Raw genomic sequence first — 57,105 nt, 5'->3', positions numbered from 1 at the left:
ATGACCGGCGACAAAATTGATCATGGCGCCTGCGTCAATACGCTGACAACACAGCGCCCTTCACCGCTGGCAAAAGGCAACCCACAGCACACTAATCTGGTCGAGATCGAGAAGGTTTAAGGACTAACCCATGACAACTCAGTATGGATTTTTTATTGATTCCAGTCGTTGCACCGGATGCAAAACCTGCGAACTGGCCTGCAAAGACTACAAGGATCTCACCCCCGACGTCAGTTTCCGCCGGATTTACGAATACGCCGGAGGTGACTGGCAGGAAGACAACGGCGTCTGGCGACAGAACGTTTTCGCCTACTACCTCTCCATTGCCTGTAACCACTGTGAAGATCCGGCCTGTACCAAGGTTTGCCCCAGCGGGGCTATGCATAAACGTGATGATGGTTTTGTGGTCGTTGATGAAGATGTGTGTATTGGCTGTCGTTACTGCCACATGGCCTGTCCGTACGGCGCACCGCAGTACAATGCCGCCAAAGGGCATATGACCAAGTGCGATGGCTGTCATGACCGCGTGGCAGACGGCAAAAAGCCTGTCTGCGTCGAGTCCTGTCCGCTGCGTGCGCTGGACTTCGGTCCCATTGATGAGCTGCGCAAAAAACATGGTGATCTGGCAGCCGTCGCCCCGCTGCCGGGTGCGCACTTCACCAGACCGAGTATTGTGATCAAACCAAACGCCAATTGCCGCCCGACCGGGGATACCACGGGTTTTCTGGCTAATCCAAAGGAGGTGTAAAATGGGAAATGGATGGCATGAATGGCCGCTGGTACTGTTCACGGTGCTGGGCCAGTGCGTAGCCGGGGCGCTGATCGTAAGTGGCTACGGCTGGCTAACCACTAAAGACGATGCGGTAAAGCAGCGTATTGTGCGCAGCATGTTTTTTCTGTGGCTGGTGATGGGCATCGCCTTTCTCGCCTCAGTCATGCATTTAGGTTCGCCGCTGCGCGCGTTTAACTCGCTGAACCGAATTGGCGCATCGGCGCTGAGTAACGAAATTGCCAGCGGTTCGCTGTTTTTCGCCGTCGGTGGGCTGTGGTGGCTGGCGGCGTTTCTCGGTAAAATGCCCGCAACGTTAGGTAAAATCTGGCTGCTGTTGAGCATGTTGCTGGGCCTGGTATTTGTCTATGCGATGACCAACGTCTACCAGATAGACACCGTCCCAACCTGGTATAACGACTATACTACACTGGCGTTTTTCATGACGATGCTGCTGAGCGGGCCGCTGTTTGCCGCCCTGCTGCTGCGGGCTGCGGGTGTTTCCTGCAGCCCTGCCAGATTCGCCGGCATCAGCGCGCTGGCCCTACTGGTGACCGTGGCTGTTGTTGTGCTGCAGGGACTGTCGCTCAGCGAAATCCACAGTTCGGTACAAAACGCCGGCGCGCTGGTGCCCGACTACGCAAGCCTGCAGGTCTGGCGCATCCTCCTGCTGGTTGCGGGGCTGGGCTGCTGGATATGCCCGCTTGTCCGTCGCAAAGAACCGTCCGTCGGCGGACTGGCGCTGGGCTTAGTGTGCGTCCTCGCCGGTGAAATCATTGGCCGCGGCTTGTTTTACGGTTTACATATGACAGTCGGAATGGCTGTCGCAGGTTAATTTTCGGGTGCGGGGCAACCCGCACTGTTCAGGATTGTTTGCATGACCCATTTTTCACAACGTGACAACTTTTCCACCGCAGCGCGTGTGCTCGGCGCGCTGTTTTACTATGCCCCAGACAGTGCCGAAGCTTCGGCACTGGTCAGTGCGTTAAGCAACGATGGTTGGCAGGCGCAGTGGCCGCTTGAAAAGACAACGCTTTCGCCGTTAGTTGCACAGTTTCAGGCTGAGGCCGATGAGTCTCTCCCGCAGGCCTGGCAACGTCTGTTTGTTGGCCCTTATGCGCTCCCTTCTCCGCCCTGGGGATCCGTCTGGCTGGATCGTGAAAACGTGTTGTTTGGCGACTCCACGCTGGCTCTGCGTCAGTGGATGCGTGACAACGGTATCCAGTTTGCTATGCAGCAAAATGAGCCAGAAGATCACTTTGGTTCACTACTGTTGCTGACGGCCTGGCTTGCTGAGAACGAACGCCACACCGAGTGCGAACAGCTGCTGGCCTGGCATCTGTTCCCATGGTCATCGCGCTTCCTTAATGTATTTATCGAAAAAGCCGATCACCCGTTCTACCAGGCGCTGGGTGAGCTGGCGCGTCTGACGCTGGCACAGTGGCAATCACAGTTACTGATCCCGGTAGCCGATAAGCCTTTGTTTCGTTAATTTCGTCACAGGCAGGATGCATACTGCCTGTGGTGCATCCTGTTGCGCACGCTGAGCTTTTGCTTCTGTTGTCAAATAGCCGCAAAATAAAACGTCTGAAACTTCCTCTCTGGCCACACATGCATCATTTACATGCTTATCCTGACCTGCGCGCCATGTTCCGCCGTCTGCTGATCGCCGCGTTGATTGGCGTCCTTGCTGCGCTGGCCGTCGCAGGATTTCGTCATGCCATGCTGCTTCTCGAATGGTTGTTTCTGAGCAATAACACGGGGAGTCTGGTCAACGCTGCGACAAACCTTTCGCCTTTAAGGCGTATGCTGACACCTGCACTCGGCGGTCTGGCGGCTGGATTACTACTGTGGGGCTGGCAAAAATTTAACCGTTTACGCCCACAGGCTCCCACTGATTATATGGAAGCTCTACAAACCGACGGACAATTTGACGTCAGTGCAAGCCTGGTGAAATCGCTGGCCTCGTTACTGGTTGTCGCCAGCGGGAGCGCTATCGGACGCGAAGGTGCCATGATTTTACTGGCGGCGCTGGCGGCTTCCTGCTTTGCTCAACGCTTTACCCCACGTACAGAATGGAAGTTATGGATTGCCTGCGGCGCCGCAGCGGGTATGGCCGGAGCCTATCATGCCCCGCTGGCGGGCAGTTTATTTATTGCCGAAGTGTTGTTTGGCACGCTGATCCTCGCATCACTGGGACCGGTAGTGGTGTCCGCCGTAGTCGCATTACTCACCACCAATCTGCTTAGCGACAACAATGCGCTGCTGTATACCGTTCACCTGTCTCGGGAATTGCATACTCTGGAATACGTTATGATTGTCAGCACCGGTCTGGCTGCTGGCTTCTGCGGACCGCTCTTCATGTGGCTGATGACCACCAGCCATAATGGTTTTTTGCGCTTAAAACTCTCGCCGCCGTGGCAACTGGCGCTTGGTGGGTTGATCGTTGGCCTGCTTTCATTGCTCACGCCTGCAGTCTGGGGTAATGGCTACAGCGTGGTGCAGTCATATTTACTTTCGCCACCGCTGCTGGCCGTAGTTAGCGGGATTTTTATCTGCAAATTACTGGCGGTGCTTGCCAGCAGTGGATCCGGTGCGCCAGGTGGCGTGTTTACGCCAACGCTGTTTGTCGGCTTGTCGGTGGGCATGCTGCTGGGTCAGGTATGGGGATTATGGCTTCCGGGCTCGGATGAAATTGCTATTTTGCTGGGCTTAACGGGGATGGCCACGCTACTGGCTGCTACCACGCATGCACCAATAATGTCGACCTTGATGGTTTGTGAAATGACCGGGGAGTATCGCCTGCTCCCCGGATTACTGATTGCCTGTGTCCTGGCGTCGGTGCTGTCGCGTACGTTACGCCACGACTCTATCTACCGACAGCACGCTGCCGAGCATTGACAGACGGATGTACTGCGACAGCTCACGCTGCTCTGCACGAGGCAGATAAGGCAGTTCACCGATAAGCGGGGCAGGTAATTTTTTACCCAGCACATCAATGATTTCCGCATAATGCGCCAGCCCCGGGTTGATTCGGTTCGCGACCCAGCCAATCAGCGGCAGTCCGTCGCTGGCAATCGCCTGTGCGGTGAGGATAGCATGATTAATACAGCCTTCCTGGATACCCACAACCATCAGCACCGGCAGTTGTTCCTGCACCACCCATTCCGATAACGGACGCAGATCGTTCATCAAGCTACGCCAGCCTCCGGTGCCTTCCACGACAACGTGATCGACTTTTTCGCTGAGGCTTGCGAGACCGTTGGATAACAGGGTGTAATTGACCGGACCACTATGCGCTACGCTACTTTCGTCTTCGCTGAGCGCAATCGGGTTGACCGCTTCGTAAGGCAGTTCGATAGTGGACACGCTTTGCAGCACCAGCGCATCTTTGTTGCGCAGACCTTCGGGCGTCTCTTTGCTACCTTTGGCTACAGGTTTGTAACCCGCAACGCTTTTACCCCCTGACGCTAACGCTTGTAGTAATGCGCGGGAAACCACGGTCTTCCCAACAGAAGTGTCTGTACCTGTAATAAAGAAACGCTTCAGCATCACTAACTCCACCGTTATGCTTTGAAAATATAAGTCAGGAAAATAAAACAGTGGAGAAAGTCTAAGGTATGACGACCAGGATCAGCTTGAGATAGCGCAATTTTTCGTACGACAGTTAAAAAATGTTAACCCTGTAATAGACGAATCAACAAAGAACCGTTATACATCGCGTCCTTAACGAGCGCCGCCCCCGCCATCGTCCCCTGATTGGTAAACTGCGTACTTTCAACGACTATATGCTGACTGTAAGCCGGAAGTGCCTGCTGACGAATGCTGTCAGCGATGGTGGGGAACAAGATATCTGCCGCTTTACTGAGCGGAGACCCAATCAATATCTTTTGCGGGTTGAACAAATTCACCATGATGGCAAGAATTCTGCCGACGTGGGTCCCGACGCCGCTAATGATATCTTTCGCCAATAAATCACCCTGCATTGCCGCCAGACACAGTGCGTCTACCGTCAGCGGTTGCCCGTGTAAAGAAGAACTCATTGACTGCTTCAAGCGCACCTGCGCCAGTTCGAGCACGCTGTCGACGCTGGCGATCGTTTCCAGACAACCATGGTTACCGCAGTAGCAGCGTTTACCGTACGGATCCACCTGCGTATGGCCAATTTCCACCAGGCTACTGCTGCCTGCATGCAGTAAATGACCGTCAGTGATCACCCCGGCACCCACGTTATGATCGATCACCACCTGAATGACGTCACGCGCACCACGCGATGCGCCGAAAAGCGCCTCAGCCATGGTCCAGGCGCTAATATCATGCTGAATATAGACCGGTACGCCAGTATGGTTCTCAAGCGCCTGGCCCAGCGGCATCTCTTTGACATCTTCGTAAAATGGCATGCGATGCACGATACCGTTTTCAGTATCAATAATGCCGGGTAAGGTGATGGCGATGGAGGTTAAGCGTTCCAGCTTTTGTTGATGGCGGATGAAAAACTGGTCGACCTGGGTAATAACACGTTCCAGAAGCGGTGTTTCACTGACCAGCTCCATTTCAAGACAATCTTCTACCACCAGTTTGCTGCTCAGATCGCGCAGTGCCAGAAAGATCTCGCCGCGACTGATACGGATGGATAAATAGTGCCAGGCTTCCGTTTCAACAACCAGCCCAACTGCCGGACGCCCGCGGCTGCCCGCTTCCTTGATTTCCAGCTCTTGCACAAGGTGCGCTTCGAGCATTTCGCGGACAATTTTAGTAATACTGGCAGGCGCCAATTGCGCCAGGCGAGAGAGATCAATACGCGATACCGGACCCAGCTGATCAATCAGGCGATAAACCGCGCCAGCATTGGTCTGCTTAATTTGATCGATATGCCCAGGCTGACTATCAGCAACCACCACTTACTCCCTTTATTTTCGCGCTCCGAAATAATCTGCGGGCTATGGTGAAGCACTTCAATGGCTCCCGTCAACTTTTTACTTAGCCTTGTGATTTACTGCACATTTTCACTCATTTTTAAACTAAATTAATCGCCTGAACGGCCGCCAGCAGCTGCTCACGAAAGCGTTGCGCGGCGTGACTTTGCTCATGATGCTTTGGCCACACTAACCACATTTCCGAGACAGCATCTTCTTCCGCTATCGGGATCCAACACATTTCATATAGCTGCACCCGTTTAAAAGAAGCAGGAAGTATAGAAACCCCTAATCCTGCAGCCACCAGCCCGATGATAGTCATCGCTTCGCCAACCTCCTGCGCAATCGTCGGTTTTAGTCCATAGCGACGCATCAGGCCAAGAATATCGTCATACAACCCTGTCCCCACATGGGGGTCAAAAAAGACAAATGGCTCATTCGCCAGCTCGGCCAACGTGACCACAGGTTTTTGCGCCAACGGATGCGCGCGTGGGATCATCGCCATCAGTGGTTCATGCAGAATGATTTCACGCTCCAGCGTTTCCGGAAGCTGCGTATTGCGCAGAAGTCCCAAATCCAGCGTCCCTTCATTGAGCGGGGCAATTTGCTCACGTGTGTTCATTTCGCGGGTTTGCATATGCACTGCCGGGTAGCTTTGACGAAACAGAGATAACGTATCTGAAACGGCTTTGATAAACGGCGCCGACGACGTAAAGCCGATACGCAATTCCCCTGCTTCTCCCAAATGCAAACGCTCAGCCCTGGCGGCGGCTTCATTAACCAGCCCGAGGATCTGCCGACTGTCTGCCAGAAACTGCTTTCCGGCAGAGGTCAGCGCCACGCTACGGTTAGTTCGGGCAAGTAACCGGGCGCCAACCTGCTGTTCAAGGATCTGGATCTGCTGGCTTAGCGGCGGTTGCGAAATGTTTAATCGCGCTGCCGCCCGACCAAAATGCAACTCTTCGGCAACGGCCACAAAGTAACGTAAATGACGCAGTTCGATATTCATATTTTTAAAGTATTATTTGAGATTATTAATATATTAGACAGAATATTGTGATTTTCATACTCTTAAGGCTGGTCCTGTAGACGTAATTGGATGAGCAAGGATTTCAAGTGAGCCGTACAACAACTGTCGATACCGCGCCAACAAGCGATATTGATGAACAGATAGTTACCCCGCCGGATGGTTTTATCAAACGCGGAACATCCCCATTTATGCGCGTCACGCTGGCGCTGTTTTCCGCCGGACTGGCGACTTTTGCCCTCCTCTATTGTGTACAACCCATACTCCCTGTGCTTTCGCACGAGTTTGGTGTCTCTCCTGCCAGCAGTAGTATTTCACTCTCCATTTCAACGGCGATGCTGGCGATAGGGTTACTGTTTACCGGCCCACTTTCAGATGCTATTGGCCGCAAGCCGGTGATGGTTACCGCGCTGCTGCTCGCCTCTTGTTGTACGCTCCTTTCAACAATGATGACCAGCTGGCACGGTATTTTAATCATGCGGGCGCTGATAGGTCTTTCACTGAGCGGAGTCGCGGCGGTAGGGATGACCTATCTGAGTGAAGAGATTCATCCCAGTTTCGTCGCCTTTTCAATGGGCTTGTATATCAGCGGTAACTCGATTGGCGGTATGAGTGGTCGCTTGATCAGCGGCGTGTTTACCGACTTTTTTAACTGGCGTATCGCGCTGGCGGCGATCGGCTGTTTTGCCCTTGCCTCTGCGCTGATGTTCTGGAAAATCCTGCCGGAATCTCGTCATTTCAGACCAACGTCGCTGCGCCCGAAAACGTTGTTTATCAACTTCCGCTTGCACTGGCGCGACAGAGGCTTGCCGCTGCTGTTTGCGGAAGGATTTTTACTGATGGGATCATTTGTCACGCTGTTTAATTACATCGGCTACCGCCTGATGCTCTCTCCGTGGGAACTCAGCCAGGCGGTTGTCGGTCTGTTATCTGTGGCGTATCTGACCGGGACCTGGAGTTCGCCAAAAGCAGGTTCTATGACCACTCGTTATGGCCGTGGCCCGGTAATGCTCTTTTCAACTGGCGTAATGCTGGTTGGACTGTTGATGACCCTGTTCACATCGCTATGGCTGATCTTCGCCGGGATGCTGCTCTTTTCAGCTGGTTTTTTTGCCGCGCACTCCGTAGCAAGCAGCTGGATTGGACCACGGGCAAAACGCGCTAAAGGCCAGGCTTCTTCCCTGTATCTGTTCAGCTATTATCTGGGATCCAGTATTGCCGGTACGCTCGGCGGCGTATTCTGGCACAGCTACGGCTGGAACGGCGTGGGCGGATTTATCGCCCTGATGCTGGTGCTGGCGTTGCTGGTCGGCGCACGTTTGCACCATCGTCTGCACGTATAATCCCCGATGCCCGGATTCCGGGCATCGCCTTTATGAATCAGGCAGTAACGTCTGGGCTCCCATTTGCAGAGCAATAACCGTCCCGTTCATCACTATATGCAGCATGATCGGCATCAACAGGCCGTTGCTTTTCAGTCTGGCGATGATCAAAACCTGCGACACAAGAAACAACATCAGCAACGTACGTAGATCCACATACTGCGTATGCATGATGGCAAAAATGACCGATACCACCACTGACGACAGCCAGGTTTTATTATTGAACCAGTACTGGAACGCGTTGAATAAACAGCCTCTGAAAACAATTTCTTCATAAACTGGCGCAATAAATATCAGAGTCAACGTAGATAACCACAATGCGTAACTACTTAAGGATATTTGGCTGGTCACCCACGCTTCGGTTTGTCTGAGATCCAAAATCAATGGCAGGATAAGCTGAATAAACAGCAGCGCCGCGAACAAAATGGTAAACCACCTGGCGTTGAAAATGCCTTTGCCCAGCCCCTCTCTTTTTCTGAAGAAGAAGTAATACAGCGGAACCAGCACAACAAATTCCAATGCAAACAACAGCGGGAAAAGTAGCCCTTTGGCAAGCAGGCCCTGACTCGCGGGGAAAAACAACGGGGTAAACGTGAGGCCAAACATCAGTAAAAACATTGAAAAGCAGCCAGCTACTGCTTTGGTCCTGGCGATATACAGGTTGTCGGCATCCTGTGACATACAATCTCCTTGCGCTCATCGAAGATAAGTTGATGAATTACTGATACATGATAAAAATTCTCATTATCACTGACAACCTACCAACTTTTACGCAATGCCCATTGGGGCAATGCCAAAACCCTCTTTACTCCGGAACTTCACCGTCAACTACTCAGGGGAGAATCCGCCAGCGGCAACGAAAAACGGAAGCAGGCCCCTGCCGTTGAGCTAACCAGGCTGATATCCCCTCCATGCAGCTCGAGCATTCTACGCACGATCAGTAAGCCCAAGCCGCCGCGCTCAGCCCTCTGCTCACGGGGAACTAACGCGGTCGGGCGCTGAAACAATACTTCTCGCACAGCTTCTTCTACCCCTGGCCCGCTGTCCTGAACTTCAGCTAATAAACGGTCTGCATCACGCCAGACTTTTAGCCGCACTTCGCCTCCGTCAGGCGTATGACGGATAGCGTTATCCAGCAGATTCGTCACAACTCTTTCTATCATTGATAAATCGGCATTCACCAGCGGTAACGGCCCCATTACGTCAAGGTGCAACTGCAAATGACGCGTGGCAACAGGGAGATCAAATTTCTGTGCCACATCCTGGATCAATTCACCAATAGCAAAACGTTCACGCTGCGGTTTTATACCGCCATGCTCCAGTCTTGCCAGCTCAAACAGCTGTTGTGACAGATGACGAACTTTATGTCCCTGGCGCAGCGCGATACTAAGATAATGCCGGTTTTCCTCCGGCGTCATCGTATCGGCTTTCAGCGACAGCATTTCCAGATACCCCAGCAATGAAGTCAGCGGCGTGCGTAAATCGTGCGAAATATTGGCTATAAACTCTCTGCGCTGACGATCGCTGTCCGCTAATAGATCCCACTGCTGCGCAATTTTCTGCGCTAACTCGATAAACGCATTGTTCAGCAACGCAATTTCATTTGCCGGGGCCGGATCGGGATTTTTTTGCGCCAGCTGTTTGATGACGCTAATGCTGTCCTGTTCCAGTTTGACCACCTGCCCAGTCAACCTTTTCACTGGATTCGTCACCCATCGCCACACCAGAAAACCTGCAATTCCGCCGGCTAATAAAACCAGTATTAACGTCCAGGCCACGGTATTCCAGAGCGTTTTTTGCCAGGCGGTATTCGCCAACATATTCAGATCTTCGCCCTGCAGAATAATGTACAAATAGCCATGCAGCTCACCGTTATATAAAACCGGCGCGGCGCTGAATACCTTTTGCTGGCTGCTGCGCGGATCGTTGCCATATACGGGCAACGCATCTGAGTTAAGGAAATCCTGAATCGGCTGCACGCTAATTTTCTGCCGCTGGACATGCCCCGGCGGTGCGGCATCAGCGAGTATTTCACCTGATGGTGAAACCAGATACAGCTCCACGCTGGGGTTGAGCGTCATCAGGTGATTAAACAATCCTTTTAAGGTCTGGCGATTAACCTGCCCGCTGGCATCAATAAGCGACTCACTTTTGACAATCTTGCTCGCCAGCTCCAGCGAGAGCCTTTGCACCATCGCGTCGCCATATTGTTTGCTACTGCGAACCTGGACAGCACTGACGGCAACCGCACAAATCAGCATAATGGCGGTAAAGACCAGAGTCAGACGCTGGCTCAGCGACAGGCGATAAATCATGGCTGATGCTCCGCATTAACCGCAGCAAGCTTATAGCCTCGTCCCCAAACCGTGAGAATAATTTCCGGCTCCGCAGCATCCTTTTCAATTTTGGTCCGCAGACGATTAATATGACTGTTCACCGTATGCTCATACCCTTCATGCTGGTAGCCCCACACCTGATCTAACAGCGCCTGGCGCGAAAAGACCTCGCCTGGATGACGGGCGAAAAAATAGAGCAGATCGAATTCTCGCGGTGTCAAATCGAGGGATTTACCATGCAGCCGAACTTCCCGGGCTAAAGGGTCAATCTCTACGCCATGAACGGTGATAATCCCCGCCTCCATACGCAGGTTCTGACTCATCGCTTCCTGACGGCGAAACAACGCCTTCACCCGAGCCATCAACTCCAGCACCGAGAAAGGCTTGGCCAGATAATCATCGGCCCCCATTTCCAACCCCAATACACGGTGCGTTTCGCTGGTCCGGGCGCTGATAATAATAACGGGCAAATAAAAACTCATTTGGCGAATGCGCCGACAAATCTCCAGCCCGTCGACACCTGGCAGCATCAAATCGAGGATAACGGCATCCCAAACGTGTTTCTCCAGTTGTTCAAGCGCTCGCGTGCCGTCCGCTTCATGAACTATCTCGTAACCCTCATCCTTCAGGCTAAGCTGCAAAAGTGAGGCAATATCGCTGTCATCTTCCACCAAAAATATCTTTTTCGCGCCTGCCATCAGTGTCATCCCCCTCTCGTCGTGCTGAAAGCTTACCTCAGGCAAGGGGCGGAAGTTATCACAAAATTTTTAACTTTTCGTGAGGATCCAGGGATACGCATACGCGCAGTATGTCGTTATAGACACACCAGGCATCAACAGGGAAACGTCGCTTTGTTTTCCTTAACATGAAAATAAAAAGGAAAAGTTATGCAGAAAAAACGTCCACTTCGGGAAGCTGATGTTACAGCCGAATCAGTTTTTTTTATGCAACGACGACAAATCCTCAAAGCACTTGGGATAGGCGCGGCGGCGGCCACGCTGTCTTCCCCTACACAGGCTAATTTGTTGGATTGGTTTAAAGGCAACGATCGTCCACCAGCACCCGCAGGCAAAGCGCTCGAATTTACAAAGCCCGGGCGCTGGCAAAACAGCCTGCCTCTGACGCCAGAAGAGAAGGTGACGGGCTACAACAATTTCTATGAATTTGGTCTGGATAAAGCAGATCCCGCCGCCAATGCCGGTAGTCTGAAAACCGATCCCTGGACATTGACGATCAACGGTGAGGTCAACAAACCTTTAACCTTGGATCATGATGCTCTGACCACTCGCTTTCCGTTAGAAGAGCGTATTTACCGGATGCGTTGCGTTGAAGCATGGTCGATGGTTGTGCCGTGGGTCGGATTTCCTTTGCATAAATTATTGGCGCTGGTTGAGCCAACAAGTCACGCCAAATACGTCGCCTTTGAAACTCGCTACGCCCCTGATGAAATGCCCGGCCAGAAAGATCGCTTCATTGGCGGTGGGTTAAAATATCCCTATGTTGAAGGTCTGCGTTTGGATGAAGCCATGCATCCGCTAACACTGCTGACCGTAGGCGTATATGGCAAAGCATTGCCGCCGCAAAATGGGGCGCCGATACGCCTGACCGTACCCTGGAAGTACGGCTTCAAGGGCATTAAATCGATAGTCAGTATTACGCTGACGCGTGAGCAGCCACCGACGACCTGGAATATGTCAGCACCGAATGAATACGGTTTTTACGCCAACGTAAATCCGCAGGTCGATCACCCTCGTTGGTCTCAGGCTACTGAACGGTTTATCGGTTCGGGTGGCATTCTTGATGTGCAGCGACAGCCCACGTTACCTTTTAATGGTTATGCCGATGAGGTGGCATCGTTATATCGGGGTATGGATCTTCGGGAGTATTTTTAGTGAGATTGACCGCAAAACAGATAACCGGCCTGAAAGTGCTGCTGCATCTCGCCGGTTTTTTACCCCTGCTATGGCTCTTTTGGGCCGCGCAGCATGGCGGGTTGGGTGCCGACCCGGGAAAAGATATCCAGCACTTTACGGGTATTACCGCGCTAAAGTTTTTGCTTGCTACTTTGCTGGTATCCCCGCTTGCACGCTACGCAAAGCAGCCTTTGTTGTTTCGTACCCGGCGGTTGTTAGGTTTATGGTGTTTTGCATGGGCCACACTGCATATGGCCAGCTATGCTCTGCTGGAACTGGGTATACAAAATCTGGGATTGTTGGGTCGTGAACTGGTTTCACGCCCATGGCTATCCCTGGGCATGACCGGTTGGATTATCTTATTCCTGTTGACGTTGACCTCCACGCAAGCCGCGCAGCGTAAAATGGGCAAACGCTGGCAAACATTGCACAACTACGTCTACCTGGCCGCCATTTTGCTACCGCTGCATTACATATGGTCGGTAAAAGTGTTGTCACCGCTCCCTATTATCTACGCCATCTGTTTTGTGGTTCTGTTGGCTTTTCGCTATAAAAAACTTTTACGAAAAACCAAGTATAAAGGTGTGTTTATGAAAAGTGAGTGAATCACGGTAAACTTCTTAACCACACCTAAACAGAACGAGAACAAAAAATGAGTAACAATGATAATTACCATCAGCTCACCCGCACGTTCCAGCGGCTCTCTCGCTTCTCCCACCTCTCGGCAATCGCCAGTTGGGACATGTTTACCATGATGCCGTCGGGAGGAAGCAAAGCCCGCGGCGAAGCGCTGGCCGAGCTGAGCGTGCTTGAACACCAACTGTTAACCGATCCGAAAGTGGCAATGTGGATCTCCGCAGCACAACAGGAAGACCTCAACGATGTAGAACAGGCGAACCTGCGCGAAATGTCGCGACTGCATCACCAGGCATCCCTGTTGCCGGAATCGTTGGTAGAAGCAAAATCACTTGCGGGAAGCCGCTGCGAGCATGCCTGGCGTAGCCAGCGACCGGCAAATGACTGGGAAGGATTTTCCGAAAACCTGAAAGAGGTTGTGAAGTATAGCCGCGAAGAAGCCCGACTGCGCGCAGAAGCTAAAGGGTGTTCGCCGTATGACGCGTTACTGGACATTTTTGAACCGGGAATGACCAGCGCGCAGTTGGACAACCTTTTCGCGGACGTTAAAAGCTGGCTACCCGACCTGCTAAACAAGGTAGTGGCAAAGCAATCTCAACAGTCGCTCATCGCCCCGGTAGGCCCCTTCCCAACAGCTGTACAGCGAGAGTTGGGTCTTGAAACAATGGCACAGCTAGGTTTCGACTTTACCGCTGGTCGGCTGGATATCAGTGCACATCCCTTCTGTGGCGGCGTACCAGAAGATGTTCGCATTACCACCCGCTATGATGAAAACGAATTACTCAGTGCGCTGTTTGGCGTGATCCATGAAACCGGTCACGCCCGCTATGAGCAAAATCTTCCGCGTAACTGGTCAGGGCAACCTATCGCTCTGGCACGCTCAACCGCCATTCATGAGTCCCAGAGTCTGTTCTTTGAGATGCAACTGGGACGCAGTAAAGCCTTTCTGACACGGTTAATTCCTGCTGTAACGCGCTACTTTGGCGATCAGGCTGCATTTGAAGAAAGCAATTTCATCGCCTGGAACCAGCAGGTCAAACCCGGGTTTATCCGTGTTGATGCCGACGAGGTGAGTTATCCCGCTCACGTGATCCTGCGTTATGAAATCGAACGTGCGCTCATTAATGGCGATATTGAAGTGGATGATATCCCGGCATTGTGGAATGAGAAAATGCAGGCCTGGCTGGGGCTGTCAACGATCGGAAACTATCGTAACGGTTGTATGCAGGATATTCACTGGACCGACGGCGGCTTTGGCTACTTCCCTTCCTATACCTTGGGCGCTATGTATGCGGCGCAGTTGTTCAGTGCCGCTAACCACGCATTACCTGATTTGAATCAGTCTATTGCGCAAGGTGAGTTTGGTCCCCTGTTTGACTGGTTACGTCAGAACATCTGGCAGCATGGCAGCCGTTTCACCACTGAACAGCTTATTACCCAGGCCACCGGAGAGCCGCTTAGCAGCCGTTATTTCCGCACCCACCTGGAAGCCCGCTATTTGTAATCTCATACCGTGAGTCATTGTACATATCGTTACACACCGATACCAATGACTCACGGAAGCCCTGTGATTACAGCGATATAGTTATTTCAACGGCCCCGCAGTGGGGTTGAATGAAAAACCAAATCGAGGGTATGAGAATGAAAAAAGTATTAGCTCTGGTTGTTGCCGCTGCTATGGGTCTGTCTTCTGCTGCATTTGCTGCTGAAACAACTGCTACAACCGCTCCGGCTGCTGCAGCAACCACTAAAGCTGCGCCGGCAAAAACCACGCATCATAAAAAACAGCACAAAGCAGCGCCGCAGAAAGCACAGGCTGCCAAGAAACACGCTAAAAAATCCACCACAAAACCGGCTGTAGAACAGAAAGCACCAGAGCAGAAAGCTCAGGCTGCTAAAAAACACACCAAAAAAGCTGCAACCAAACCAGCTGCAGAACAAAAAGCGCCAGAGCAGAAAGCTCAGGCCGCTAAAAAACACACCAAAAAAGCAGTAAAACACGACACTGCTAAACCAGCAGCTCAACCTGCAGCATAATGCATTTGTAGTCACTATGGCGTCCCCCACGCCATAGCATACGGCGCTAGATCGACCTGATGTAGCGCCGCCTTTCGGAGGGTAAAATGGTGTCACATTACCGCTTTGAGTTAATTCTTATTACGTTGATAATTTGCGCCATCATCGCCATGCGTTTTTATCTTGCCTGAATGTAGTTATCTGATTTTACTCCCACTTTCACGTCGTCCCGTCTATAGTATTAACTGAGGGTTTGCTGTTAATAATCATAATTCCCCACCAGAGCGTGATATGCATAAAACCATTGCTGTATTACTGGGTTCACTTTGTTTACTTCCTGTCGTTGCGCATGCGGACCAGCCTGCAACGGACAGCGCCGAAGCAGAAAATATAAAAACGCTGTTTTTTGGTCATGACGATCGCATAAAGGTGACTGACCCTACACAATCGCCGTGGGACGCTATCGGGCAACTGGAAACTGCCAGCGGTAACCTGTGTACCGCCACGCTCATTTCGCCACATCTGGCCCTGACGGCCGGACACTGTTTACTCACCCCCCCGAAAGGTAAGCCGGACAAAGCCGTCGCATTGCGCTTCGTGTCTAAAAAGGGTCTCTGGCGCTATGAAATCCACGACATTGAAGGCCGGGTTGCGCCCTCACTTGCCAAACGTTTAAAAGCCGATGGTGATGGCTGGATAGTGCCGCCTGCCGCAGCCCCGTGGGATTTTGGTCTGGTGGTGCTGCGTAATCCGCCGTCTGGCATCACACCGCTGCCACTGTTTGATGGCGACAAGGACGCGTTAACCGCGGCGCTAAAAACTGCAGATCGTAAAGTCACGCAGTCGGGCTATCCTGAAGATCATCTGGACGACCTGTACACACATCAGGATTGTGTGGTGACCGGCTGGGCGCAGAATACCGTCTTGTCACACCAGTGCGACACGCTCCCGGGCGACAGCGGTTCGCCATTGATGTTGCAGACAGAGTCTGGCTGGCAGTTGATTGGTGTGCAAAGCTCCGCTCCAGCAGCCAAAGATCGCTGGCGGGCAGATAATCGCGCCATATCCGTGACCGGTTTTCGCGAGAAGCTGGAAGCGTTAGCGCAGGAATAACACATGCTGCCCGCATTAACGGGCAGCATGGATATCAGGCAAGTTTTATCATTATCATTCCGGCCAGCAGCAGTATCACGCCGATCCAGCCCTTGTTATTCAGGCGCTGACCAAACAGCACCCAACCTGCCGCTAACGTCGCGGCAATACCGAATCCGCCCCACAGGGCATAAGCCACCGAAAGATCGATACCTTTTACCGCTTGCGACAGCGCGCTAAAGGCTGCTAACACGGCAGCTAACGACAGCACGCCATAAATCTTGCGGCGAAAACCATCGGAAAATTTCAAAAAGACGTTAGCGACGATTTCCAGCACGATGGCCATACCCAGCCAGGCACCGTGAACCCATTCAAACTGTTGCATGGGTCACCTCTTTGCCTGGTTTAACAGGCTTTCGGGTGCCGGATTTAATCAGCACAATGCCGACCACCAGTGAAGCCAGCCCTGCCAGCTTCAATGTGGACAAGGTTTCGTCAAATAACAGCACGCTAAACAGCGTAATAAATAAAATACCGATCCCTTCCCACAGGGCATAGGCCACACCAAGGGCAATTTTTTTAACGGCAAAACTGAGAAAAATATACGATAAGGCGATCATTACCAGCATTAAAATAAAGCCCGAATTACCATGGCCGACGCTTGCCCATTTCATTGAAAGCGTACCAGTAATTTCAGCCGCGATGGCCAGACCTAATAATATCCAGTAAAACATGATGCTTCTCCTGCTTGAGAATATAGTCCTTTGGGCCTACTGCATGCAGTAAACCAAAAAATAAAATTAGTTAGCTCAGCGCACAGCGCCAGCTCAGGCAGAAGAAGGGACTAAAGCGCGTTGCGCCAGTGTTGCTCACCCGCAAGCAAGAAAGTGGAAGAGGTACGAAGAAGTGAAGGTAAACGCAAAAACATCCTGAACATATTGTCCATAATATTACAATTATCCGCAGTGTTGCTTCTCATCATCGCGGATGATAATTGTCCTCGGTAGTTAAACACAGATGATTTGTATCATAGCTTCAATACGAACTCAAAGTCTTTTCACTTCTTTACCTGCCCCGTTTGATTTTTGTTATAACGGCTCGACGCAAATCACACTATTATTCAGATTCAAAAATCAAAAACGCAGGAATACACATGGCGAAACCGATCATCACGCTTAACGGTCTAAAAATAGTCATTATGCTGGGCATGCTGGTTATCATCCTGAGCGGCATTCGCTTTGCCGCAGATATCATCGTCCCCTTTATTCTGGCGTTATTTATAGCCGTTGTGCTGAACCCCGTGGTGCAGCGGATGGTCAAGCTTCGCATACCGCGCGTATTTGCGGTGTCATTGCTCATCGTTATTATTGTAATGCTAATGGTACTGCTGTTAGCGTATTTAGGCACATCCTTAAATGAGCTTGCGCGTACGCTACCGCAATATCGCTCTTCACTGGTTATTCCACTAAAAAATCTTGAACCATGGTTACAACGCGCAGGGATCGGCGTTTCCGTGGATGAGCTCGTCAAATATATCGATCCAAACGCGGCAATGACGCTGGTGACCAATTTGCTGGCGCAGCTTTCGAATGCTATGTCATCGATCTTTTTACTGCTACTGACGGTAGTTTTTATGCTGCTGGAAGTACCGCAACTGCCCAACAAACTAAAACAAATGATGAGTCGCCCCATTGAAGGTATGGCGGCGATTCAACGCGCCATCGACAGCGTATCTCACTATCTGGTGCTTAAAACGGCAATCAGCATTGTGACCGGGTTGGTCGCCTGGGGCATGCTTGCTGCATTGGATGTGCGCTTTGCCTTTGTCTGGGGATTACTGGCCTTCGCCCTGAACTACATCCCTAATATCGGTTCGGTATTGGCGGCCATTCCCCCTATTGCTCAGGTGCTGGTATTTAGCGGCCTTTACGATGCGCTGGTGGTTCTGGCAGGCTATCTGGTCATCAACCTGGTATTCGGGAATATCCTCGAGCCGCGGATCATGGGGCGTGGACTTGGACTGTCTACGCTGGTGGTTTTTTTGTCGTTAATCTTCTGGGGCTGGCTGCTCGGCCCTGTTGGGATGCTGCTTTCTGTTCCGCTAACCATTATTGTGAAAATCGCGCTAGAGCAGACCAATGGCGGTCAAAGCATTGCGGTGTTACTGAGCGATCTCAACAAAGAGTAAAATGCAAAACGGCCTCCGCAGAGGCCGTCTTAGTTTTCACTGACGATTACAACGCTTTCAGAATCGCATCCACGCTGGCTTTGGCATCGCCAAACAGCATATGAGTGTTTTCTTTAAAGAACAGCGGGTTCTGCACACCAGCATAGCCCGTGTTCATCGAACGTTTGAACACGATGACGTTCTGCGCTTTCCATACTTCAAGCACCGGCATACCGGCGATCGGGCTGTTCGGGTCATCCTGCGCCGCCGGGTTTACCGTATCGTTGGCACCAATCACCAGCACGGTATCGGTATCGGCGAAATCATCGTTGATCTCGTCCATTTCCAGCACGATGTCATAAGGGACTTTGGCTTCCGCCAGCAGTACGTTCATATGACCGGGCAAACGCCCTGCTACCGGGTGAATACCGAAGCGCACTTTGATGCCGCGTGCGCGCAGTTTCTCGGTGATTTCCGCGACCGGATACTGTGCCTGAGCCACTGCCATGCCGTAGCCCGGGGTGATGATCACGGAGTGCGAGTTCTTCAGCATTTCTGCTGTGTCTTCCGCAGTAATCTCACGGTGCTCACCAACTTCTTCATCTGATCCAGTAGAAGAACCGTCAGAACCAAAGCCACCTGCAATAACGCTGAAAAATGAACGGTTCATCGCCTTACACATAATGTAAGACAGGATCGCACCAGAAGAACCGACCAGCGCACCGGTAACGATCAGCAGATCGTTGCTCAGCATAAAGCCCGCCGCCGCCGCAGCCCATCCTGAATAGGAGTTGAGCATTGAAACGACCACCGGCATATCCGCACCACCGATGGAGGCCACCAGATGCCAGCCAAAAGCCAGTGCAATTATGGTCATCACCAGCAGCGCCAGAACCTGCAGGCCCACGCTTTCGGTACGGACAAATACCACCAGCAGCAGGAAAGAAACAACCAGCGCCGCCAGATTCATTTTGTGACGATTCGGCAGCATCAGCGGTTTAGAGGAGATCTTGCCGCGCAGTTTGCCAAAGGCCACCACAGAACCGGTAAAGGTTACCGCACCGATGAAGATACCCAGGAACACTTCCGTCAGGTGAATGTTCACCAGAATCGGCTCCAGGCCCGTGTCGTGATACAGGTAGCTGTTGAAGCCCACCAGTACCGCTGCCAGACCAACGAAGCTGTGCAGAATTGCCACCAGCTCCGGCATCTCGGTCATCTCAACTTTTTTCGCCAGACGAATACCAATCGCGCCGCCGATGATCATCGCCACCAGGATCCACGCAACATTGCCGGTATCCGGGCCAAAAATCGTGGCAATCAGCGCAATCGCCATCCCGGCGATACCGTAGTTGTTACCCTGCTGAGAGGTTTCGTGTTTCGAAAGCCCCGCCAGACTAAAAATAAACAGGATAGCGGCAACAATGTATGCAGCTGTAACTAATCCTCCAGACATATGTTACCCCTTAGTTTTTCCGGAACATTTTCAGCATGCGCTGAGTCACGGTGAAGCCACCGAAAATATTAATGCTGGCAATAAGCACCGCGATAAAGCTCAGGAAACTCACCCAGCCACCCTGGCCAATTTGCAATAACGCCCCAACCACGATAATCCCTGAGATAGCGTTAGTCACAGACATCAGCGGAGTATGCAACGCATGTGACACATTCCAGACCACGTAGTAACCCACCACGCAGGAAAGCGCGAACACCGTAAAGTGACCAAGGAACTCTTTCGGCGCAACGTCGGCGAGCCAGCCAAACAAAATCACCACCAGCGCCATCAGTGCATATTTGCGCCACGGAGAGACAGGTTTTTTCTCTTCTTTCGGTGCAGGTGCGGCTTTTTGCGCAGCCTGCGGCTGAGCAGAAACCTGGATAGGTGGCGCAGGCCAGGTGATTTCACCCTCGCGAACCACCGTGACACCGCGAACAACCACGTCGTCAAAATCGACGGTGATATTGCCGTCTTTCTCTTTGCACAACAGTTTGAGCAGGTTGACGAGGTTGGTGCCGTAAAGCTGGGAAGATTGCGTTGGCAAACGGCCAGGCAGGTCGGTATAGCCGATAACCTTCACCCCGTTCTCGGTGGTTGTCACCTGATTAGGCACGGTATATTCGCAGTTACCGCCGTTTTGCGCGGCAAGATCGACAATTACGCTGCCCGCTTTCATCGAATCGACCATTTCACGGGTGATCAGTTTCGGGGCCGGTTTGCCCGGGATCAGCGCAGTGGTAACAATAATGTCGACGTCTTTCGCCTGTGCAGCGAAGAGTTCCATTTCGGCTTTGATGAACGCCTCGGACATCACTTTGGCATAGCCATCACCGCTGCCCGCTTCTTCTTTAAAGTCCAGTTCAAGGAACTCGGCGCCCATACTCTGCACTTGTTCCTTCACTTCCGGACGGGTATCAAAAGCACGCACGATAGCGCCCAGGCTGTTTGCCGCACCGATCGCCGCAAGACCTGCCACACCCGCACCAATCACCATGACCTTGGCAGGTGGAACCTTGCCTGCGGCGGTGATCTGGCCGGTGAAGAAGCGACCGAATTCATGTGCAGCTTCAACAATAGCGCGATACCCGGCGATGTTCGCCATTGAGCTCAAAGCATCCAGCGACTGTGCGCGCGAAATACGCGGCACGGAGTCCATCGCCATAACTGTCACGTTTCGCTCTGCAAGCTTTTGCAACAGTTCAGGGTTTTGCGCGGGCCAAAGAAAACTCACCAGCGTCGTGCCCGGATTGAGTAACGGAATTTCCGCCTCCTCCGGCGCATTGACCTTCAGGATGATCTCTGACTGCCAGACTGCATTTCCATCAACAATTTCTGCGCCTGCTTGTACAAACGCCTTATCGTCAAAACTCGCCAGTTGACCTGCACCGCTTTCAACCGCGACGCTGAAACCTAACTTAAGCAGCTGCTCAACCGTCTTCGGCGTGGCTGCAACGCGGGTTTCATTGGTTAACCGTTCTCTTGGTATGCCAATTCGCATAATGTTCCCTTCCATCTGTAATTATGATGATGGTTTATCAATGTTCGCACGAGGCATGCGCGCACTCTCGAGAGAGGTCAGTGTTACCTCAATAAAATAAAACAGTAACAAACTCTGTATAACCTACTGAAAATGACGCCTGTGATCTAGCGCCAAAAAACAGTATTTATTATGAAATTCGCAAAATAGAGATGAATCGAACCTCAGACAGATAAAATGCCCTAAAAATAGCCCACAAAGGCTGATAATTCGCTTAAGCGAAGCGGCAAAACATGATTACGTACCTGCCAAAAACAATTAATTAACATTAAATTAACTTATGAAATTCAACTGCTTTATCAGTTTTGGTCACCAAACGCCGAATTTTTCGGCATATCACAAAATGTTATCGATGTTGTTAAGCCAGGTGGCACGATGAGTGAAAAATGACGCAGACACTGACGCAATTTAAATGCAATAATCAGCGACGTTTCTAGTCAATAACAATACCAGTACCTGGTTTGCGCAAGGCGAAGGATTATTTTTATGAAGCTTAAGAACACTCTCCTGGCGTCCGCACTTATTTCTGCGACTGCTTTTTCTGTCAATGCAGCGACAGAATTGACGCCGGAGCAAGCGGCTGCCCTGAAACCCTATGACCGCATTGTGGTCACCGGTCGTTTTAATGCTATCGGTGATGCAGTTGCTGCCGTATCACGCCGTGCAGATAAAGACGGTGCAGCCTCCTTTTATGTTGTTGATACTTCAGATTTTGGCAGCGGCGGTAACTGGCGCGTTGTTGCCGACGTCTATAAAGCTGACGCTGAAAAAGCGGAAGCGTCAAAAAACCGTATCATTAACGGCGTTATGGAATTGCCTAAAGATCAGGCCGTTCTGATTGAACCTTACGATACCGTTACGGTACAGGGTTTCTACCGTAGCCAGCCTGAAGTAAACGATGCAATCACCAAAGCTGCGAGAGAGAAAGGTGCATATTCCTTCTATATCGTGCGCCAGGTCGATGCCAACCAGGGCGGCAACCAGCGTATTACCGCATTCATCTACAAAGCTGATGCGAAAAAACGCGTCGTGCAAAGCCCTGATGCAATCCCAGCAGATTCTGATGCCGGACGCGCCGCATTAGCAGCAGGTGGCGAAGCCGCGAAGAAAGTTGAGATCCCAGGCGTTGCGACTACCGCTTCTCCGAGTGCTGAAGTCGGTCGCTTCTTCGAAACGCAATCCACCAAAGGCGGACGTTACACTGTCACGCTACCGGATGGAACCAAAGTTGAAGAACTGAACAAAGCGACCGCCGCCATGATGGTACCGTTCGACAGCATCAAGTTCACCGGTAACTACGGCAACATGACGGAAGTTTCTTATCAGGTAGCAAAACGCGCTGCGAAAAAAGGCGCGAAGTATTATCACATCACCCGCCAGTGGTCAGAACGTGGTAACAACGTGACGATCAGCGCCGATCTGTATAAGTAATACCCAATGTATTATCAGGTCTACAGTCCTTGTAGACCTGATAATTTCGCGCAGTTCTGCTCCCAGACAAAACAAAAACAGCAGTATTAAGACGACTTTTCACACTATTAGTCACAAATCTCTCTATCCCCATTGCATGCGTTCTCTTCTCTCCGTAAAATCCCGCGCCTTAGTGGCTTTCACCATTTTTATGCGGTTTGCCAAAATAATTATTCTCTCACTCTCGTTTTTGTAACTGGATACAAATGGAAAAGAAATTGGGTCTGAGCGCACTGACCGCGCTGGTTTTAAGCTCAATGCTCGGCGCTGGCGTTTTCAGCCTGCCACAAAACATGGCGGCAGTAGCCAGCCCAGCGGCATTACTGATTGGTTGGGCGATTACCGGTGCGGGTATTCTTTTGCTCGCCTTTGCCATGCTGATCCTGACGCGTATCCGTCCTGAACTGGATGGCGGTATTTTTACCTATGCGCGTGAAGGTTTTGGCGAGCTGATTGGCTTCTGCTCCGCGTGGGGATACTGGCTGTGTGCCGTTATCGCTAACGTTTCGTATCTGGTCATTGTCTTCTCTGCACTCAGCTTCTTTACCGACACGCCTGAGTTACGTCTGTTTGGCGACGGTAATACCTGGCAGTCGATTGTGGGCGCATCGATGCTGCTGTGGATCGTACACTTCCTTGTGCTGCGCGGTGTGCAAACGGCAGCCAGTATTAACCTGGTCGCGACGCTGGCGAAATTACTACCGCTGGGTCTGTTTATCGTGCTGGCGTTCATGCTGTTTAAGCTCGACACCTTTACTCTCGATTTTACCGGCGTAGCATTGGGCGTTCCCGTCTGGGAGCAGGTCAAAAACACCATGCTCATCACCTTGTGGGTATTCATCGGTGTGGAAGGCGCGGTGGTGGTTTCTGCCCGTGCCAGAAACAAACGCGATGTCGGACGCGCCACGCTGCTGGCGGTACTTGCCGCACTGGGCGTTTACCTGCTGGTCACCCTGCTGTCTCTGGGCGTTGTCGCACGTCCCGAACTGGCGGAGATCCGTAACCCATCAATGGCCGGTCTGATGGTTAAAATGATGGGACCATGGGGCGAAATTATTATTGCCGCAGGTCTGATTGTTTCCGTGTGTGGTGCCTATCTAAGCTGGACGATTATGGCGGCGGAAGTGCCGTTCCTCGCCTCCACGCACAAAGCGTTTCCGCGCATTTTTGCGCGACAGAACGCGCAAGGCGCGCCATCGGCGTCGCTATGGCTGACCAACATCTGCGTACAGGTCTGCCTGGTGCTGATCTGGCTTACTGGTTCCGACTACAATACGTTATTGACTATCGCCTCAGAGATGATTCTGGTGCCCTATTTGCTGGTCGGCGCATTTCTGTTAAAAATTGCTACCCGTCCGATTCATAAGGCTGTCGGTATCGGGGCGAGTATTTATGGCATATGGTTATTGTATGCGTCAGGTCCGATGCACCTGCTGCTGTCCGTAGTGCTGTATGCGCCAGGACTGCTGGTTTTCCTTTATGCCCGTAAAACGCACGCGCATGAAAACGTATTAAAACGCCAGGAGATGGCGCTGATCGGCCTGCTGCTTGTTGCTGCTGTGCCGGCTACCTGGATGCTGATGGGGTAACGTTATACCCATCGTTCGCGACATATGGAGATTACGATGGGTAAAAAAAACCCTTTGCCAATTCTTATCACCGGAGGTGGTCGTCGTATCGGCCTCGCCGTCGCATGGCACTTTCTGAACCAAAAACAGCCAGTTATCGTCAGCTACCGTACGCACTATCCTGCCATTGACGGCCTGCGAGAAGCGGGCGCGATTTGTATCCCTGCTGACTTTTCCACGGATGAAGGCGTGCTGGCCTTTGCTGATGAGGTCAAAGCTCAGACGGATGGCTTGCGTGCTATTGTGCATAATGCCAGTGCCTGGCTTGCAGAAAAGCCTGGTACACCGCTGACCGATGTGCTGTCAGCCATGATGCAGATTCATGTCAATACGCCCTACCTGCTCAACCACGCACTGGAAAGATTACTACGCGGTCATGGACACGCGGCCAGCGATATAATCCATTTTACTGATTATGTTGTGGAGCGCGGCAGCGACAAGCATATTGCTTATGCTGCCAGCAAAGCGGCGCTGGATAATATGACCCGCTCGTTCGCGCGCAAACTGGCACCGGAAGTGAAAGTGAACGCGATTGCCCCTTCACTTATCCTGTTTAACGAGGGTGATGATGCAGAGTATCGCCAGCAGGCACTGAACAAATCACTGATGAAAACCGCGCCAGGTGAAAAAGAGGTCATTGATTTAATTGACTATCTGTTAACCAGCTGTTTTGTCACCGGACGTAGTTTTGCCCTTGATGGTGGGCGTCATCTGCGTTAGTGCAGTTTGATCCAACAAAAGATCAGCAACCACGCGCTCAGGCCCCAGCACACCACTGATCCGCCGAGCGCAACGGGTAAGCGCATAAATCCGGTGAAATACCACAGTGAAACGAGGTAGACAAAATAGGGAATAATCGACCACATGCTGAATATGATGGTTGTACGTAACGCCTCGACCCCGCGTTCACTGGCCACGATATAGTGGGCAATCAACGCAAACGTCGGGAACAACGGAATTAATCCGGCAATATAGTAATTCTTTGTTTTCGCCAGCAAGCCAATCAACACCACCACCAGCGCACCGAGCGCCGCTTTTATAACGAGTCCCATCACTCTGCCTTAACACATCAATAACATCAGCCCCTAGCATAACGGAAGCGTTCTTGTTTAGAAAAGATTAATGGAAGGAAAAACCAGGGCGGTGTATGTTGGCGTTTTATATTCAAAAATTAATGATATGAACACCATCGTATTTGTTGAAGATGATCCCGAAGTTGGCTCACTGATTGCAGCCTATTTGGCCCGGCATGATATTGAGGTTATCCTTGAACCTCGTGGTGATTTGGCCGAGGAGAAAATCCTGCACGTTCAACCCGATCTGGTGTTATTAGATATCATGCTGCCGGGCAAAGACGGGATGACTATCTGCCGAGATTTACGCGGACGCTGGCAAGGCCCGATTGTCCTGCTCACCTCGCTGGACAGCGACATGAACCATATCCTGGCACTGGAAATGGGCGCCTGTGACTATATTCTGAAAACCACGCCGCCAGCGGTGCTGCTGGCTCGCCTGCGTCTGCACCTGCGTCAGAATGAGCACTCTACCCAGTCTAAAGGCATTCAATCGGCGACCATCACACCGCACACAACGCTGCGCTTCGGCACACTCACTATCGACCCAACCAACCGCTCCGTGCTGCTCGGCGGCGAGCAAGTTTCTCTTTCCACCGCTGATTTTGAATTACTGTGGGAGTTGGCAACCCATGCCGGGCAGATTATGGACCGCGATGCGTTGCTTAAGAACCTGCGCGGCGTAAGCTATGACGGCATGGATCGCAGCGTAGATGTCGCGATTTCCCGGTTACGCAAAAAACTGCTCGATAATGCGACTGAACCTTATCGAATCAAAACAGTGCGCAACAAAGGTTATCTCTTTGCACCTCACGCCTGGGACGACGAGCCACAGAAGTAATGCCATCGGGCCGATCTCATTGATCGGCTGGATTATTCACAATACGTTACACTGTCACTTAAAATCGTCTACAGAACAGGCATACAAACACCATCCGACGCCGTTCCACACTTTTTGTGTGGCTGTTACCCTCCCCCCTCCCTATAATCCGTCGCGGTCCTGAACCCGTATGGTTCATCATTTTTTTTCGCACTAACAAAACTCTTTCCGGCATTTCAGGTGCTGAATGAGGCAAGAGGCTACAATATGTTCGTTTCGCTCGCGTATATCGCGTTCTTTTTGGTTTGTTCATGGGCAATTTTCAGAATCAACCAAAAAAGTCACTCTCTTTCAAAAAGCGTCTTCATCGCTATTTTTACGGGTGCCGTTATCGGTTTATCCCTGCATCTCATTGCTGCTGACGAAAGAAAAACAGTTATCGACTGGTACAATGTTATCGGCAACGGCTATGTGAATTTACTGAAGCTGGTTGCGGTACCGCTGATTTTCATCTCTATTCTCTCAGCCATTAATAAGCTCGAAAACAGCGCTGGCATTGGGAAAATGTCGTTAACCATCGTCGGATGCATGCTCTGTCTGGTAATGGTTGCCGGTTTTATTGGGCTGTTGACTGCGCATGTATTAGGCCTGGACGCCAGTGCGTTTGTTCATATGCAGTCCACGCTGACGGCAGACGATGTAAATAAAACAGCCGCCATTTCACTGCCTAAACTGGTTACATCTCTGATCCCCACGAATATCTTCCTCGATCTAACAGGGGCAAGAAGCGTTTCCGTCATTGGCATTGTTATCTTCACCCTACTTGCCGGCGTGGCATTATTAAAGGTCAAACAGGACGCCCCGCAAGAAGGTGAAAAATTAAGTGCTGGCATTAACGCTATCCAGATTTGGGTGATGAAAATGGTGCGTATCGTTATTGCTCTCACCCCTTATGGTGTGATGGCATTAATGGCTGGCGTATTTTCCGCGTATCGATTTGAACAATTTGCCAGTCTGTTAGGCTTTATTGCTGCCTGTTACCTTGCGATTCTGATGATGTTTATCGTCCACGCACTGATACTGGTTCTGAGCGGTAATAATCCCGTTCACTATTTTAAAACTGTCTGGCCAGTTTTAACCTTTGCATTTGTTTCACGCAGCAGTGCAGCATCTATTCCACTAGCTATTTCCGCACAAGAAAAATTTGGCGTGCAAAACACCATTGCCAATATTGCGGCTTCATTCGGCTCCAGCATGGGTCAAAATGGCTGTGCCGGGATCTATCCGGCTATTATGGTGGCGATGATTGCTCCAACAATTGGGATTGATCCGCTATCAGTACATTTTTTGCTCGCCATGCTACCTGCGATTGCGCTGGGTTCTATTGGGGTGGCGGGTGTAGGCGGTGGCGGAACATTTGCTGCGCTGATCGTCCTTTCAACACTGAACTTCCCGGTCGCGCTGGTGGGGATTTTCATTGCTATCGAGCCTGTCGTCGATATGGCCAGAACGGCATTAAACGTGAACGGTTCGATGATGTCTGGCGTGCTGGCTAACAGGCTCCTGAAAAAGAGTGCTGAAAAACCACAACCCGTGAACGCGAATTAGTCAGTCCTAAAAAGATCAAAGCCTTCCTGTTGCTGGAAGGCTTTCTTTTGTGTCAACTAAACGTCAGCCCGTCGTATTTTTTCCAACGGTAATTTACGGCAGAGATAATCCAGCAGCCGATAAAGATGCCAATAATCGCAAAACCGACATTCCCCATATGGTCACTTAAATTGCTGACGGTATCCCACAAACCACCCTGAAGCGAAAACGCGTCAGAGAGAAGCCCCAGCGCCTCCAGTCCGCCAATAAATAGCGCTACAATCACAGAAGTCCCGGTAATGGTCATATTGTAATAGAGCTTGCGTTGCGGCTTATTGAACGCCCATCCGTAGGCCTCAACCATCAGAATACTGTCGAGACAATCAATTAACGCCATACCGCAGGTAAACAGCGCCGGGAACACGAGAATTGACCAAACCGACATGCCACTGGACGCGCTTGAAGCAGAAATTCCCAGCAAAGAAATTTCAGTGGCGGTATCAAAACCCAGACCAAAAAGAAAACCGACAAAATACATATGCCAGTCTTTGCCTACCAACCGAAACGCTGAGCGGAAAAGCCAGTTCAGAGGACCTGAAACTGTAATATCTTCCGTGGTGCCATCGTAAGTACCGGTGCGTTTAAGATGGCGGAATGCCTTCCAGACCTGGCAGAAAATAATGAGATTAATGGTAGCCAGAATCAGCAAAAACACGGCAGAAACCGTAGTTCCTATCAGACCGCCGACATTCTGAAACCATGCCATATGTTGCTTAAACACGCTGGTGGTCAGTGCAATGCCAATGCTTGCCAGTACCACAATGGTGGAGTGCCCCAAAGAAAACCAGGCTCCCGTCGTCAGGGCGCGTTTTTTCTGCTGCATGAGTTTACGTGTAGCGCTGTCTATCGCGGCGATATGATCGGCATCGACAGCATGGCGCAAACCGTAGCACCACGCAATCAGACTCAGTGCAAGCAATGACGTGTTGTTACTAAACGCGGTGAAAGCCCACAGCCACGCCACGATGTTTGCCCCGATGAGTAAGACCATCAACAAAAGAATATTCGGGCGTTTTTTAAATAATGAAAACAATGCGTTCATTGTTTCCCGCCAATTAAATTTGAGCTAAACAACACACCACCACTCACTGATTAATTAATATAACGTTGATCAGGCTAATGATAACTCTTAAGAATTACTAACCCAGTGTCGTAGATCAAAGTTGATTATCACCTGAAGCAAGTTCCGCCATCGCTAGCTCCGCGATACGCAGAGGTACCGTTGCGCTGTCCCCCTCTTGCAGAAACCAGACGGACGACAACCCACACCAGGCAACAATCCACATCAGCAAACGTTGCCGTTCAATTCTTGCGATTTCAGACACAATGTTGACTCGTTGTGTGAATGTTTCCGGCTCAATGGCAACAGGTCTGGTGGGTTCGGCAAGATCAGGGTTAGTAAAAATATTGGCGTAATCAAAGCCACGCTCGCCCAGCAGCCCTTTGGGATCGATAGCCAGCCATCCTCTCGTTCCGAAATCAAGAATATTGCCGTGGTGTAGGTCACCGTGTAATACGACTTCATCATGGGGTGAAGATAGCAGTACATTTGCCACCACTGCACAACGCGTCAGGATACCGCCATGCTTTTTCGCGGCAGGAGCCAGATCGCTAAACCAATGGTGCAGAGGTGTTAACGCTGGCGTAGACGCATTCCGGGAGAAATGGAGTCTACTGGCAGCATGGCAAATAATGCGACAAGCCTGCGCATCGTTACCAGTCCAGGACATGTCCGCTAAAGACCCTGTCCCTGTCGCACGTTCCAGCAGAATCGCCCCTGCTGCATGAGCAAGTACTTTCGCTGCGCCATTTCCGTTCCACCAGACCATGAGTTCACAGCCGATCCGTTCACTGTCATCGTCGGTGATTTTAAGTATGGCTTTCTGACCGTCCCTGATGACCACTACAGGCAAAAGCTGTGATGTGTGTGTTTCAACCGGTTCACCATCTGGAGTGAGTCCCCAACGGTTGAGCCAGGTGTTGAACAGGCGATTTTCCAAACAATATCCTCATTTTTCTCTGGAAGATGGTAACCAAAAGGATCCGTGTCGGCATTATTCCTGTTTTCTTTTGGTTGAGCTACAACCTCCCACAGCCGTCATCACTGACTTAACGGGTTGAGCACTAACAGGCACATCCTTGTGTATCTGTGTGCCATGCTGACTGTGTTCGGTAAATAAGGAGGACACGATGATCACGTTATGCAAAACCTGTGGAACATCCTATGAGGTAACTGGTGCCCATCCGGAACAGTGCGATATCTGCCAGGATGAACGCCAGTATGTCCCTGCGAGCGGACAGGAATGGGTCGATTTTACCGCCCTGTGTGCATCGCATACAAATAAGTGGAAGCAACACGACAGTACTCTCCTCAGCATCCGCACCGTTCCTGATTTTGCAATTGATCAGCGCGCGTTTATTCTGCGTACCTCTGAAGGCAATATTTTATGGGACTGCATTGCCTCGCTCGACGATGCCACAAAAACGCTAATAACGTCCCTTGGCGGGCTTAAGGCTATCGCGATATCGCATCCTCATTACTACACCACCATGCAGGACTGGGCTGCAGAATTTAACGCACCGATTTACCTTCATGCCAGCGACAGAAGGTGGGTAATGCGCGACAGCCCGTGGATTAGATTCTGGGATGGCGACACCATTGAGTTAACCCGTGACGTCACGGTGATACGTCTCGGCGGACACTTTGCTGGCGGCTGCGTCCTGCACTGGGCGCGTGACGAAGGCGTGGTGCTTTCCGGCGACATCGTCCAGGTTACGCCAGGTGCGCATGCCGTCTCCTTTATGTGGAGCTACCCTAATATGCTACCGTTGCCAGCTGCAACGGTCAGCAACATTACCCAGAGACTGAGTACAGTGAAATTTAAGCAACTTTACGGCGCATTTGCAGGAAAAGATATTACGCAAAATGCCGATGAAATTGTGCGGCGTTCAGGTGAAAAGTATATTTCCTGCCTCAGATAAACCGGCAGTTTATTCACCAACCAGACTCAGGAAGGTAAAAATGGATAGAACTGATAAACCACGCCCATCACAGAAATACTCACTATCACACTGATAATGAAGTAGGTTTTGAAAGGCTGCTTTTGTGTTTTATGGCGAAAGATTTGTTGACCCGCTATCGCGCCACCCCATCCGCCCACAACGCCAAACACCAGCAATGTGGATTCCGGCACTCTACGCCAGTCCTTGCGTGCCGCCATTTTGTCCACGCCGTATAACAGCAACGTCAGTATGTTGGCGAGTAGAAACCATATGACAAGAGGGTGAGCGGTGAAAATGCAGCCGATCGCTGCAAAAATGAGTAGCGAATAACAACAGCGATTGAGATTCATATTTTCAGTCACAGCACTTTTCAGGAAGTTTCGTCACCCATTATACGCAAGGTCAGTCATCCCTGCCATGGGTGAGAATACCCCTTTTATTTTTATGCCTATATCCCCAGAAATAGCGGAAATTCTCTGGTCTGCGGCGTACCTAACAATTCAAACAAGAGAATCATTTTCATTATTCAGAACAAATGGTAATTTATTAAATCCAAATGGAGAAATTGTTCTGGAGTCGCAGGGATGAGAAAATACTCATATCCATATTTGTTTTTTGTCACCGTATTATCTCTCGGCGCAATTTTTCTTTTTTACTGGTGGAAGGTAACGATATACAGAGCGACTTTTCTCTACCCACTCACATCAAAATACCTCATACTTATTTCTCTGGCAGTGTCATTTTTAATCACCCTATTTCTGGTAGGTAATGGGATAATGAAAAAAAGTCCCTTCCAAACTTATCTGAAATTATTTGGTAGCATCAGCATTGCCATGGTGCTGTTTTCAGTGATCACAATTATGGCGATAACCTGGTTCATTCCAGGTGTCCCCTCGTCCTATACTGCTCCATACACCTACTCTACAGGAAGTTCTAAAAGCTGTTCGGGGGCTGATGTTGACGATCCGGATCTCGGGACTAACATCAGAATTTGCTATCCCGAAGGTAACTACGAATATAACAACACAATCTATGTTGAGAAACGAAGTAACCTTTTAGGTGCGGTCGTAACATACGCCAGAACAACACCATCCCGATTTTGATTAACTTACCGCGTACAAAGCAATGCGTTATCAAGCGAAAGGTCATTTCGCCCCCGTAGGGGCCATAAGAATGCAGAAAAGAGTTATACAGTGTACTCTGCCTGGATAAACACGCCAGATGGTGATCAGATAACCTTTCTGCTCCCACGCATCGGCGGATATTGCTGTGCCCCTTTTCCCCTGAGGGACATGAGAACTCGCTAACTTATTGAGCGTTCGGTGATTTTTATGAAGAAACTGTTTGTGCAGTTTTACCTCCTGCTGTTTGTCTGCTTTTTGGTGATGACCCTGTTGGTCGGCCTGGTATACAAATTCACCGCAGAACGCGCAGGCAGACAGTCGCTCGACGATTTGATGAAAAGCTCGTTGTACCTGATGCGCAGTGAACTACGCGAAATCCCGCCACGCGATTGGGGTAAGACGCTGAAGGAAATGGACTTAAACCTCTCATTTGACCTGCGTGTTGAACCGCTGAATAAGTACACACTGGATGCCCCAACCATGCAGCGTTTGCGCGAAGGCGATATTGTGGCTCTTGACGATCAATACACCTTTATTCAACGCATTCCTCGCAGCCATTATGTGCTGGCAGTCGGCCCGGTTCCTTACCTCTATTTTCTTCATCAAATGCGCCTGCTGGACATCGCGCTGATGGCGTTTATTGCTATCTCACTGGCCTTCCCGGTACTGATCTGGATGCGTCCACACTGGCAAGAAATGCTAAGACTCGAATCCGCCGCACAACGTTTTGGTGAAGGACATCTGAGTGAACGCCTTCATTTTGACAACGGTTCCAGCTTTGAGCGCCTGGGCGTAGCGTTTAACCAAATGGCCGACAATATCAATGCGCTGATCGCCAGTAAAAAACAGCTCATCGATGGTATTGCCCATGAGCTTCGTACTCCGCTGGTACGTTTACGTTACCGGCTGGAAATGAGTGATAACCTCACCGGGCAGGAATCTCAGGCGCTTAATCGTGATATCGGCCAACTGGAAGCGTTGATCGAAGAGTTACTGACCTACGCCCGCCTGGATCGCCCGCAAAATGAACTGAAGCTCAGTGTACCTGACCTGCCTGTTTGGTTGACAACCCATCTGGAGGATGTGCAAAGCGTGAATCCTGGCCGTACGGTGCACTTACGTCATCTCGAAACTGGCGACTACGGCGCGTTGGATATGCGCCTGATGGAGCGGGTCCTGGATAATTTGCTGAACAATGCCCTGCGCTATTGCCAGTCTACAGTGCAAGCCAGTCTGCTGCTGAACGGCAATCAAGCCACGCTGGTAGTGGAAGACGACGGTCCCGGTATTGCACCAGACGCTCGCGAACAGGTTTTTGAACCGTTTGTACGCCTTGACCCCAGCCGTGACCGGGCAACCGGGGGTTGTGGGCTTGGGTTAGCCATCGTCCACTCAATTGCTTTGGCTATGGGGGGGACGGTCGTCTGTGATGAAAGTGAACTTGGCGGCGCCCGGTTTACTTTCCGTTGGCCCGTCTGGCATAACATTCCCGAAATCTCAGCTGCCTGACCTTTTCTGCTCGGTGGTCAGGCGGCGGAGGTTGTGCTATAAAAAAGTATGTTGTAACTAAAATGGTAAACCTATGGCCCGTTACGATCTTGTTGACCGCCTGAACGGCACCTTTCGCCAGATGGAACAAGAACTGGCACTTTTGAACGAAAACCTGTTGCAGCAGACGCTGCTGATTGCGCGCGTATTCTCGTTACCGGAAGTGGTTAAAGAGGCAGAGCATGCCCCTCTGCAGAGCATTAATGTTAAGCAGCATTTAGGCAAAGAGGCTGAAGCGCTGGCACTGCTCCATTACCGTCACCTGTTTATTCAGCAGCAGTCCGAAAACCGCAGCAGCAAAGCAGCCGTCCGCCTACCGGGTGTATTGTGCTATCAGGTTGATAACGCGGCGCAATGTACTCTGGAAGAACAAATCCAGCGTATAAACCAGTTGAAAACCACCTTCGAGCGCATTGTTACAGTGGAATCAGGGCTGGCGCCGGCAGCACGTTTCGAATGGGTGCATCGTCATCTGCCAGGGCTGATTACTCTGAATGCCTATCGCACGCTAACCGTAGTCCGCGATCCGGCCACCCTACGATTTGGCTGGGCTAATAAGCACATCATTAAAAACCTGAAACGCGATGAAGTACTGCAGCAACTGGAAAAAAGCCTGACGTCACCGCGCAGCGTACATCCCTGGACACGTGAAGAATGGCAGGCGAAGCTTGAACGCGAATATCAGGATATCGCTGCCTTACCACAGCAGGCCCGCCTGAAGATTAAAAGGCCGGTAAAAGTGCAGCCTATCGCCCGCGTCTGGTACAAAGGAGAGCAAAAACAGGTGCAATATGCCTGCCCGACGCCGCTGATTGCTTTGCTTAATAACGACAACGGTATGACCGTACCGGATATCGGCGAGTTACTTAATTACGATGCCGAAAACGTTCAGCATCGTTTTAAACCTCAGGCGCAGCCGTTGAGATTGATTATTCCCCGGCTGCACCTGTACGTTGCGGATTAACTGCCGGGCCGCATGCTGCCAACCATCAGCTCCGGGCGTACCCAACTGTCGAACTCCGCTTCGGTTAGATATCCCAGCGCCAGAGCGGAGGCTTTTAAGGTCAGCCCTTCTTTATGGGCTTTTTTGGCAATTTCAGCCGCTTTATCGTAACCGATATGGGTATTGAGCGCGGTCACCAGCATTAGCGACTCGTTGAGCAGTTGATCGATTCGTTCACGATTAGGCTCAATCCCCGTCGCGCAATGTTCATTGAAGCTTTCCATACCGTCCGCCAGCAGGCGTACCGATTGCAGGAAGTTGTGGATGACCATTGGTCGATAAACGTTGAGCTCAAAGTTACCTGACGCCCCGCCCATGTTGATGGCGACATCGTTGCCCATCACCTGGCAGCAAAGCATAGTCAGCGCTTCACACTGGGTTGGATTGACCTTGCCCGGCATGATCGAGCTGCCCGGTTCGTTTTCCGGAATTGAAATTTCGCCAATACCACACCGGGGACCGGATGCCAGCCAGCGTACATCGTTGGCGATTTTCATCAGCGACGCTGCCAGTCCTTTTAGCGCGCCGTGAGCATGAACCAGGGCATCGCAGGTGGCGAGCGCTTCAAATTTATTCGGTGCGGTAACGAACGGCGCACAGGTGATGACCCGCAGTTCATCCGCAACCCGGCGGGCGTATTCGGGATGAGTGTTCAGTCCGGTACCTACCGCGGTTCCCCCCAACGCCAGCTCCGCCACGTGTGGTAAGCTGTTTTCAATGTGTCTGAGGTTATGTTCTAGCATTGCTACCCAGCCGGAAATCTCCTGGCCAAGCGTAAGTGGAGTTGCATCTTGCAGATGTGTACGACCAATTTTAACGATATCGGCGAAAGCGTGGGACTTATCACTGAGCGTTTTGGTCAACACATTTAATTGAGGGATCAGTGATTTACGCAGCGCCAGCAGTGCGGCAACGTGCATTGCGGTCGGGAAGACATCGTTCGAGCTTTGGCTTTTATTGACATCATCGTTGGGGTGTACTTTTCGCTCCATCCCCCGCACGCCGCCCAGCAACTCGCTGGCCCGGTTTGCCAACACCTCGTTCATGTTCATATTGCTTTGCGTGCCGGACCCAGTTTGCCAGATGGCCAGCGGGAACTCATCGCGGTGTTTATCTGCCAACACCTCATCTGCAGCCTGCATAATAGCCCTGGCTTTATCCTCCGCCAGCAGCCCAAGATCCTGGTTAACCTTTGCCGCGGCGCGTTTAGTCAGCGCCAGCGCATGGATCAACGAGACCGGCATTTTCTCCGTAGAGATACGAAAATGCTCCAGTGAACGTTGGGTTTGCGCGCCCCAAAGCTTATCGGCAGGAACATCTATCGTCCCCATTGAATCATTCTCGCGGCGTACCGTTACCATTACCTGCTCCTTACATTAACAATTGATTAGGTTATGTTTCGACATTGCCCACTTGCGTTGGTCTTATGAGTATTAACGAGGATAAAACTGTCGTTTGGTGGTTCGTGCGGTAAAAAAAACCGCCCCGAAGGGCGGTTGACGTTACTTAACGCAGCGTGCGCACTGCGACGTCTGAATTTGCTGGAAGAAATCATTGCCTTTGTCATCCACCAGGATAAACGCCGGGAAATCTTCCACTTCAATTTTCCAGATGGCTTCCATCCCGAGTTCCGGGTATTCCACGCACTCCAGACTCTTGATACTGCCCTGGGCCAGCACCGCGGCAGGGCCGCCAATACTTCCTAAATAGAAGCCGCCATGTTTATGGCAAGCATCGGTCACCTGCTGGCTACGGTTGCCTTTCGCCAGCATAATCATGCTCCCGCCTGCAGACTGAAGCTGGTCAACATACGAGTCCATACGTCCGGCCGTGGTTGGGCCAAGCGAACCCGAAGCGTAACCTTCCGGTGTTTTTGCCGGACCGGCGTAATAGATCGGGTGATCTTTAACATACTGCGGCAAACTTTCACCGTTATCCAGACGTTCTTTCAGTTTCGCATGCGCAATATCTCGGCCAACGATGATTGTACCGTTGAGTGACAGACGCGTAGAGACCGGATACTGCGACAGCTGAGCCAGGATCTCTTTCATCGGACGATTGAGGTCAACGCGTACCGCTTCGCCCTCTCCCGCCTGGCGCAGCTCTTCCGGTATATATTTGCCAGGATTATGTTCCAGTTTTTCGATCCAGATACCTTCACGGTTGATCTTGGCTTTGATATTTCGATCGGCTGAGCAAGAGACGCCCATACCAACCGGGCACGACGCGCCGTGACGCGGCAGGCGGATCACGCGGATATCATGCGCGAAGTACTTCCCGCCAAACTGCGCACCCAGCCCCAAATTCTGCGCTTCAATCAGCAGCTCTTTTTCCAGCTCCACATCACGGAATGCCTGCCCATGTTCGTTACCTTCGGTCGGCAGCTCATCGTAGTATTTAGCCGAAGCCAGTTTCACCGTTTTCAGCGTAGCTTCCGCTGACGTTCCGCCGATCACAAACGCAATGTGATACGGCGGACAAGCCGCAGTACCCAGCGTACGCATCTTTTCAACCAGGTAATTTTTTAATTTGCCCGGCGTGAGCAGCGCTTTGGTTTCCTGGTACAGATAGGTTTTGTTCGCCGAACCGCCACCTTTGGCAATACACAGGAATTTGTATTCATCGCCGTCGACGGTATACAAATCAATCTGTGCTGGCAGGTTGGTGCCGGTGTTCACCTCTTTATACATATCCAGCGCTGCGTTTTGTGAATAGCGCAGGTTGTCTTCGATGTAGGTGTTATAGACGCCTCGAGCCAGCGCCTCCTCATCGCCACCACCGGTCCAGACACGCTGACCTTTTTTACCCACGATAATCGCGGTTCCGGTGTCCTGACAGGTCGGCAAAATGCCTTTTGCCGCGATGTCAGAGTTACGCAGAAATTGCAGGGCCACATACTTGTCGTTTTCGCTGGCCTCCGGGTCGCGCAGAATATCGGCTACCTGCTGTTGATGTGCGGGACGCAGCATAAACGACGCATCATGAAAGGCCTGACGAGCCAGCAGGGTTAAAGCTTGTGGCGCGACTTTAACAATCTCCTGCCCTTCAAATTCGGCAACAGAGACATAGTCGCTGGTCAGCAGATAGTATTCGGTATCATCCTTTTTGAGGGGGAAAGGATGCTGATAATGAAAGGGTTTGTTTGACATTGTGCTCTCACTTACTGCTCGGTCTGGTTATTCTCTGGGCAGATGTTCCGTTGCCCTGCTTCCCTGCCGCAGATCCGGTTGTAGAAGGAAGGGCTGTCTGCAACCGGAATCTCTCAGGGTATTAAAAGCGAGTCTCCATATCCTACACATTTTTTTAACAAAAACTGAGACAAGTACGACTTTTTACATGTGCAGGTTACTTCCCTCAGGGTTTCTTGGTTTAATAGCCGTAGAAAATTCCACATTGAAACAGGGCTTGATAATGCAAAAACTCATCAACTCAGTGCAAAACTACGCCTGGGGAAGTAAAACGGCGTTAACGGAACTCTATGGCATTGCCAACCCCACTCAGCAACCGATGGCTGAGCTGTGGATGGGTGCGCATCCGAAAAGCAGTTCGCAGGTTCTGGGCGCTGACGGCCAGACGGTTGCTCTGCGCGACGTTATCGAGCACGATAAATCCGCACTGCTGGGCGATGCCGTTGCGCAGCGTTTTGGTGAGCTGCCCTTCCTGTTTAAAGTGCTCTGCGCTGCACAACCGCTTTCGATTCAGGTTCATCCTAACAAGCACAACTCTGAAATTGGATTTGCCAAAGAAAACGCCGCAGGGATCCCGATGGATGCGGCTGAGCGCAACTACAAAGATCCTAACCACAAACCGGAACTGGTTTTTGCTTTGACGCCTTTCCTGGCGATGAACGCATTCCGCGAGTTCTCTGACATTGTTGCATTGTTACAACCCGTCTCCGCCGCACATCCGGCTATTGCGCATTTCCTGGAAGAGCCGAGTGCAGAACGTCTGAGCTATCTTTTCGCCAGCTTGCTGAATATGCAGGATGAGGAGAAATCCCATGCGTTGGCGATCCTGAAATCAGCGCTGAACAGCCAGCAGGGTGAACCCTGGCAAACCATCCGTCTGATCGCCGACGTCTACCCGAACGACAGTGGGCTCTTCTCCCCGCTGCTGCTCAATGTGGTGAAACTCAATCCAGGCGAAGCTATGTTCTTATTTGCCGAAACCCCGCACGCTTACCTGCAAGGTGTGGCGCTTGAGGTGATGGCTAACTCGGACAACGTGCTGCGTGCCGGACTGACGCCAAAATATATTGATATCCCGGAACTGGTCGCCAACGTGCAGTTTGTCGCCAAGCCAGCAAACCAGTTACTGACCACGCCGGTTAAGTCTGATGGCGAACTGGATTTCCCGATCCCGGTTGACGATTTTGCGTTCTCCCTGCATGAGCTTACTACCAGTGGTGCAGATATCAGCCAGCAAAGTGCGGCCATTTTGTTCTGCATAGAAGGTGAAGCTGTACTGAGCAAAGGCGAGCAACGTCTGGTTCTGCGACCGGGTGAATCGGCCTTTATTGGCGCGAATGAATCTCCGGTTAACATCAGTGGCGCAGGTCGTTTAGCCCGGGTTTATAACAAGCTTTAGCAAGATACTGATATTTTTAACAACTCTTGCTAAGCTGTAGTAAGTTAAAGACATGTCACTCCTCCAGGCGTCTTCAAACGCCTGGTTTTATTTTATGGATATCAAAATGAAAAAATCGCTGGTAGCTGCGGGTGTGGTGGTTGCGCTGGGTATCGTCTGGACGGGCGGCGCCTGGTACACAGGAAAGAAACTCGAAACGCATCTCGCCGAGATGGTGACGCAGGCAAACGATCAGTTAAAACGTTTCTCCCCTGAGGCGGGTATTGAACTGAGTTATCAAAACTACCAGCGCGGGGTGTTCAATAGCCAACTGCAATTGGTGGTGAAACCAATAGCCGGGCAGGCAGATTCCTGGCTGAAACCGGGGCAAAGTATTGTCCTGGATGAAACGGTGGATCACGGTCCCTTCCCACTGGCCCAACTGAAGTCACTGAATCTGGTTCCGGCTATGGCCTCCGTGAAAACGACGCTGGTGAATAACGACGTTACCAAACCGCTGTTTGATATTGCCAAGGGTGAGTCGCCATTTGTCATTAACTCCCGTATCAGCTACAGCGGCGATACCCGTTCCGATCTTTCCCTTAAACCACTGAACTACGAGAAAGGCGACGAAAAAGTAGCCTTCAGCGGCGGGGAATTCCAGTTTACAGCAGACAAAGAAGGTAACGCTGTCTCGCTGACAGGCAATGCGCAAAGCGGCGTGGTCAATGCGGTCAACGAGTATGACCAGAAAGTACAAATGACTTTCAATAATCTGAAGACTGAGGGTTCCAGCAGTATTGCCAGCTTTGGTGAGCGCATCGGCGACCAGAAATTGTCACTCGAAAAACTGTCGATCTCGGTCGAGGGTAAAGAGTTGGCGGTTCTGGAAGGCATGGGTATCGATGGCAAATCCGATCTGGTTAACGACGGTAAAACTGTCAACAGCCAGCTGGATTACACGCTGAACAGCCTTAAATTGCAGGGCCAGGATATGGGTAGCGGTAAGCTGACGCTGAAAGTTGCCCAGATTGACGGTGAAGCCCTGCATCAGTTCAGTCAGCAGTATAGCGCCCAAACCAAGGCGCTGATGGCGCAGATCGATGTGGTACAAAATCCTGAGCTTTATCAGCAAAAAGTCACCGAAGCTTTCTTCAATGCGCTGCCGATACTGATGAAAGGCGAGCCGGTTATCACCATTGCCCCGCTGAGCTGGAAAAATGCGAAAGGTGAAACCGCATTTAATCTGTCACTGCTGCTAAAAGATCCGACAGCAAATACTGAGGAACCACAAACGCTGGCTCAGGAAGTGGATCGTTCGGTCAAATCACTGGATGCCAAGCTGACGATTCCGGTCGATATGGCGACTGAGTTCATGACGCAGATCGCCAAAATTGAAGGCTATCAGCAGGAGCAAGCGGCCGATCTTGCGAAGCAACAGGTGAATGGCCTGGCGGCAATGGGTCAGATGTTCCGTATTACAACGATGCAGGACAACGTCATCGGCTCCAGCCTGCAATACGCAAACGGACAGGTTACGTTAAACGGACAAAAAATGCCGCTGGATGAGTTTGTTGGCATGTTCGGTATGCCTTCTCTCGGCGAACCGGATGCCCCGGCTATCCCGCAACAGTAAATACGCGTGACAAAAGGCCCGATAACCGTGTGTTTATCGGGCCTTTTTTATTTGGCTACCACCAGACGAGCGGAAAGCGTCAGGTTACGCGAATGACCATCATCGTGCCCAATGCGCTGCAGCATGCGCTCAGCAAGGGTATATCCCATTTCACGCGCAGGCGTGCAGGCCCAAATAATGGGGATATCGTCCAGTGCATTTTCCGCTACATCGGCAAATCCCGCTAAGGAGATCTGCTGTTCGAAATAGCGATCTACGCCAATTTCACCACTCTGACGCCCCGCTCTCATCAGGCCAAACCAGGCGCCAACGGCAATGGTTTCGTTGTAGCACACCACTGCGCTGATCGTTGGGTTACGACGTAACAGCGCGGTTACCTCCTCTGCGGCCTGCTTCTGGCTGGATGAACACTCCAGCACCCAGTCGCTATGAAACGGTAAACCATACTTTAGCAACGTCGTACAATAGCCGCCGACACGCTCTGCGCGAGTCAATGAGGAACTCTGCCCCCCCAACCACGCTATTCGCTGATGTCCGTGGCGGATAAGATGTTCAACCAGCAATTGCGAAGCCTGCATGTTGTCAGGTCTGACGGTGTCGACATCATCCAGGTAGCTTGCCCGAGAAGCAAACACCACCGGTATCCCCTTATCGGCGGCCAGTTGTTGTAGGTCGTCGCTACTGCCGGCAGCCCCGGCGATCACCACACCATCAACCCCTTGATTTAGCAACATAGCGAAACGCTGCGCGAGCTGTTCGCCATCTTTGCCACCATGTAATAAAAAGACCATGCGCCCCTGCGTTTCTAATGCTTCCGTCAGACCCGCCGTCAACTCGGCGTAAAACGGCGTAGAAAGATCGCGCACAATCAAACCAATTACCCCGCTCTGCCCGCCACGCAGCGCCGATGCCTGGCGATTACGCACAAACCCGAGTTGCTCAATAGCGGCATTCACGCGTTCGCCTGTCGCGGATGAAATACGACCTTTTCCACTAAGCACCAATGAGACAGTACTGACCGAAACGCCCGCGGCCAGCGCAACATCATGGATGGTTATTTTTTTGGCTATAGCCATAAAAACGGAAAACTCCCTGATAACGTGACGGATAAAACGTTTTATCAATCACTTATATTTATACGCCCTATTATCGTTCGATAATGTGATTTATACCGCACTAAAATTAGGTAAAACGTTTTATCTTCTCGCCATCATTAGTCAGCTAGCTTTTACGAGGAGTCGTTTGATGACGACGAGAACTACACCAAAAATAACGTTATGGGAATTTTTCCAGCAGTTGGGCAAAACCTTTATGCTCCCCGTAGCGCTACTCTCATTTTGCGGGATCATGTTGGGGATCGGCAGCTCGTTAAGCAGCCATGATGTCTTAACGCTGATCCCGGCATTAGGTAATCCGGTACTGCAGGCCATCTTTACCTGGATGAGCAAAGTAGGCTCATTTGCGTTTAGTTTCTTACCGGTGATGTTCTGTATTGCCATACCTCTCGGCCTTGCTCGCGAGAACAAAGGCGTAGCGGCATTTGCCGGTTTTGTTGGTTATGCGGTCATGAACCTTGCCGTCAACTTCTGGTTAACCGCGAAAGGTATCTTACCTACCACGGATGCCGCGATCCTGAAGGCCAACAACGTGCAGAATATCCTGGGGATCCAGTCGATCGATACTGGGATCCTCGGTGCTGTTATTGCCGGGATCATCGTCTGGATGCTGCATGAACGTTTCCACAACATTCGTCTGCCGGATGCGCTGGCTTTCTTCGGCGGCACCCGCTTTGTGCCTATCATCTCCTCGGTGGTGATGGGGCTGGTCGGGCTGGTTATTCCCCTGATCTGGCCGGTTTTCGCCATGGGCATTACCGGGCTCGGCCACATCATCAACAGCGCGGGAGAATTTGGCCCAATGCTGTTTGGTACCGGTGAACGTCTGCTGCTGCCGTTTGGTCTGCATCATATTCTGGTGGCGCTCATTCGCTTCACCGAGGCTGGCGGCACGCAAGAAGTCTGCGGTCACAGCGTGAGCGGCGCACTGACTATTTTCCAGGCCCAACTGAGCTGCCCGACAACACAAGGTTTCTCTGAAAGCGCAACCCGCTTCCTGTCGCAGGGCAAAATGCCTGCGTTCCTCGGTGGTTTACCGGGGGCAGCGCTCGCAATGTACCACTGTGCTCGCCCTGAAAATCGTCATAAAATTAAAGGGTTATTAATTTCCGGTCTTATTGCCTGTGTGATCGGCGGTACCACCGAGCCCCTTGAGTTCTTATTCCTGTTCGTTGCCCCAGTTCTGTATGTGATCCACGCCCTGCTGACCGGTCTTGGCTTCACTGTGATGGCAGTGCTTGGCGTCACCATCGGTAACACCGACGGTAACCTGATTGACTTCGTGGTGTTCGGCATCCTGCATGGACTCTCTACCAAGTGGTATCTGGTCCCTGTTGTGGCGGCGATCTGGTTCGCGGTGTACTACGTCATCTTCCGTTTCGCCATCACACGCTTCAATTTGAAGACACCAGGTCGAGACGTCGAAATTGCCAGCAATATCGAAAAAGTAATGGCTGGAGCGCCGGGTAAATCCGGTTACAACGTCCCTGCCATTCTGGCGGCGCTTGGCGGTGCGGAAAACATCGTCAGCCTGGATAACTGCATTACCCGTCTGCGTTTGTCAGTGAAGGATATGTCTCTTGTGAATGTACAGGCACTGAAGGACAATCGCGCCATTGGCGTAGTGCAACTCAATCAGCATAATCTTCAGGTCGTTATTGGCCCACAGGTCCAGTCAGTGAAAGACGAGATCGCAGTTCTGATGAACACCGTACAAGCTTAAGGACAATGATATGTTTGATTTTTCAAAGGTTGTGGACAGGCATGGTACCTGGTGCACTCAGTGGGATTACGTTGCCGACCGTTTTGGTTCAGCCGACCTGCTGCCGTTCACTATCTCCGATATGGATTTTGCCACCGCACCCTGTATTCTGGAGGCGCTGACTCAGCGCCTGTCACATGGCGTGTTGGGTTACAGTCGCTGGAAAAATGATGAATTTCTTGCGGCGATTAGTCACTGGTTTCTATCGCGTCATAATACCCAAATCGATCCTCAGTCGCTGGTTTATGGCCCCTCGGTCATCTATATGGTATCGGAGCTGATCCGCCAGTGGTCTTCTGCGGGTGATGCGGTGGTGATTCATACGCCGGCGTACGACGCGTTTTACAAAGCAATTGAAGGTAATCAGCGCGTGGTGCGCGCTGTCGAACTGGAAAAACGCACTGACGGTTGGTACTGCGACATGGCCGCGCTGGAGAATGCCCTGTCTCGTCCAGAGAGCAAAATTCTTCTGCTCTGTAGCCCACAAAATCCGACGGGCAAAGTGTGGACGCGTGATGAGCTGGAAACCATGGCAGAACTGTGTCAGCGCCATGGTGTAAAAGTTATTTCCGATGAGATCCATATGGATATGGTATGGGGGGATCACCCACATATCCCCTGGAGTAATGTCGCGCGCGACAGCTGGGCGCTGCTCACTTCCGGTTCAAAAAGTTTTAATATTCCGGCACTGACCGGGGCTTACGGAATTATTGAAGACGCTCAAAGCCGTAACGATTATCTCTGCGCATTAAAAGGTCGCGATGGTCTTTCCTCACCAGCAGTGCTCGCGCTGAGCGCACATATTGCCGCCTATCATCAGGGCGCAAGCTGGCTTGATGCGCTGCGGGATTACCTTACCAGCAATTTGCATTACGTCGCCCGCGAGCTTAATGCCGCATTCCCCGAACTGAACTGGCAGGTTCCGCAATCCACCTATCTGGCATGGATTGACCTGCGTCCGCTCAACATTGATGACCACGCATTGCAGGAAGCGCTCATCCACCAGCAGAAAGTCGCCATCATGCCCGGATACACATACGGCGAAGAAGGACGCGGTTTTGTGCGCCTGAATGCCGGATGTCCACGATCCAAACTTGAAAAAGGCGTTCAGGGGTTGATTAACGGCATACGTTCTGTACGCTAATAAAGTTTGCGCAATGAAATTATTCATTGCGCAACATAGATTTTTATCCCGATTTTTTCTTATAATACGACGCACTTTACCTAAATACACGAGTGCGACCATGATTGATACTTCCCTCCCCTTGACCGACGTCCATCGCCACCTTGATGGTAACATCCGTGCCCAAACGATTCTGGATCTGGGTCGTCAGTTCAATTTAACGCTCCCGGCACAAACGTTGGAAACGCTGATCCCTCATGTGCAAGTGACATCCACTGAGCCAGATTTAGTGAGTTTTTTATCCAAGCTCGACTGGGGCGTGAAGGTACTGGCCTCGCTGGATGCCTGTCGCCGCGTGGCATTTGAAAATATTGAGGATGCAGCACGTAACGGTCTGCACTATGTAGAATTACGTTTTTCACCAGGCTATATGGCGATGGCGCATCAACTCCCGGTGGCAGGTGTGGTTGAAGCCGTCATCGCAGGCGTGCGCGAGGGCTGCAAGACCTTTGGCGTCGAAGCACGCTTAATTGGCATTATGAGCCGTACTTTTGGCGAAGCCGCCTGTCTGCAGGAACTGGATGCGCTGTTAGCCCACCGAGAACATATTACGGCACTGGATCTAGCCGGTGACGAACTGGGATTCCCTGGCAGTCTGTTCCTGTCCCATTTCAACCATGCACGCGACGCCGGCTGGCATATTACCGTGCATGCGGGCGAAGCCGCGGGACCAGAAAGCATCTGGCAGGCCATTAAAGAGCTGGGCGCTGAGCGTATTGGTCACGGCGTTAAAGCCGTTGAAGATCGTGCGTTGATGGATTACCTCGCCGAGCATCGTATCGGCATCGAATCCTGCCTGACATCAAACATTCAGACCAGCACCGTTGCCTCACTAGCGAACCATCCGCTGAAAACGTTCCTTGAGCATGGCGTTATTGCCAGTTTGAATACGGACGACCCGGCTGTTCAGGGTGTGGATATTATTCACGAGTACACCATTGCCGCACCAGCTGCAGGCCTAACGCGCGAACAGATCCGCCAGGCGCAAATCAACGGTCTGGAAATGGCATTCCTGAGTAACGAAGAAAAACGAGCCTTGCGCGAGAAAGTCGGCGCAGCGTAACGGGTAAAGTGCTGAATGGCGCTAACGCTTATCCGGCCTACGTTGGTTTTCATTGTAGGCCGGATAAAATGCCTGAGCATCTCCATCCGGCATTAGTCCAATCAAGCAAGGCACAGCGTCGAACGATGTTTCGCAGATTCGATACCCAGCTCAATCAGCTCCATAATTTGGATAGCCTGTCTCGCCGGTACCGGGTTTTCACCGTTACCGTTTAGCGCATCACGAATGCCAGCATAGTACGCCGGATAGTTGCCTGGTACAGTAAGCCAGGTTTCTTCAACCTGCTCTTCGCCTTCTACTCGCGTCAAAACGCCATCGCGCATATCATAACCCCAGTCTTCCTGTGGTAGTCGCTCGCCATTTTTCAGACGCTCTTCCTGCGGGTCAAGACCATACTTCACATAGCTGCCACGCGATCCGTGCACAATATAACGGGCCGATTCTGCGGCAGCGAGCATGGTGCCATGCAGGATCACACGACGCTGCGGATACGTCAGGATGGCATGGAAGTAATCCGTCGCCTGCGCGCCCGGACGCAACTGGGCCAGGTCTACCGTCAGGCTGACGGGCAAACCAAACAGATTAATCGCCTGATCCAAAAGATGCGGTGCTAAATCGTACCAGATACCGCTTCCCGGACCGCCCTGTTCACGCCAACGGTCACGAACCTGCGGGCGGAAACGATCGAAATGGGATTCGAAATACGCCACCTCTCCCAAAACACCATCCGCCAGCAGAGCTTTCAGCGTCAGAAAATCACTGTCCCAGCGACGGTTATGGAACACAGACAGCACGCGCCCGAGGCTGCGCGCCAGCGTATCCAGCTCACGAGCTTGTGACAGTGTCACAGTAAAAGGCTTATCAACAACCACATGTTTGCCCGCTTCCAGCGCAGCTTTCGCTAATGGAAAGTGTGTGTCATTAGGCGTGGGGATCACAATCAGGTCGATATTTGGATCGTTAAAAAGATGCTTAGGCTCAGCAACAACCGCCACCGTAGGCCAGTCTGCCTTCACTTTTGCTTCATCACTACTGGAAACTGCAGCCAGTTCCAGGCCCGGCGTGCCCACAATCAGGGGGGCATGGAAGGTTTTACTGGCATAACCATAGCCAATTAGCCCAACGCGGATGTTGTCATTCATGTTATTGCCTCTCAATTCAGGACTGACCTATTTCACACCATACCTTGCAACGTCTCAATAGTTTAATAACCTTTGCGCTACAAAGGTTGCTTTTAACTTAAGTCAAACATATGCCACTTATGCTTAACTTGCAGCGAAAAAGAGGGAGAAATCGTTCCCAACCATCTTGCTGTATTAATGAGAGATTAGTAACATTTGCAGCCTGTGTTTATGGATAAATCAAAGCAAATGTCATCAGTAATGAATCGTCTTATTGAATTAACAGGTTGGATTGTTCTCGCCGTCTCCGTGATCCTGCTGGGTGTTGCCAATCATATTGACAATTACCAGCCACCAGAGCCCGTTGCAGCAGTGCAGAAGAAATAAGCATCCGCAACCTTTTATTGCCCGGCAATTAACATTGGTAGTTGCAGGGTTTGCCGGTAAAAGATCGCTTTCTGTCAAAAAAAGCGAATTATGCCGCATCCCGCTCCGCTGCATATTGCCAGCGATCGCTAAGCGCGTTACCCTTGCCGAAGACGCGCATAGCGCCTGCTTTTTCACAGGTATGAACACTCTTCTTACATTTGCACGTAAATCCGCTTTTACCTGTGCACGTTGTTTATTTTTATATTTTCTACTCCGTTGGTATTATTTTATTAATATGGATCTGCATTTATGACTGTTCAGGATTACTTATTAAAATTCCGCAAAATCAGTTCACTCGAAAGTCTGGAAAAACTTTTCGACCATTTAAACTACACGCTCACCGACGATAGCGACATGATCAATATGTACCGTGCCGCAGACCATCGCCGTGCGGAGCTTATATCCGGAGGCCGTCTGTTTGATGTTGGTCAGGTACCTAAATCAGTCTGGCATTACGTGCAATAGAGAAGAAAGTAGCGCTCAACGTTAAAAGCTTTATAATAATTGCCCCAAAATGAATGGCATGATTGATTGCGCGCGTAAAACTGGAGAAGAGATGACTACCACACCGGCACAACGTATCGGAGGCTGGCTACTTGGGCCACTGGCCTGGCTGTTAGTCGCGTTGTTGAGCGCTTCGCTGGCGTTATTACTTTATGTCACTGCGCTGGCAACACCGCAAACCTTCAAAACGCTGGGTGAGCAAAGTACAGCAAATTTGCTGTTATGGGGCGTCTCCTTTGTTACCGCGATCGCCATGTGGTATTACACACTGTGGCTGACAATTGCGTTTTTCAAACGCAGAGCCTGTGTGCCCAAGCATTACATTCTGTGGCTGCTGATCTCCGTGTTGCTGGCGATTAAAGCGTTTGCGTTTTCACCCGTCCCAGACGCTTTTGCCGTGCGCCAACTGCTGTTCCCATTATTGGCCGCAGCACTGTTGGTGCCCTACTTCAAGCGATCGCAGCGCGTTAAATCGACGTTTGTGAACCCGTAATAACCCTACAGTTAACCTGTTGTCGCCTGTTGTAGATTGTCAGATAATAGGCGGCTTTTTTATTTCAGGCCGAAAAATGACTGATTACCTGCTGCTGTTTGTCGGAACTGTACTGGTCAATAACTTTGTACTGGTCAAGTTTCTGGGCCTCTGCCCGTTTATGGGCGTTTCCAAAAAACTGGAAACCGCAATGGGTATGGGCCTTGCCACGACGTTTGTCATGACACTGGCATCCATCTGCGCATGGCTGATTGATACCTGGATCCTAATCCCGCTCAATCTCATCTATCTGCGCACGCTGGCTTTTATTCTGGTTATCGCCGTCGTCGTGCAGTTTACCGAAATGGTTGTGCGCAAAACCAGCCCTGCGCTGTACCGCCTGCTGGGGATCTTCCTACCGCTGATCACGACTAACTGCGCAGTGTTAGGTGTGGCGCTGCTGAACATCAACCTCGGCCATAACTTTTTACAGTCGGCGCTATACGGTTTTTCCGCCGCCGTCGGCTTCTCGCTGGTGATGGTACTGTTCGCCGCGATCCGCGAACGCCTCGCCGTGGCGGACGTCCCAGCGCCGTTTCGCGGGAATGCGATTGCGCTGATTACCGCTGGTTTAATGTCATTGGCCTTTATGGGCTTTAGTGGTTTGGTGAAGTTGTAATGAATGCTATCTGGATTGCCGTTGCCGCAGTGAGTGTACTGGGTCTGGCGTTCGGCGCTATTTTGGGGTACGCCTCACGACGTTTTGCCGTTGAAGATGATCCGGTCGTGGAGAAAATTGATGAAATTCTCCCGCAAAGCCAGTGTGGGCAGTGCGGCTATCCGGGCTGTCATCCTTACGCTGAAGCGATCGGCTCTCAGGGTGAAAAAATTAACCGTTGCGCCCCCGGTGGCGAAGCGGTGATGTTAAAAATTGCCGCCCTGCTAAACGTCGATCCGCAGCCTATTGATGGTGATGAACAAGACGTTACGCCGGTGCGTATGCTGGCGGTCATTGATGAAAATAACTGTATCGGGTGCACTAAGTGTATTCAGGCCTGCCCGGTCGATGCGATCGTGGGCGCGACCCGCGCCATGCACACGGTAATGAGCGATCTCTGCACTGGATGCAACCTGTGTGTTGACCCGTGCCCGACGCAATGCATTGAATTACGCCCGGTAGCCGAGACACCCGATAGCTGGAAATGGGATTTAAACACCATCCCTGTGCGCATCATTCCCGTGGAACAACATGTTTAAGTTATTCTCTGCATTCAGAAAAAATAAAATCTGGGACTTTGATGGTGGCATTCATCCACCAGAAATGAAAACCCAGTCAAACGGAACACCGTTGCGACAGGTTCCGCTGGCACCGCGTTTTGTTATTCCGCTGAAACAACATATTGGTGCGGAGGGTGAACTGTGCGTAAACGTGGGTGACACCGTGCTGCGTGGTCAGGCATTAACCCGCGGGCGTGGCAAAATGCTTCCAGTCCATGCGCCAACATCAGGTACCGTGGTTGCCATTGCCCCGCACTCCACCGCACATCCTTCGGCACTGGCTGAGTTGAGCGTTATCATAGACGCCGATGGCGAAGACCGCTGGATTGAGCGAGACGGCTGGACCGATTACCGCTCCCACAGCCGGGAAGAGCTGATTGCGCGTATTCATCAGTTCGGCGTCGCCGGGCTGGGTGGCGCAGGTTTTCCCACCGGCGTTAAACTGCAGGGCGGCGGAGATAAAATTGAAACGCTGATCATTAACGCCGCTGAATGCGAGCCGTACATTACAGCAGATGACCGCCTGATGCAGGACTGTGCGGCGCAGGTCGTCGAAGGGATCCGTATCCTGGCGCACATTCTTCAGCCACGCGAGATCCTCCTCGGCATAGAAGATAACAAACCACAGGCAATATCTATGCTGCGCGCGGTGCTGGCTGATTCACACGACATCAGTTTACGCGTGATCCCCACCAAGTACCCTTCCGGCGGGGCTAAACAGTTAACACAAATCCTGACTGGCAAGCAGGTTCCCCACGGTGGACGCTCCTCAGATATCGGCGTATTGATGCAAAACGTCGGAACCGCCTATGCAATTAAACGTGCAGTAATTGACGGTGAGCCGATCACCGAACGTGTCGTGACGCTTACCGGTGAAGCCGTCAGCCGTCCGGGCAACGTCTGGGCGCGTTTGGGCACGCCGGTTCGTCATCTGCTCAACGACGCGGGCTTTTGCCCTTCCGCCGACCAGATGGTGATTATGGGCGGACCGCTGATGGGATTTACGCTGCCATGGCTGGATGTCCCGGTGGTGAAGATTACCAACTGTCTTCTGGCCCCCTCTGCCAGTGAAATGGGTGAAACGCCGGAAGAGAAAGGCTGCATTCGCTGTAGCGCATGCGCCGATGCCTGTCCGGCGGATCTCCTGCCACAACAGCTTTATTGGTTCAGTAAAGGGCAACAGCACGACAAAGCAACGGCCCACAATATCGCCGACTGCATTGAATGCGGTGCCTGCGCCTGGGTATGCCCAAGCAATATTCCGTTGGTGCAGTATTTCCGCCAGGAAAAAGCCGAGATTTACGCCATTAGCCAGGAAGAAAAACGAGCCGCTGAAGCGAAAGCACGGTTTGAAGCCCGACAGGCGCGCCTTGAACGTGAAAAAGCAGCGCGTCTTGAACGCCATAAGAGCGCCGCTGCTCAACCGGCGGCCAAAGACCATGATGCCATTGCCGCCGCGCTGGCTCGCGTAAAAGAAAAACAGGCTCAGGCGCTGCAGCCGGTAGTAATTCAGGCAGGTGAAAAACCTGACAATAGCACAGTGATTGCCGCACGCGAGGCGCGTAAGGCGCAAGCTCGTGCTTCCCGTAAGGAAAATTCGCCGCAAAGTGAAGGCAGCAGCACGGGTACGGATCCGCGTAAAGCTGCCGTCGAAGCGGCAATTGCTCGCGCCAAAGCCCGCAAGCTCGAGCAGCAGGCGGTACCGGAAACAGCCGAACCGGTTGATCCACGCAAAGCCGCCGTGGAAGCGGCCATCGCCCGCGCTAAGGCCCGCAAGCTCGAGCAGCAGGTGGTACCGGAAACAGCCGAACCGGCTGATCCACGCAAAGCCGCCGTGGAAGCGGCAATCGCCCGCGCTAAGGCCCGCAAGCTCGAGCAGCAGGTGGTACCGGAAACAGCCGAACCGGTTGATCCACGTAAAGCCGCCGTGGAAGCGGCAATCGCCCGCGCTAAGGCCCGCAAGCTCGAGCAGCAGGCGGTACCGGAAACAGCCGAACCGGCTGATCCACGCAAAGCCGCCGTCGCGGCCGCTATCGCACGCGCTCAGGCAAAGAAAGCCGCACAGCAGCAGGTTGTTAACGAGGAATAAATGGTATTCAGAATAGCAAGCTCCCCTTATACCCATAACCAGCGCCAGACATCACGTATCATGATGTTGGTGTTACTTGCGGCATTGCCGGGGATCGCCGCACAGCTGTGGTTCTTCGGCTGGGGTACGTTGTTCCAGATAATTCTGGCCGCCATCAGCGCTATCGCAGCCGAAGCGGGCGTGCTTAAACTGCGTAAACAACCCATTGTGCCGATTTTAAAAGACAACTCTGCGTTACTCACCGGGTTGCTGCTGGCCGTGAGTATTCCCCCGCTCGCCCCCTGGTGGATGGTGGTATTGGGCACGGTATTCGCGGTTATCATTGCGAAACAGCTGTATGGCGGTCTCGGTCAGAACCCGTTTAACCCTGCCATGATTGGTTACGTCGTGCTGCTAATCTCATTTCCAGTACAGATGACCAGTTGGCTGCCGCCGCACGAAATTGCGGCTACAGTGCCTGGGTTCTTTGACGCGCTGAACGTTATCCTTAGCGGCCATACAGTCAGCGGTGGGGATATGAATACACTGCGTATGGGCATTGATGGTATCAGTCAGGCAACGCCTCTCGATACCTTTAAGACATCACTGCATGCCGGGCATACCGTTGAACAGGTGATGCAATACCCGATTTACAGCGGTGTGCTGGCAGGCGCGGGCTGGCAGTGGGTTAATCTTGCCTGGCTGGCGGGTGGTATCGTTCTGTTATGGCAGGGGGCGATTCGCTGGCATATCCCGGTTAGCTTCCTGCTGTCGCTCGCAGTTTGCGCCACTCTGGGATGGTTGTTCTCACCTGAGTCACTCGCGTCTCCTCAGTTACACCTGCTTTCCGGCGCAACCATGCTGGGTGCATTTTTTATTCTTACCGACCCCGTTACGGCCTCGACAACTAACCGCGGCCGCCTGATTTTTGGCGCACTTGCGGGGTTGTTAGTATGGTTGATTCGCAGTTTTGGCGGTTATCCTGACGGTGTAGCCTTTGCCGTATTACTGGCAAATATCACGGTTCCCCTGATTGATTATTACACCCGCCCTCGCGTGTACGGACATCGCTAAGGACTCCCAATGCTGAAAACGATTCGTAAACACGGTATTACGCTGGCACTGTTTGCTGCTGGTTCAACGGGATTAACCGCGGCAATCAATCAATTAACCAAGTCCACCATTGATGAACAGGCCGCGCTGCAGCAAAAGGCACTGTTCGATCAGGTGCTACCTGGCGATCGCTACAATAATAACTTGTCTGAGAGCTGTTATCTGGTCAATGCGCAGGCATTGGGCAAAGGTACTCACCGCGTGTATATTGCCCGCCAGGACGACCGTCCCGTTGCAGCAATTCTTGAAGCTACAGCACCAGATGGGTATTCCGGGGCGATTCAACTGCTTGTCGGTGTCGATTTTACGGGTACCGTGTTGGGTACGCGGGTAACTGAGCATCATGAAACCCCGGGACTGGGCGATAAAATCGAACTGCGACTGTCCGACTGGATCACCCACTTTAGCGGCAAAACGATCGCTACGGGTAACGATGCCCACTGGGCTGTGAAAAAAGACGGCGGCGACTTTGACCAGTTTACTGGCGCAACCATTACGCCGCGGGCGGTAGTGAACGCAGTAAAACGCGCCGGTTTGTATGCTCAGACGCTACCCGCGCAGCTTCCTCAACTTAGCGCCTGCGGAGAATAAACCATGAGCGAAATTAAAGACGTTATTGTCCAGGGGTTATGGAAAAATAACTCCGCGCTTGTGCAGCTACTCGGGATGTGTCCGCTGTTGGCCGTTACCTCTACCGCCACTAACGCGCTGGGGCTGGGGCTCGCGACGACGCTCGTTCTTACGCTGACCAACCTGACGATTTCGGCCCTTCGTCGCTGGACTCCACCTGAAATCCGTATTCCAATTTATGTCATGATCATCGCCTCCGTGGTGAGTGCGGTGCAGATGCTGATCAATGCCTATGCCTTTGGCCTGTATCAGTCTCTGGGCATCTTTATCCCGCTGATTGTGACCAACTGTATTGTTGTTGGCCGCGCAGAGGCCTTCGCCGCCAAAAAAGGCCCTGCATTATCCGCACTCGATGGTTTTTCCATCGGTATGGGGGCGACCGGCGCCATGTTTGTTCTGGGCTCGCTGCGCGAAATAATTGGTAACGGTACACTGTTTGATGGCGCAGACGGTTTGTTGGGTAGCTGGGCCAAAGTATTGCGCGTTGAGATCTTCCATACTGATACGCCGTTTCTGCTGGCCATGCTGCCACCAGGCGCGTTTATTGGTCTGGGCTTGATGCTGGCAGTTAAGTACCTGATTGATGAGAGAATGAAGAAACGTCGTGCCGAAGCGGCTGTCGCGGACAGTCCAACTGGTGAAACAGGGAATGTCTCATGAACAAAGCAAAACGTCTGGAAATACTGACTCGCCTGCGGGATAACAACCCGCATCCGACAACCGAGCTTAATTTTACATCGCCGTTTGAACTGCTGATTTCGGTCTTGCTTTCCGCTCAGGCCACCGATGTCAGCGTCAATAAAGCGACGGCTAAACTATACCCCGTCGCCAATACGCCTGCTGCGATGCTGGAGCTCGGAGTTGAAGGTGTTAAGTCCTACATCAAGACAATCGGTTTGTTTAACAGCAAAGCGGAAAACGTAATTAAAACCTGCCGCATTCTGCTGGAACAACATAATGGTGAAGTGCCTGAAGACCGTGCTGCGTTAGAAGCTCTCCCCGGCGTTGGGCGCAAGACGGCTAATGTGGTGTTAAATACCGCCTTTGGCTGGCCCACTATTGCCGTAGATACCCACATTTTCCGGGTATGTAACCGGACACAATTCGCCCCAGGTAAAAACGTCGAGCAGGTAGAAGAAAAGCTACTGAAAGTCGTACCCAGTGAATTTAAAGTCGATTGCCACCACTGGTTAATTCTTCATGGCCGCTACACCTGTATAGCCAGAAAGCCACGTTGTGGTTCCTGTATCATCGAAGATCTCTGCGAATTCAAAGAGAAAGTCGATATCTAATGCTGCCGGGGCATCCTCTTTGCCCCATACATACATAACGTTTAGTTATGCACTCCCCAAAGTTTCTTTTCCCGACAATGATGCCATTCAATTGCTCAAATCTAATGCAATATTCTTGTTAATTAACACCTGAGCAGGTTAATCGTTTTTTTAGCAAAAGAAATTTCTATCTATACGTGATCCAGATCATCCAGCTAACACAATGTTAATAAGTTTTTATTTTTTAGTTAAGATGACAATTAGATGACCTAACTGCACAGTTTCTAAACAAAACATTACACTGCCTATTTTTCAGATAATGGCCTATATCACTGGATTCAACCTTAAATAGCAGAACATATCGCCACGTTGCGGTTTTAGCGGTGATTAAACAGTGTAAAAATCTGCCATTTTACAAATGAAGAAATTTAACGCTAGATAACATTTCGCAGCCCCGACGATTTCACCAGTCATGATATATGTAACAGATTATTACAAACCACTTGTCTGAATGGTCAAGATAGTGAACATTACTTGCCGTTTCCCCTCCCACTATAACAATCGGACGGATGAACTTGACTCATCACGTACCTGAACACCCCCGTTGATATGGGATGTAAAAAAAGAGGTAAAAGTGTCTACTGCAAACAATAAACCAACAGAAAGCGTAAGTTTAAACGCCTTCAAACAACCAAAAGCGTTCTATCTCATTTTCTCTATTGAGCTGTGGGAACGTTTTGGCTATTACGGCCTGCAAGGGATTATGGCCGTCTACCTGGTTAAACAGCTGGGTATGTCAGAAGCGGATTCCATCACCCTTTTCTCGTCCTTTAGCGCCCTGGTGTACGGTCTGGTTGCCATTGGCGGCTGGTTAGGTGATAAAGTTCTGGGAACAAAACGTGTCATTATGCTGGGTGCCGTTGTCCTGGCCATCGGTTATGCGTTGGTAGCATGGTCCGGTCACGATGCGGGTATCGTTTATATGGGCATGGCGGCTATCGCGGTCGGTAACGGCCTGTTTAAAGCAAACCCATCCTCCCTGCTCTCTACCTGCTATGCCAAAGATGACCCGCGTCTTGATGGTGCATTTACCATGTACTACATGTCCGTCAACATCGGTTCATTCTTCTCTATGCTGGCAACGCCATGGTTAGCTGCGCGTTACGGCTGGAGCACTGCGTTCGCGCTGAGCGTCGTGGGTATGCTGATTACCGTTGTTAACTTCGCATTCTGTCAGCGCTGGGTTAAACAATACGGTTCTAAACCTGACTTTGAACCAATCAACTTCCGTAACCTGCTGCTGACTATCGTTGGCGTTGTGGTTCTGATCGCGATTGCGACCTGGCTGCTGCACAACCAGCAGATCGCACGTATGGTTCTGGGTGTAATTGCTATCGGTATCGTGTTTATCTTCGGTAAAGAAGCCTTCACCATGAAAGGCGCTGCACGTCGTAAAATGATCGTCGCCTTCATTCTGATGCTGGAAGCGATTATCTTCTTCGTGCTGTACAGCCAGATGCCGACCTCACTGAACTTCTTTGCGATTCGTAACGTTGAGCACTCTATTCTTGGCATTGCTTTCGAACCTGAACAGTACCAGGCGCTGAACCCGTTCTGGATCATCATTGGTAGCCCAATCCTCGCCGCTATCTATAACAAGATGGGCGATACCCTGCCGATGCCGACCAAGTTTGCGATTGGTATGGTGCTGTGTTCCGGTGCATTCCTGATCCTGCCGCTGGGCGCGAAATTCGCTACCGATGCGGGCATCGTTTCCGTTAACTGGCTGATTATCTGCTATGGCCTGCAAAGTATCGGTGAGCTGATGATCTCCGGTCTGGGTCTGGCAATGGTGGCACAGCTGGTTCCGCAACGCCTGATGGGCTTCATCATGGGTAGCTGGTTCCTGACCACTGCCGGTGCAAACATCATCGGTGGCTACGTCGCTAACATGATGGCTGTACCAGAGAACGTGACTGACCCGCTGATGTCCCTTGAAGTCTACGGTCGCGTGTTCCTGCAGATTGGTGTTGCGACGGCTGTTATCGCTGTTCTGATGCTGCTGACGGCTCCGAAACTGAACCGTATGACTCAGGATGACGAAGCCGATGAGAAAGCCGCTAAGGCCGCGACAGCGTAATTCTCAGGGAAACTCATTTTCAGGCCGCTAACTGTTGTTAGCGGCTTTTTTTTTGCATGAGGTAGCACTACCATACGATATACCTCAGCCAAAAGGAGTTACCGATGAAACTGTTCTACAAACCGGGCGCTTGTTCTCTCGCTTCCCAC

58 protein-coding genes (2 of these 58 only partly in view) are annotated in these 57,105 nt (G+C 51.5%); 39 read left to right on the top strand and 19 right to left on the bottom strand.

The features are described from left to right. From ynfE to clcB, 5 genes are all read left to right on the top strand, one after another. Window positions 1–120 carry the 3' portion of a selenate/tellurate reductase subunit YnfE gene (ynfE, locus tag OGV57_RS05705; protein WP_054528366.1) on the top strand. It extends 2,319 nt beyond the left edge of the window, so the window shows 120 of its 2,439 coding nt (coding positions 2,320–2,439); its start codon lies off the left edge, out of view; the stop codon is at window positions 118–120. A gap of 10 nt (window positions 121–130) precedes the next feature. Continuing rightward, window positions 131–748, top strand: coding sequence for a DMSO/selenate family reductase complex B subunit (locus OGV57_RS05700; protein ID WP_003843596.1), 618 nt, complete (start codon window positions 131–133; stop codon window positions 746–748). 1 nt (window position 749) lies between these two features. After that, complete coding sequence (locus OGV57_RS05695; protein ID WP_054528365.1) at window positions 750–1,604, top strand: dimethyl sulfoxide reductase anchor subunit family protein; 855 nt, start codon at window positions 750–752, stop codon at window positions 1,602–1,604. Window positions 1,605–1,646: 42 nt separating this feature from the next. After that, a complete protein-coding gene (gene dmsD / locus OGV57_RS05690) occupies window positions 1,647–2,261 on the top strand; it encodes a Tat proofreading chaperone DmsD (protein WP_003028918.1) in 615 nt (204 codons plus the stop codon). A 119-nt stretch (window positions 2,262–2,380) separates the two neighbouring features. After that, window positions 2,381–3,670 carry a voltage-gated ClC-type chloride channel ClcB gene (gene clcB / locus OGV57_RS05685; protein WP_048241635.1) on the top strand — a complete coding sequence of 430 codons (1,290 nt, stop codon included), beginning with the start codon at window positions 2,381–2,383 and terminating at the stop codon, window positions 3,668–3,670. Here the strand turns inward: clcB and bioD are convergent. The 3 genes from bioD to ynfL all read right to left on the bottom strand — a co-directional run bounded on the left by bioD (window position 3,626) and on the right by ynfL (window position 6,694). Next, on the bottom strand, window positions 3,626–4,321 hold the full coding sequence (bioD, locus tag OGV57_RS05680; protein ID WP_003028922.1) for a dethiobiotin synthase: 696 nt from the start codon (window positions 4,319–4,321) through the stop codon (window positions 3,626–3,628). The genes clcB and bioD overlap by 45 nt on opposite strands. A 125-nt stretch (window positions 4,322–4,446) precedes the next feature. Then, window positions 4,447–5,667: a sugar metabolism global transcriptional regulator Mlc gene (mlc, locus tag OGV57_RS05675; protein WP_003028923.1), complete on the bottom strand. Its 1,221-nt coding sequence runs from the start codon at window positions 5,665–5,667 to the stop codon at window positions 4,447–4,449. Window positions 5,668–5,785: 118 nt separating this feature from the next. Beyond that, the gene (gene ynfL, locus OGV57_RS05670) at window positions 5,786–6,694 is read right to left on the bottom strand and encodes a multidrug efflux transcriptional activator YnfL/SxtR(Kp) (RefSeq protein WP_003836337.1); all 909 of its coding nucleotides are present in this window, start codon (window positions 6,692–6,694) and stop codon (window positions 5,786–5,788) included. Window positions 6,695–6,801: 107 nt separating this feature from the next. Here ynfL and ynfM point away from each other — a divergent pair, with 107 nt between their 5' ends. After that, complete coding sequence (gene ynfM / locus OGV57_RS05665) at window positions 6,802–8,055, top strand: multidrug efflux MFS transporter YnfM/SxtP(Kp) (protein ID WP_003836350.1); 1,254 nt, start codon at window positions 6,802–6,804, stop codon at window positions 8,053–8,055. Between the two features lie 30 nt (window positions 8,056–8,085). Here ynfM and OGV57_RS05660 read toward each other — a convergent pair whose 3' ends face one another. From OGV57_RS05660 to OGV57_RS05650, 3 genes are all read right to left on the bottom strand, one after another. Next, window positions 8,086–8,775: a CPBP family intramembrane glutamic endopeptidase gene (locus OGV57_RS05660; protein WP_054528364.1), complete on the bottom strand. Its 690-nt coding sequence runs from the start codon at window positions 8,773–8,775 to the stop codon at window positions 8,086–8,088. 143 nt (window positions 8,776–8,918) lie between these two features. Further along, a complete protein-coding gene (locus OGV57_RS05655) occupies window positions 8,919–10,409 on the bottom strand; it encodes a sensor histidine kinase (protein ID WP_048218957.1) in 1,491 nt (496 codons plus the stop codon). Further along, the gene (locus OGV57_RS05650; RefSeq protein WP_003028928.1) at window positions 10,406–11,128 is read right to left on the bottom strand and encodes a winged helix-turn-helix domain-containing protein; all 723 of its coding nucleotides are present in this window, start codon (window positions 11,126–11,128) and stop codon (window positions 10,406–10,408) included. The genes OGV57_RS05655 and OGV57_RS05650 overlap by 4 nt, the downstream gene beginning before the upstream one ends. A 189-nt stretch (window positions 11,129–11,317) precedes the next feature. On the opposite strand from OGV57_RS05650, the gene msrP reads away from it, so the two are divergent. The 6 genes from msrP (at window position 11,318) to OGV57_RS05625 (ending at window position 16,108) form a co-directional block, all read left to right on the top strand. After that, window positions 11,318–12,322, top strand: coding sequence for a protein-methionine-sulfoxide reductase catalytic subunit MsrP (msrP, locus tag OGV57_RS05645; RefSeq protein ID WP_044699866.1), 1,005 nt, complete (start codon window positions 11,318–11,320; stop codon window positions 12,320–12,322). Then, window positions 12,322–12,948 (top strand): protein-methionine-sulfoxide reductase heme-binding subunit MsrQ, encoded by a 627-nt coding sequence (gene msrQ / locus OGV57_RS05640; protein WP_054528363.1) that lies wholly within the window; start codon window positions 12,322–12,324, stop codon window positions 12,946–12,948. The genes msrP and msrQ overlap by 1 nt, the downstream gene beginning before the upstream one ends. 47 nt (window positions 12,949–12,995) lie before the next feature. Then, window positions 12,996–14,483: a carboxypeptidase M32 gene (locus tag OGV57_RS05635; protein WP_054528362.1), complete on the top strand. Its 1,488-nt coding sequence runs from the start codon at window positions 12,996–12,998 to the stop codon at window positions 14,481–14,483. A 137-nt stretch (window positions 14,484–14,620) separates the two neighbouring features. Beyond that, entirely contained in the window at window positions 14,621–15,016 is a 396-nt protein-coding gene (asr, locus tag OGV57_RS05630) for an acid resistance repetitive basic protein Asr (RefSeq protein ID WP_003028934.1), read from the top strand. A gap of 86 nt (window positions 15,017–15,102) precedes the next feature. Continuing rightward, on the top strand, window positions 15,103–15,186 hold the full coding sequence (gene ydgU / locus OGV57_RS23790) for a small membrane protein YdgU (protein ID WP_085954017.1): 84 nt from the start codon (window positions 15,103–15,105) through the stop codon (window positions 15,184–15,186). Between the two features lie 100 nt (window positions 15,187–15,286). Beyond that, complete coding sequence (locus OGV57_RS05625; protein WP_003028938.1) at window positions 15,287–16,108, top strand: trypsin-like serine peptidase; 822 nt, start codon at window positions 15,287–15,289, stop codon at window positions 16,106–16,108. Between the two features lie 34 nt (window positions 16,109–16,142). On the opposite strand, the gene mdtI is transcribed toward OGV57_RS05625, so the two are convergent. From mdtI to OGV57_RS23785, 3 genes are all read right to left on the bottom strand, one after another. Then, on the bottom strand, window positions 16,143–16,472 hold the full coding sequence (gene mdtI / locus OGV57_RS05620) for a multidrug/spermidine efflux SMR transporter subunit MdtI (RefSeq protein WP_003028939.1): 330 nt from the start codon (window positions 16,470–16,472) through the stop codon (window positions 16,143–16,145). Beyond that, the gene (gene mdtJ / locus OGV57_RS05615; protein ID WP_162778282.1) at window positions 16,459–16,824 is read right to left on the bottom strand and encodes a multidrug/spermidine efflux SMR transporter subunit MdtJ; all 366 of its coding nucleotides are present in this window, start codon (window positions 16,822–16,824) and stop codon (window positions 16,459–16,461) included. The genes mdtI and mdtJ overlap by 14 nt, the downstream gene beginning before the upstream one ends. A gap of 107 nt (window positions 16,825–16,931) precedes the next feature. After that, window positions 16,932–17,102, bottom strand: coding sequence for a protein YdgV (locus OGV57_RS23785; RefSeq protein WP_085951052.1), 171 nt, complete (start codon window positions 17,100–17,102; stop codon window positions 16,932–16,934). Between the two features lie 138 nt (window positions 17,103–17,240). Between OGV57_RS23785 and OGV57_RS05610 the strand changes: the two genes are divergently transcribed. Continuing rightward, window positions 17,241–18,275 carry an AI-2E family transporter gene (locus OGV57_RS05610; RefSeq protein WP_003028941.1) on the top strand — a complete coding sequence of 345 codons (1,035 nt, stop codon included), beginning with the start codon at window positions 17,241–17,243 and terminating at the stop codon, window positions 18,273–18,275. A 46-nt stretch (window positions 18,276–18,321) separates the two neighbouring features. Here the strand turns inward: OGV57_RS05610 and pntB are convergent, their stop codons facing one another. Both pntB and pntA read right to left on the bottom strand, forming a co-directional pair. Beyond that, on the bottom strand, window positions 18,322–19,710 hold the full coding sequence (gene pntB / locus OGV57_RS05605; protein ID WP_032935797.1) for a Re/Si-specific NAD(P)(+) transhydrogenase subunit beta: 1,389 nt from the start codon (window positions 19,708–19,710) through the stop codon (window positions 18,322–18,324). A 10-nt stretch (window positions 19,711–19,720) separates the two neighbouring features. Further along, complete coding sequence (gene pntA / locus OGV57_RS05600) at window positions 19,721–21,250, bottom strand: Re/Si-specific NAD(P)(+) transhydrogenase subunit alpha (RefSeq protein WP_016150210.1); 1,530 nt, start codon at window positions 21,248–21,250, stop codon at window positions 19,721–19,723. A gap of 525 nt (window positions 21,251–21,775) precedes the next feature. Here pntA and ydgH point away from each other — a divergent pair. The 3 genes from ydgH (at window position 21,776) to folM (ending at window position 25,107) form a co-directional block, all read left to right on the top strand. After that, entirely contained in the window at window positions 21,776–22,720 is a 945-nt protein-coding gene (gene ydgH, locus OGV57_RS05595; protein ID WP_003028946.1) for a DUF1471 family protein YdgH, read from the top strand. A 245-nt stretch (window positions 22,721–22,965) separates the two neighbouring features. Next, window positions 22,966–24,348, top strand: coding sequence for an amino acid permease (locus OGV57_RS05590; protein WP_016150209.1), 1,383 nt, complete (start codon window positions 22,966–22,968; stop codon window positions 24,346–24,348). Between the two features lie 36 nt (window positions 24,349–24,384). Then, window positions 24,385–25,107 carry a dihydromonapterin reductase gene (gene folM / locus OGV57_RS05585; protein WP_054528360.1) on the top strand — a complete coding sequence of 241 codons (723 nt, stop codon included), beginning with the start codon at window positions 24,385–24,387 and terminating at the stop codon, window positions 25,105–25,107. On the opposite strand, the gene OGV57_RS05580 is transcribed toward folM, so the two are convergent. Then, complete coding sequence (locus OGV57_RS05580) at window positions 25,104–25,439, bottom strand: GlpM family protein (protein WP_044712364.1); 336 nt, start codon at window positions 25,437–25,439, stop codon at window positions 25,104–25,106. The two genes, folM and OGV57_RS05580, sit on opposite strands and share 4 nt — an antisense overlap. Before the next feature lie 118 nt (window positions 25,440–25,557). On the opposite strand from OGV57_RS05580, the gene rstA reads away from it, so the two are divergent. Both rstA and OGV57_RS05570 read left to right on the top strand, forming a co-directional pair. Further along, a complete protein-coding gene (rstA, locus tag OGV57_RS05575; RefSeq protein ID WP_170926231.1) occupies window positions 25,558–26,301 on the top strand; it encodes a two-component system response regulator RstA in 744 nt (247 codons plus the stop codon). Window positions 26,302–26,547: 246 nt separating this feature from the next. Further along, complete coding sequence (locus OGV57_RS05570; protein WP_003836391.1) at window positions 26,548–27,888, top strand: L-cystine transporter; 1,341 nt, start codon at window positions 26,548–26,550, stop codon at window positions 27,886–27,888. Between the two features lie 52 nt (window positions 27,889–27,940). Here the strand turns inward: OGV57_RS05570 and OGV57_RS05565 are convergent, their stop codons facing one another. Both OGV57_RS05565 and OGV57_RS05560 read right to left on the bottom strand, forming a co-directional pair. Continuing rightward, on the bottom strand, window positions 27,941–28,969 hold the full coding sequence (locus tag OGV57_RS05565) for a HoxN/HupN/NixA family nickel/cobalt transporter (protein WP_054528359.1): 1,029 nt from the start codon (window positions 28,967–28,969) through the stop codon (window positions 27,941–27,943). A gap of 115 nt (window positions 28,970–29,084) precedes the next feature. Next, a complete protein-coding gene (locus OGV57_RS05560) occupies window positions 29,085–29,927 on the bottom strand; it encodes an aminoglycoside phosphotransferase family protein (protein WP_032949241.1) in 843 nt (280 codons plus the stop codon). Between the two features lie 190 nt (window positions 29,928–30,117). Here OGV57_RS05560 and OGV57_RS05555 point away from each other — a divergent pair, with 190 nt between their 5' ends. Beyond that, on the top strand, window positions 30,118–30,909 hold the full coding sequence (locus tag OGV57_RS05555; RefSeq protein WP_003028958.1) for an MBL fold metallo-hydrolase: 792 nt from the start codon (window positions 30,118–30,120) through the stop codon (window positions 30,907–30,909). Window positions 30,910–30,935: 26 nt separating this feature from the next. Here the strand turns inward: OGV57_RS05555 and OGV57_RS05550 are convergent, their stop codons facing one another. Further along, window positions 30,936–31,280 (bottom strand): DUF1294 domain-containing protein, encoded by a 345-nt coding sequence (locus tag OGV57_RS05550; RefSeq protein ID WP_003028959.1) that lies wholly within the window; start codon window positions 31,278–31,280, stop codon window positions 30,936–30,938. 234 nt (window positions 31,281–31,514) lie between these two features. On the opposite strand from OGV57_RS05550, the gene OGV57_RS23680 reads away from it, so the two are divergent. The 3 genes from OGV57_RS23680 (at window position 31,515) to tus (ending at window position 34,566) form a co-directional block, all read left to right on the top strand. Then, complete coding sequence (locus OGV57_RS23680) at window positions 31,515–32,033, top strand: membrane protein (RefSeq protein ID WP_048216489.1); 519 nt, start codon at window positions 31,515–31,517, stop codon at window positions 32,031–32,033. 228 nt (window positions 32,034–32,261) lie between these two features. Continuing rightward, the gene (gene rstB, locus OGV57_RS05545; protein ID WP_003028962.1) at window positions 32,262–33,563 is read left to right on the top strand and encodes a two-component system sensor histidine kinase RstB; all 1,302 of its coding nucleotides are present in this window, start codon (window positions 32,262–32,264) and stop codon (window positions 33,561–33,563) included. A 73-nt stretch (window positions 33,564–33,636) separates the two neighbouring features. Next, window positions 33,637–34,566 (top strand): DNA replication terminus site-binding protein, encoded by a 930-nt coding sequence (tus, locus tag OGV57_RS05540; RefSeq protein WP_044699878.1) that lies wholly within the window; start codon window positions 33,637–33,639, stop codon window positions 34,564–34,566. On the opposite strand, the gene fumC is transcribed toward tus, so the two are convergent. Together fumC and fumB are read right to left on the bottom strand one after the other, a co-directional pair. Then, complete coding sequence (fumC, locus tag OGV57_RS05535) at window positions 34,563–35,966, bottom strand: class II fumarate hydratase (protein ID WP_054528358.1); 1,404 nt, start codon at window positions 35,964–35,966, stop codon at window positions 34,563–34,565. The genes tus and fumC overlap by 4 nt on opposite strands. 141 nt (window positions 35,967–36,107) lie before the next feature. Next, window positions 36,108–37,754: a class I fumarate hydratase gene (gene fumB, locus OGV57_RS05530; protein WP_044699883.1), complete on the bottom strand. Its 1,647-nt coding sequence runs from the start codon at window positions 37,752–37,754 to the stop codon at window positions 36,108–36,110. A gap of 262 nt (window positions 37,755–38,016) precedes the next feature. Between fumB and manA the strand changes: the two genes are divergently transcribed. Further along, on the top strand, window positions 38,017–39,192 hold the full coding sequence (gene manA / locus OGV57_RS05525; protein ID WP_032949235.1) for a mannose-6-phosphate isomerase: 1,176 nt from the start codon (window positions 38,017–38,019) through the stop codon (window positions 39,190–39,192). Window positions 39,193–39,298: 106 nt separating this feature from the next. Further along, entirely contained in the window at window positions 39,299–40,807 is a 1,509-nt protein-coding gene (locus OGV57_RS05520; protein WP_003028973.1) for a YdgA family protein, read from the top strand. 47 nt (window positions 40,808–40,854) lie between these two features. Here the strand turns inward: OGV57_RS05520 and OGV57_RS05515 are convergent, their stop codons facing one another. Next, entirely contained in the window at window positions 40,855–41,883 is a 1,029-nt protein-coding gene (locus OGV57_RS05515) for a Mal regulon transcriptional regulator MalI (RefSeq protein WP_003843556.1), read from the bottom strand. 169 nt (window positions 41,884–42,052) lie between these two features. On the opposite strand from OGV57_RS05515, the gene malX reads away from it, so the two are divergent. From malX to add, 3 genes are all read left to right on the top strand, one after another. Then, on the top strand, window positions 42,053–43,645 hold the full coding sequence (gene malX / locus OGV57_RS05510; RefSeq protein ID WP_003843555.1) for a maltose/glucose-specific PTS transporter subunit IIBC: 1,593 nt from the start codon (window positions 42,053–42,055) through the stop codon (window positions 43,643–43,645). A 10-nt stretch (window positions 43,646–43,655) separates the two neighbouring features. Then, window positions 43,656–44,828: a MalY/PatB family protein gene (locus OGV57_RS05505; RefSeq protein WP_048216492.1), complete on the top strand. Its 1,173-nt coding sequence runs from the start codon at window positions 43,656–43,658 to the stop codon at window positions 44,826–44,828. Window positions 44,829–44,928: 100 nt separating this feature from the next. Then, window positions 44,929–45,930 (top strand): adenosine deaminase, encoded by a 1,002-nt coding sequence (gene add, locus OGV57_RS05500; RefSeq protein ID WP_054528357.1) that lies wholly within the window; start codon window positions 44,929–44,931, stop codon window positions 45,928–45,930. A gap of 101 nt (window positions 45,931–46,031) precedes the next feature. Here add and OGV57_RS05495 read toward each other — a convergent pair whose 3' ends face one another. Continuing rightward, window positions 46,032–47,072 carry an oxidoreductase gene (locus OGV57_RS05495; RefSeq protein ID WP_032935818.1) on the bottom strand — a complete coding sequence of 347 codons (1,041 nt, stop codon included), beginning with the start codon at window positions 47,070–47,072 and terminating at the stop codon, window positions 46,032–46,034. A 240-nt stretch (window positions 47,073–47,312) separates the two neighbouring features. Here OGV57_RS05495 and blr point away from each other — a divergent pair, with 240 nt between their 5' ends. The 12 genes from blr to gstA all read left to right on the top strand — a co-directional run. Next, window positions 47,313–47,438, top strand: a complete 126-nt coding sequence (blr, locus tag OGV57_RS05490) for a division septum protein Blr (RefSeq protein ID WP_003029134.1) — start codon at window positions 47,313–47,315, stop codon at window positions 47,436–47,438. Between the two features lie 291 nt (window positions 47,439–47,729). Then, complete coding sequence (gene ydgT, locus OGV57_RS05485; RefSeq protein ID WP_003029138.1) at window positions 47,730–47,945, top strand: transcription modulator YdgT; 216 nt, start codon at window positions 47,730–47,732, stop codon at window positions 47,943–47,945. Window positions 47,946–48,036: 91 nt separating this feature from the next. Then, window positions 48,037–48,477 (top strand): DUF2569 domain-containing protein, encoded by a 441-nt coding sequence (locus OGV57_RS05480; protein ID WP_003832803.1) that lies wholly within the window; start codon window positions 48,037–48,039, stop codon window positions 48,475–48,477. Window positions 48,478–48,553: 76 nt separating this feature from the next. Further along, complete coding sequence (gene rsxA / locus OGV57_RS05475; RefSeq protein WP_003029144.1) at window positions 48,554–49,135, top strand: electron transport complex subunit RsxA; 582 nt, start codon at window positions 48,554–48,556, stop codon at window positions 49,133–49,135. Further along, a complete protein-coding gene (gene rsxB, locus OGV57_RS05470) occupies window positions 49,135–49,713 on the top strand; it encodes an electron transport complex subunit RsxB (protein WP_003029148.1) in 579 nt (192 codons plus the stop codon). Before rsxA ends, rsxB begins: the two co-directional genes overlap by 1 nt. Continuing rightward, complete coding sequence (gene rsxC / locus OGV57_RS05465; protein WP_054528356.1) at window positions 49,706–51,823, top strand: electron transport complex subunit RsxC; 2,118 nt, start codon at window positions 49,706–49,708, stop codon at window positions 51,821–51,823. The genes rsxB and rsxC overlap by 8 nt, the downstream gene beginning before the upstream one ends. Beyond that, window positions 51,824–52,876: an electron transport complex subunit RsxD gene (gene rsxD / locus OGV57_RS05460; RefSeq protein WP_003836424.1), complete on the top strand. Its 1,053-nt coding sequence runs from the start codon at window positions 51,824–51,826 to the stop codon at window positions 52,874–52,876. A 9-nt stretch (window positions 52,877–52,885) separates the two neighbouring features. Beyond that, on the top strand, window positions 52,886–53,506 hold the full coding sequence (gene rsxG, locus OGV57_RS05455; protein WP_003029155.1) for an electron transport complex subunit RsxG: 621 nt from the start codon (window positions 52,886–52,888) through the stop codon (window positions 53,504–53,506). 3 nt (window positions 53,507–53,509) lie between these two features. Next, on the top strand, window positions 53,510–54,205 hold the full coding sequence (locus OGV57_RS05450; RefSeq protein WP_003843545.1) for an electron transport complex subunit E: 696 nt from the start codon (window positions 53,510–53,512) through the stop codon (window positions 54,203–54,205). Next, window positions 54,202–54,837: an endonuclease III gene (gene nth, locus OGV57_RS05445; protein ID WP_003029161.1), complete on the top strand. Its 636-nt coding sequence runs from the start codon at window positions 54,202–54,204 to the stop codon at window positions 54,835–54,837. The genes OGV57_RS05450 and nth overlap by 4 nt, the downstream gene beginning before the upstream one ends. Window positions 54,838–55,450: 613 nt before the next feature. After that, window positions 55,451–56,956 (top strand): dipeptide/tripeptide permease DtpA, encoded by a 1,506-nt coding sequence (gene dtpA / locus OGV57_RS05440; protein ID WP_003029162.1) that lies wholly within the window; start codon window positions 55,451–55,453, stop codon window positions 56,954–56,956. Between the two features lie 104 nt (window positions 56,957–57,060). Continuing rightward, window positions 57,061–57,105, top strand: the start of a protein-coding gene (gstA, locus tag OGV57_RS05435) for a glutathione transferase GstA (RefSeq protein ID WP_003029164.1). It continues 561 nt past the right edge of the window; 45 of the gene's 606 nt are visible here — the first part of the coding sequence; it begins with the start codon at window positions 57,061–57,063; its stop codon lies off the right edge, out of view.

The organism is Citrobacter sp. Cf087 (assembly GCF_030334285.1).
Classification (GTDB): Bacteria; Pseudomonadota; Gammaproteobacteria; order Enterobacterales; family Enterobacteriaceae; genus Citrobacter; species Citrobacter freundii.
This window is presented reverse-complemented; position numbering and strand designations above follow the sequence as displayed.

What these genes read in the sequence shown, in the direction of transcription:
- OGV57_RS05700 (WP_003843596.1), top strand. Translation starts at nt 131, where the DNA reads ATGACAACTCAGTATGGATTTTTTATTGATTCCAGTCGTTGCACCGGA.
- OGV57_RS05695 (WP_054528365.1), top strand. Translation starts at nt 750, where the DNA reads ATGGGAAATGGATGGCATGAATGGCCGCTGGTACTGTTCACGGTGCTG.
- dmsD (WP_003028918.1), top strand. Translation starts at nt 1,647, where the DNA reads ATGACCCATTTTTCACAACGTGACAACTTTTCCACCGCAGCGCGTGTG.
- clcB (WP_048241635.1), top strand. Translation starts at nt 2,381, where the DNA reads ATGCATCATTTACATGCTTATCCTGACCTGCGCGCCATGTTCCGCCGT.
- bioD (WP_003028922.1), bottom strand. Translation starts at nt 4,321, where the DNA reads ATGCTGAAGCGTTTCTTTATTACAGGTACAGACACTTCTGTTGGGAAG.
- ynfL (WP_003836337.1), bottom strand. Translation starts at nt 6,694, where the DNA reads ATGAATATCGAACTGCGTCATTTACGTTACTTTGTGGCCGTTGCCGAA.
- OGV57_RS05660 (WP_054528364.1), bottom strand. Translation starts at nt 8,775, where the DNA reads ATGTCACAGGATGCCGACAACCTGTATATCGCCAGGACCAAAGCAGTA.
- OGV57_RS05655 (WP_048218957.1), bottom strand. Translation starts at nt 10,409, where the DNA reads ATGATTTATCGCCTGTCGCTGAGCCAGCGTCTGACTCTGGTCTTTACC.
- OGV57_RS05650 (WP_003028928.1), bottom strand. Translation starts at nt 11,128, where the DNA reads ATGGCAGGCGCGAAAAAGATATTTTTGGTGGAAGATGACAGCGATATT.
- msrP (WP_044699866.1), top strand. Translation starts at nt 11,318, where the DNA reads ATGCAGAAAAAACGTCCACTTCGGGAAGCTGATGTTACAGCCGAATCA.
- OGV57_RS05635 (WP_054528362.1), top strand. Translation starts at nt 12,996, where the DNA reads ATGAGTAACAATGATAATTACCATCAGCTCACCCGCACGTTCCAGCGG.
- asr (WP_003028934.1), top strand. Translation starts at nt 14,621, where the DNA reads ATGAAAAAAGTATTAGCTCTGGTTGTTGCCGCTGCTATGGGTCTGTCT.
- ydgU (WP_085954017.1), top strand. Translation starts at nt 15,103, where the DNA reads ATGGTGTCACATTACCGCTTTGAGTTAATTCTTATTACGTTGATAATT.
- OGV57_RS05625 (WP_003028938.1), top strand. Translation starts at nt 15,287, where the DNA reads ATGCATAAAACCATTGCTGTATTACTGGGTTCACTTTGTTTACTTCCT.
- mdtI (WP_003028939.1), bottom strand. Translation starts at nt 16,472, where the DNA reads ATGCAACAGTTTGAATGGGTTCACGGTGCCTGGCTGGGTATGGCCATC.
- OGV57_RS05610 (WP_003028941.1), top strand. Translation starts at nt 17,241, where the DNA reads ATGGCGAAACCGATCATCACGCTTAACGGTCTAAAAATAGTCATTATG.
- pntB (WP_032935797.1), bottom strand. Translation starts at nt 19,710, where the DNA reads ATGTCTGGAGGATTAGTTACAGCTGCATACATTGTTGCCGCTATCCTG.
- pntA (WP_016150210.1), bottom strand. Translation starts at nt 21,250, where the DNA reads ATGCGAATTGGCATACCAAGAGAACGGTTAACCAATGAAACCCGCGTT.
- ydgH (WP_003028946.1), top strand. Translation starts at nt 21,776, where the DNA reads ATGAAGCTTAAGAACACTCTCCTGGCGTCCGCACTTATTTCTGCGACT.
- OGV57_RS05590 (WP_016150209.1), top strand. Translation starts at nt 22,966, where the DNA reads ATGGAAAAGAAATTGGGTCTGAGCGCACTGACCGCGCTGGTTTTAAGC.
- folM (WP_054528360.1), top strand. Translation starts at nt 24,385, where the DNA reads ATGGGTAAAAAAAACCCTTTGCCAATTCTTATCACCGGAGGTGGTCGT.
- OGV57_RS05580 (WP_044712364.1), bottom strand. Translation starts at nt 25,439, where the DNA reads ATGGGACTCGTTATAAAAGCGGCGCTCGGTGCGCTGGTGGTGGTGTTG.
- OGV57_RS05570 (WP_003836391.1), top strand. Translation starts at nt 26,548, where the DNA reads ATGTTCGTTTCGCTCGCGTATATCGCGTTCTTTTTGGTTTGTTCATGG.
- OGV57_RS05565 (WP_054528359.1), bottom strand. Translation starts at nt 28,969, where the DNA reads ATGAACGCATTGTTTTCATTATTTAAAAAACGCCCGAATATTCTTTTG.
- OGV57_RS05555 (WP_003028958.1), top strand. Translation starts at nt 30,118, where the DNA reads ATGATCACGTTATGCAAAACCTGTGGAACATCCTATGAGGTAACTGGT.
- OGV57_RS05550 (WP_003028959.1), bottom strand. Translation starts at nt 31,280, where the DNA reads ATGAATCTCAATCGCTGTTGTTATTCGCTACTCATTTTTGCAGCGATC.
- OGV57_RS23680 (WP_048216489.1), top strand. Translation starts at nt 31,515, where the DNA reads ATGAGAAAATACTCATATCCATATTTGTTTTTTGTCACCGTATTATCT.
- rstB (WP_003028962.1), top strand. Translation starts at nt 32,262, where the DNA reads ATGAAGAAACTGTTTGTGCAGTTTTACCTCCTGCTGTTTGTCTGCTTT.
- tus (WP_044699878.1), top strand. Translation starts at nt 33,637, where the DNA reads ATGGCCCGTTACGATCTTGTTGACCGCCTGAACGGCACCTTTCGCCAG.
- fumC (WP_054528358.1), bottom strand. Translation starts at nt 35,966, where the DNA reads ATGGTAACGGTACGCCGCGAGAATGATTCAATGGGGACGATAGATGTT.
- fumB (WP_044699883.1), bottom strand. Translation starts at nt 37,754, where the DNA reads ATGTCAAACAAACCCTTTCATTATCAGCATCCTTTCCCCCTCAAAAAG.
- manA (WP_032949235.1), top strand. Translation starts at nt 38,017, where the DNA reads ATGCAAAAACTCATCAACTCAGTGCAAAACTACGCCTGGGGAAGTAAA.
- OGV57_RS05520 (WP_003028973.1), top strand. Translation starts at nt 39,299, where the DNA reads ATGAAAAAATCGCTGGTAGCTGCGGGTGTGGTGGTTGCGCTGGGTATC.
- OGV57_RS05515 (WP_003843556.1), bottom strand. Translation starts at nt 41,883, where the DNA reads ATGGCTATAGCCAAAAAAATAACCATCCATGATGTTGCGCTGGCCGCG.
- malX (WP_003843555.1), top strand. Translation starts at nt 42,053, where the DNA reads ATGACGACGAGAACTACACCAAAAATAACGTTATGGGAATTTTTCCAG.
- OGV57_RS05505 (WP_048216492.1), top strand. Translation starts at nt 43,656, where the DNA reads ATGTTTGATTTTTCAAAGGTTGTGGACAGGCATGGTACCTGGTGCACT.
- add (WP_054528357.1), top strand. Translation starts at nt 44,929, where the DNA reads ATGATTGATACTTCCCTCCCCTTGACCGACGTCCATCGCCACCTTGAT.
- OGV57_RS05495 (WP_032935818.1), bottom strand. Translation starts at nt 47,072, where the DNA reads ATGAATGACAACATCCGCGTTGGGCTAATTGGCTATGGTTATGCCAGT.
- blr (WP_003029134.1), top strand. Translation starts at nt 47,313, where the DNA reads ATGAATCGTCTTATTGAATTAACAGGTTGGATTGTTCTCGCCGTCTCC.
- ydgT (WP_003029138.1), top strand. Translation starts at nt 47,730, where the DNA reads ATGACTGTTCAGGATTACTTATTAAAATTCCGCAAAATCAGTTCACTC.
- OGV57_RS05480 (WP_003832803.1), top strand. Translation starts at nt 48,037, where the DNA reads ATGACTACCACACCGGCACAACGTATCGGAGGCTGGCTACTTGGGCCA.
- rsxA (WP_003029144.1), top strand. Translation starts at nt 48,554, where the DNA reads ATGACTGATTACCTGCTGCTGTTTGTCGGAACTGTACTGGTCAATAAC.
- rsxB (WP_003029148.1), top strand. Translation starts at nt 49,135, where the DNA reads ATGAATGCTATCTGGATTGCCGTTGCCGCAGTGAGTGTACTGGGTCTG.
- rsxC (WP_054528356.1), top strand. Translation starts at nt 49,706, where the DNA reads ATGTTTAAGTTATTCTCTGCATTCAGAAAAAATAAAATCTGGGACTTT.
- rsxD (WP_003836424.1), top strand. Translation starts at nt 51,824, where the DNA reads ATGGTATTCAGAATAGCAAGCTCCCCTTATACCCATAACCAGCGCCAG.
- rsxG (WP_003029155.1), top strand. Translation starts at nt 52,886, where the DNA reads ATGCTGAAAACGATTCGTAAACACGGTATTACGCTGGCACTGTTTGCT.
- OGV57_RS05450 (WP_003843545.1), top strand. Translation starts at nt 53,510, where the DNA reads ATGAGCGAAATTAAAGACGTTATTGTCCAGGGGTTATGGAAAAATAAC.
- nth (WP_003029161.1), top strand. Translation starts at nt 54,202, where the DNA reads ATGAACAAAGCAAAACGTCTGGAAATACTGACTCGCCTGCGGGATAAC.